This window comes from Stenotrophomonas sp. ZAC14D2_NAIMI4_6 (genome assembly GCF_003086875.1).
Taxonomy (GTDB): Bacteria; Pseudomonadota; Gammaproteobacteria; order Xanthomonadales; family Xanthomonadaceae; genus Stenotrophomonas.
Window position 1 is genome coordinate 2,620,851 of record NZ_CP025996.1, and the last position, 57,279, is coordinate 2,678,129.

The 57,279-nt window shown below is 67.3% G+C and carries 51 protein-coding genes and 1 pseudogene (1 of these 52 cut by a window edge); 19 read left to right on the forward strand and 33 right to left on the reverse strand.

What is annotated here, in order from left to right; genetic code table 11:
* Positions 1–112, forward strand: a pseudogene (locus tag C1933_RS12175) (IS110 family transposase); the annotation flags it as partial.
* Positions 113–216: 104 nt separating this feature from the next.
* Here the strand turns inward: C1933_RS12175 and serS are convergent.
* On the reverse strand, positions 217–1,497 hold the full coding sequence (gene serS, locus C1933_RS12180) for a serine--tRNA ligase (protein ID WP_108753484.1): 1,281 nt from the start codon (positions 1,495–1,497) through the stop codon (positions 217–219).
* A gap of 113 nt (positions 1,498–1,610) precedes the next feature.
* Here serS and C1933_RS12185 point away from each other — a divergent pair, with 113 nt between their 5' ends.
* On the forward strand, positions 1,611–2,249 hold the full coding sequence (locus C1933_RS12185; RefSeq protein ID WP_108753485.1) for an energy transducer TonB: 639 nt from the start codon (positions 1,611–1,613) through the stop codon (positions 2,247–2,249).
* 118 nt (positions 2,250–2,367) lie between these two features.
* Positions 2,368–2,928 (forward strand): energy transducer TonB, encoded by a 561-nt coding sequence (locus C1933_RS12190; protein ID WP_108753486.1) that lies wholly within the window; start codon positions 2,368–2,370, stop codon positions 2,926–2,928.
* A 130-nt stretch (positions 2,929–3,058) separates the two neighbouring features.
* On the opposite strand, the gene aroA is transcribed toward C1933_RS12190, so the two are convergent.
* The 4 genes from aroA to C1933_RS12210 form a co-directional block, all read right to left on the reverse strand.
* Positions 3,059–4,366, reverse strand: a complete 1,308-nt coding sequence (aroA, locus tag C1933_RS12195; RefSeq protein WP_108753487.1) for a 3-phosphoshikimate 1-carboxyvinyltransferase — start codon at positions 4,364–4,366, stop codon at positions 3,059–3,061.
* Positions 4,367–4,441: 75 nt separating this feature from the next.
* On the reverse strand, positions 4,442–5,626 hold the full coding sequence (gene pheA, locus C1933_RS12200; protein ID WP_108753488.1) for a prephenate dehydratase: 1,185 nt from the start codon (positions 5,624–5,626) through the stop codon (positions 4,442–4,444).
* A 51-nt stretch (positions 5,627–5,677) separates the two neighbouring features.
* Positions 5,678–6,763 carry a 3-phosphoserine/phosphohydroxythreonine transaminase gene (gene serC / locus C1933_RS12205; RefSeq protein ID WP_108753489.1) on the reverse strand — a complete coding sequence of 362 codons (1,086 nt, stop codon included), beginning with the start codon at positions 6,761–6,763 and terminating at the stop codon, positions 5,678–5,680.
* A gap of 245 nt (positions 6,764–7,008) precedes the next feature.
* Positions 7,009–7,818 carry an FHA domain-containing protein gene (locus tag C1933_RS12210; protein WP_108753490.1) on the reverse strand — a complete coding sequence of 270 codons (810 nt, stop codon included), beginning with the start codon at positions 7,816–7,818 and terminating at the stop codon, positions 7,009–7,011.
* A gap of 125 nt (positions 7,819–7,943) precedes the next feature.
* Between C1933_RS12210 and C1933_RS12215 the strand changes: the two genes are divergently transcribed.
* From C1933_RS12215 to C1933_RS12225, 3 genes are all read left to right on the forward strand, one after another.
* Positions 7,944–8,219, forward strand: coding sequence for a polyhydroxyalkanoic acid system family protein (locus tag C1933_RS12215; RefSeq protein WP_108749971.1), 276 nt, complete (start codon positions 7,944–7,946; stop codon positions 8,217–8,219).
* Between the two features lie 80 nt (positions 8,220–8,299).
* Positions 8,300–8,788 (forward strand): phasin family protein, encoded by a 489-nt coding sequence (locus tag C1933_RS12220; protein ID WP_108749972.1) that lies wholly within the window; start codon positions 8,300–8,302, stop codon positions 8,786–8,788.
* A 236-nt stretch (positions 8,789–9,024) separates the two neighbouring features.
* On the forward strand, positions 9,025–10,050 hold the full coding sequence (locus C1933_RS12225) for a restriction endonuclease (protein ID WP_108753491.1): 1,026 nt from the start codon (positions 9,025–9,027) through the stop codon (positions 10,048–10,050).
* A gap of 154 nt (positions 10,051–10,204) precedes the next feature.
* On the opposite strand, the gene C1933_RS12230 is transcribed toward C1933_RS12225, so the two are convergent.
* From C1933_RS12230 to C1933_RS12245, 4 genes are all read right to left on the reverse strand, one after another.
* Positions 10,205–10,582 carry a type II toxin-antitoxin system HicB family antitoxin gene (locus tag C1933_RS12230; RefSeq protein ID WP_234414521.1) on the reverse strand — a complete coding sequence of 126 codons (378 nt, stop codon included), beginning with the start codon at positions 10,580–10,582 and terminating at the stop codon, positions 10,205–10,207.
* 23 nt (positions 10,583–10,605) lie between these two features.
* The gene (locus C1933_RS12235) at positions 10,606–10,677 is read right to left on the reverse strand and encodes a hypothetical protein (RefSeq protein ID WP_234414730.1); all 72 of its coding nucleotides are present in this window, start codon (positions 10,675–10,677) and stop codon (positions 10,606–10,608) included.
* Between the two features lie 230 nt (positions 10,678–10,907).
* On the reverse strand, positions 10,908–11,636 hold the full coding sequence (gene hutC / locus C1933_RS12240; protein ID WP_108753493.1) for a histidine utilization repressor: 729 nt from the start codon (positions 11,634–11,636) through the stop codon (positions 10,908–10,910).
* Between the two features lie 44 nt (positions 11,637–11,680).
* Positions 11,681–13,051, reverse strand: coding sequence for a formimidoylglutamate deiminase (locus tag C1933_RS12245; protein WP_108753494.1), 1,371 nt, complete (start codon positions 13,049–13,051; stop codon positions 11,681–11,683).
* A 67-nt stretch (positions 13,052–13,118) separates the two neighbouring features.
* Between C1933_RS12245 and hutI the strand changes: the two genes are divergently transcribed.
* From hutI to hutU, 4 genes are read left to right on the forward strand one after another with little or no spacing between them, the layout of a single operon-like run.
* Positions 13,119–14,342, forward strand: coding sequence for an imidazolonepropionase (hutI, locus tag C1933_RS12250; protein ID WP_108754831.1), 1,224 nt, complete (start codon positions 13,119–13,121; stop codon positions 14,340–14,342).
* On the forward strand, positions 14,339–15,880 hold the full coding sequence (gene hutH / locus C1933_RS12255; RefSeq protein WP_108753495.1) for a histidine ammonia-lyase: 1,542 nt from the start codon (positions 14,339–14,341) through the stop codon (positions 15,878–15,880). The genes hutI and hutH overlap by 4 nt, the downstream gene beginning before the upstream one ends.
* Positions 15,877–16,731: an N-formylglutamate deformylase gene (gene hutG / locus C1933_RS12260; RefSeq protein ID WP_108753496.1), complete on the forward strand. Its 855-nt coding sequence runs from the start codon at positions 15,877–15,879 to the stop codon at positions 16,729–16,731. The genes hutH and hutG overlap by 4 nt, the downstream gene beginning before the upstream one ends.
* Complete coding sequence (gene hutU / locus C1933_RS12265; protein ID WP_108753497.1) at positions 16,728–18,395, forward strand: urocanate hydratase; 1,668 nt, start codon at positions 16,728–16,730, stop codon at positions 18,393–18,395. The genes hutG and hutU overlap by 4 nt, the downstream gene beginning before the upstream one ends.
* 133 nt (positions 18,396–18,528) lie before the next feature.
* Here the strand turns inward: hutU and C1933_RS12270 are convergent, their stop codons facing one another.
* On the reverse strand, positions 18,529–19,197 hold the full coding sequence (locus C1933_RS12270; protein WP_108753498.1) for a GAD-like domain-containing protein: 669 nt from the start codon (positions 19,195–19,197) through the stop codon (positions 18,529–18,531).
* 219 nt (positions 19,198–19,416) lie between these two features.
* Between C1933_RS12270 and C1933_RS12275 the strand changes: the two genes are divergently transcribed.
* Positions 19,417–21,525 carry a TonB-dependent receptor gene (locus tag C1933_RS12275; protein ID WP_108753499.1) on the forward strand — a complete coding sequence of 703 codons (2,109 nt, stop codon included), beginning with the start codon at positions 19,417–19,419 and terminating at the stop codon, positions 21,523–21,525.
* Between the two features lie 72 nt (positions 21,526–21,597).
* Here C1933_RS12275 and C1933_RS12280 read toward each other — a convergent pair whose 3' ends face one another.
* From C1933_RS12280 to C1933_RS12295, 4 genes are read right to left on the reverse strand one after another with little or no spacing between them, the layout of a single operon-like run.
* On the reverse strand, positions 21,598–22,131 hold the full coding sequence (locus C1933_RS12280) for a hypothetical protein (protein WP_108753500.1): 534 nt from the start codon (positions 22,129–22,131) through the stop codon (positions 21,598–21,600).
* Positions 22,132–22,161: 30 nt separating this feature from the next.
* Entirely contained in the window at positions 22,162–23,049 is an 888-nt protein-coding gene (locus tag C1933_RS12285) for a hypothetical protein (RefSeq protein ID WP_159093997.1), read from the reverse strand.
* Between the two features lie 37 nt (positions 23,050–23,086).
* Positions 23,087–23,884, reverse strand: coding sequence for a hypothetical protein (locus C1933_RS12290; RefSeq protein WP_234414522.1), 798 nt, complete (start codon positions 23,882–23,884; stop codon positions 23,087–23,089).
* The gene (locus C1933_RS12295) at positions 23,881–24,261 is read right to left on the reverse strand and encodes a VOC family protein (RefSeq protein ID WP_108753502.1); all 381 of its coding nucleotides are present in this window, start codon (positions 24,259–24,261) and stop codon (positions 23,881–23,883) included. The genes C1933_RS12290 and C1933_RS12295 overlap by 4 nt, the downstream gene beginning before the upstream one ends.
* Positions 24,262–24,390: 129 nt before the next feature.
* Between C1933_RS12295 and C1933_RS12300 the strand changes: the two genes are divergently transcribed.
* Positions 24,391–24,699: a hypothetical protein gene (locus C1933_RS12300; protein WP_108753503.1), complete on the forward strand. Its 309-nt coding sequence runs from the start codon at positions 24,391–24,393 to the stop codon at positions 24,697–24,699.
* Between the two features lie 24 nt (positions 24,700–24,723).
* On the opposite strand, the gene C1933_RS12305 is transcribed toward C1933_RS12300, so the two are convergent.
* On the reverse strand, positions 24,724–25,299 hold the full coding sequence (locus C1933_RS12305; protein ID WP_108753504.1) for a TetR/AcrR family transcriptional regulator: 576 nt from the start codon (positions 25,297–25,299) through the stop codon (positions 24,724–24,726).
* Positions 25,300–25,368: 69 nt separating this feature from the next.
* Here C1933_RS12305 and C1933_RS12310 point away from each other — a divergent pair, with 69 nt between their 5' ends.
* The gene (locus tag C1933_RS12310) at positions 25,369–25,914 is read left to right on the forward strand and encodes a thioesterase family protein (RefSeq protein WP_108753505.1); all 546 of its coding nucleotides are present in this window, start codon (positions 25,369–25,371) and stop codon (positions 25,912–25,914) included.
* An 8-nt stretch (positions 25,915–25,922) separates the two neighbouring features.
* Here C1933_RS12310 and C1933_RS12315 read toward each other — a convergent pair whose 3' ends face one another.
* From C1933_RS12315 to C1933_RS12340, 6 genes are all read right to left on the reverse strand, one after another.
* Positions 25,923–26,390, reverse strand: coding sequence for a hypothetical protein (locus C1933_RS12315; RefSeq protein WP_108753506.1), 468 nt, complete (start codon positions 26,388–26,390; stop codon positions 25,923–25,925).
* Between the two features lie 6 nt (positions 26,391–26,396).
* A complete protein-coding gene (locus C1933_RS12320; RefSeq protein WP_234414523.1) occupies positions 26,397–27,158 on the reverse strand; it encodes an SGNH/GDSL hydrolase family protein in 762 nt (253 codons plus the stop codon).
* 73 nt (positions 27,159–27,231) lie between these two features.
* On the reverse strand, positions 27,232–29,619 hold the full coding sequence (locus C1933_RS12325) for a GH92 family glycosyl hydrolase (RefSeq protein ID WP_108753508.1): 2,388 nt from the start codon (positions 29,617–29,619) through the stop codon (positions 27,232–27,234).
* A gap of 134 nt (positions 29,620–29,753) precedes the next feature.
* The gene (locus C1933_RS12330; RefSeq protein WP_159093998.1) at positions 29,754–30,095 is read right to left on the reverse strand and encodes a hypothetical protein; all 342 of its coding nucleotides are present in this window, start codon (positions 30,093–30,095) and stop codon (positions 29,754–29,756) included.
* A 98-nt stretch (positions 30,096–30,193) separates the two neighbouring features.
* Positions 30,194–32,656, reverse strand: coding sequence for a prolyl oligopeptidase family serine peptidase (locus tag C1933_RS12335; protein WP_108753510.1), 2,463 nt, complete (start codon positions 32,654–32,656; stop codon positions 30,194–30,196).
* Positions 32,657–32,832: 176 nt separating this feature from the next.
* Positions 32,833–33,162: a hypothetical protein gene (locus C1933_RS12340; RefSeq protein ID WP_108753511.1), complete on the reverse strand. Its 330-nt coding sequence runs from the start codon at positions 33,160–33,162 to the stop codon at positions 32,833–32,835.
* A gap of 264 nt (positions 33,163–33,426) precedes the next feature.
* On the opposite strand from C1933_RS12340, the gene C1933_RS12345 reads away from it, so the two are divergent.
* The 4 genes from C1933_RS12345 (at position 33,427) to C1933_RS12360 (ending at position 36,521) form a co-directional block, all read left to right on the forward strand.
* Positions 33,427–34,026, forward strand: a complete 600-nt coding sequence (locus C1933_RS12345) for a hypothetical protein (protein WP_234414524.1) — start codon at positions 33,427–33,429, stop codon at positions 34,024–34,026.
* A gap of 91 nt (positions 34,027–34,117) precedes the next feature.
* Positions 34,118–34,894 carry a HipA family kinase gene (locus C1933_RS12350; protein WP_108753513.1) on the forward strand — a complete coding sequence of 259 codons (777 nt, stop codon included), beginning with the start codon at positions 34,118–34,120 and terminating at the stop codon, positions 34,892–34,894.
* The gene (locus C1933_RS12355) at positions 34,872–35,267 is read left to right on the forward strand and encodes a DUF3037 domain-containing protein (protein ID WP_108753514.1); all 396 of its coding nucleotides are present in this window, start codon (positions 34,872–34,874) and stop codon (positions 35,265–35,267) included. Before C1933_RS12350 ends, C1933_RS12355 begins: the two co-directional genes overlap by 23 nt.
* Before the next feature lie 102 nt (positions 35,268–35,369).
* A complete protein-coding gene (locus C1933_RS12360) occupies positions 35,370–36,521 on the forward strand; it encodes an aldo/keto reductase (RefSeq protein WP_108753515.1) in 1,152 nt (383 codons plus the stop codon).
* Here C1933_RS12360 and C1933_RS12365 read toward each other — a convergent pair whose 3' ends face one another.
* The 10 genes from C1933_RS12365 to ligA all read right to left on the reverse strand — a co-directional run bounded on the left by C1933_RS12365 (position 36,522) and on the right by ligA (position 52,465).
* The gene (locus tag C1933_RS12365) at positions 36,522–37,937 is read right to left on the reverse strand and encodes a serine hydrolase domain-containing protein (RefSeq protein ID WP_108753516.1); all 1,416 of its coding nucleotides are present in this window, start codon (positions 37,935–37,937) and stop codon (positions 36,522–36,524) included.
* A 58-nt stretch (positions 37,938–37,995) separates the two neighbouring features.
* Positions 37,996–39,633, reverse strand: coding sequence for a peptidoglycan-binding protein (locus tag C1933_RS12370; RefSeq protein WP_108753517.1), 1,638 nt, complete (start codon positions 39,631–39,633; stop codon positions 37,996–37,998).
* Positions 39,634–39,677: 44 nt separating this feature from the next.
* Positions 39,678–40,583 (reverse strand): lysozyme inhibitor LprI family protein, encoded by a 906-nt coding sequence (locus tag C1933_RS12375; protein ID WP_234414525.1) that lies wholly within the window; start codon positions 40,581–40,583, stop codon positions 39,678–39,680.
* 332 nt (positions 40,584–40,915) lie between these two features.
* A complete protein-coding gene (locus C1933_RS12380; protein ID WP_108753519.1) occupies positions 40,916–43,444 on the reverse strand; it encodes a membrane-bound PQQ-dependent dehydrogenase, glucose/quinate/shikimate family in 2,529 nt (842 codons plus the stop codon).
* Positions 43,445–43,570: 126 nt separating this feature from the next.
* Positions 43,571–46,270 carry a DNA gyrase subunit A gene (gyrA, locus tag C1933_RS12385; protein ID WP_108753520.1) on the reverse strand — a complete coding sequence of 900 codons (2,700 nt, stop codon included), beginning with the start codon at positions 46,268–46,270 and terminating at the stop codon, positions 43,571–43,573.
* Positions 46,271–46,506: 236 nt separating this feature from the next.
* Positions 46,507–47,571 carry an S-methyl-5-thioribose-1-phosphate isomerase gene (mtnA, locus tag C1933_RS12390; protein WP_108753521.1) on the reverse strand — a complete coding sequence of 355 codons (1,065 nt, stop codon included), beginning with the start codon at positions 47,569–47,571 and terminating at the stop codon, positions 46,507–46,509.
* 46 nt (positions 47,572–47,617) lie between these two features.
* Positions 47,618–48,352, reverse strand: a complete 735-nt coding sequence (locus C1933_RS12395) for a DUF3011 domain-containing protein (protein WP_108753522.1) — start codon at positions 48,350–48,352, stop codon at positions 47,618–47,620.
* A gap of 150 nt (positions 48,353–48,502) precedes the next feature.
* Entirely contained in the window at positions 48,503–49,459 is a 957-nt protein-coding gene (gene epmA, locus C1933_RS12400; protein ID WP_108753523.1) for an EF-P lysine aminoacylase EpmA, read from the reverse strand.
* Positions 49,456–49,941 carry a GNAT family N-acetyltransferase gene (locus C1933_RS12405; RefSeq protein ID WP_108753524.1) on the reverse strand — a complete coding sequence of 162 codons (486 nt, stop codon included), beginning with the start codon at positions 49,939–49,941 and terminating at the stop codon, positions 49,456–49,458. The genes epmA and C1933_RS12405 overlap by 4 nt, the downstream gene beginning before the upstream one ends.
* 52 nt (positions 49,942–49,993) lie before the next feature.
* Entirely contained in the window at positions 49,994–52,465 is a 2,472-nt protein-coding gene (gene ligA, locus C1933_RS12410; RefSeq protein WP_199911450.1) for an NAD-dependent DNA ligase LigA, read from the reverse strand.
* Between the two features lie 225 nt (positions 52,466–52,690).
* On the opposite strand from ligA, the gene C1933_RS12415 reads away from it, so the two are divergent.
* Together C1933_RS12415 and C1933_RS12420 are read left to right on the forward strand one after the other, a co-directional pair.
* Entirely contained in the window at positions 52,691–53,800 is a 1,110-nt protein-coding gene (locus C1933_RS12415) for a pyridoxal phosphate-dependent aminotransferase (protein WP_108753526.1), read from the forward strand.
* Between the two features lie 112 nt (positions 53,801–53,912).
* Positions 53,913–54,359 (forward strand): transposase, encoded by a 447-nt coding sequence (locus C1933_RS12420; RefSeq protein WP_108753527.1) that lies wholly within the window; start codon positions 53,913–53,915, stop codon positions 54,357–54,359.
* 76 nt (positions 54,360–54,435) lie between these two features.
* Here the strand turns inward: C1933_RS12420 and zipA are convergent, their stop codons facing one another.
* Positions 54,436–55,173, reverse strand: a complete 738-nt coding sequence (gene zipA, locus C1933_RS12425) for a cell division protein ZipA (protein WP_108753528.1) — start codon at positions 55,171–55,173, stop codon at positions 54,436–54,438.
* Between the two features lie 46 nt (positions 55,174–55,219).
* Positions 55,220–57,279 carry the 3' portion of a chromosome segregation protein SMC gene (smc, locus tag C1933_RS12430; protein ID WP_108753529.1) on the reverse strand. 1,444 nt of this gene lie beyond the right edge of the window, so the window shows 2,060 of its 3,504 coding nt (coding positions 1,445–3,504); its start codon lies off the right edge, out of view; its stop codon occupies positions 55,220–55,222.

A 57,279-nucleotide genomic window follows, 5' to 3' on the forward strand; every position in this document is an offset into this window, starting at 1 on the left:
GAAAGCCAAGGGTAAGGCGAGCAAGGTGGCCCTCGTTGCGGTCATGCGCAAAATGCTGGTGATCCTCAATGCCCGCAAGCGGGACGCCGAGGTGGCCCTCGGCAGCCCCTGACAAGACAGTTGCTACTACATACGCGCGCCGCACCCCCGTAGGTCCACGCCATGCGTGGATGCCCCACCCCCAAAAACGCCGGGCATGGCCCGGCGCTACCGGGTTCAGCCGATGGTTTCGATACCACCCATGTACGGGCGCAGCACGTCAGGCACGGTGATGGTGCCGTCGGCGTTCTGGTAGTTCTCCATCACCGCGATCATGGCGCGACCCACGGCCACGCCCGAGCCGTTCAGGGTGTGCACCAGCTCCGGCTTGCCGGTGGCCGGGTTGCGCCAGCGGGCCTGCATGCGGCGGGCCTGGAAATCACCGGTGTTGGAGCAAGAGCTGATTTCGCGGTAGGTGTTCTGCGACGGCAGCCAGACTTCCAGATCGTAGGTCTTGATGGCCGAGAAGCCCATGTCGCCGGTGCACAGCAGCACCTTGCGGTACGGCAGGCCCAGCTTTTCCAGCACCACTTCGGCGCAACGGGTCATGCGCTGGTGCTCGGCGTCGCTGTCTTCCGGGCGGCAGATCGAGACCAGTTCCACCTTCTCGAACTGGTGCTGGCGGATCATGCCGCGCACGTCGCGGCCACCGCTGCCGGCTTCGGCGCGGAAGCACATGGAATGGGCGGTCACGCGCAGCGGCAGGCGCTCGGCGTCGACGATCTCGTCGCGCACCAGGTTGGTCAGCGGCACTTCCGAGGTCGGGATCAGATAGCGCGTGGAATCGCCCACGGCGGTCTTGAACAGGTCGTCCTCGAACTTCGGCAGCTGGCCGGTGCCACGCAGCGAATCGGCGTTGACCAGCAGCGGCACGTTGGTTTCTTCGTAGCCGTGCTCACCGGCGTGCAGGTCCAGCATGAACTGGGCCAGGGCACGGTGCAGGCGGGCCACCTGGCCGCGCAGTACGGTGAAGCGCGAGCCGGACAGCTTGGCCGCGGTTTCCGCGTCCAGGCCGGCGTTGCGTGCGCCCAGTTCAACATGGTCCAGCACCGGGAAATCGAAACTGCGCGGGGTGCCCCAGCGCGCCTGCTCGACGTTGTCGTTTTCGTCGGCACCGGCCGGCACGTCATCGGCCGGCAGGTTCGGGATGCCGGCGGCGATGGTGTCGATCTTCTCGCGCAGCTCGTCCAGGGCCACTTCCGAGGCTTTCAGTTCGTCGGCGAACGCGGCCACTTCAGCCATGATGGCCGAGACGTCCTCGCCCTTGGCCTTGGCCTGGCCGATGGCCTTGGAACGGCTGTTGCGCAGGCTCTGCAGCTCCTGGGTACGCACCTGGATACGCTTGCGATCGGCCTCCAGGGACTCCAGGGCAGACACGTCGAGCTCGAAGCCGCGGCTGGTGCGCAGGCGTTCGGCGAGGTCGGCGGGCTGGTGGCGGAGCAGGGCTGGATCAAGCATGGCAGGAGTCGTGGTGGGTAACAGGGACGGGATTATCGCCTGTTATACGGATTTCTGCCGCCCGGTTCATTCCGGGCGTGGCAGAATCGGGGTACTTCACGCTGGTCTGGTCCATGTCTGCACCTCGCTCGTCCTCTGCCAAGTCGTTCACTGTGCACATTCCGCGCAACGCCCTGAAGATCGCCGGCATCGCTTTCGGCGTGGGCATTGCGCTGTTCGTGGTGGTCTGGCTGACCGGCCGCGACAAGGAATTCTTCCGCGCCGACCCGGCCACGGCCACCCCGCAGGAAACGGCGCAGATCGAGCCGCTGCCCGAGCCGTTGCCGGCCGCGGCGGGCTCCAGCGACATGCCCGATGCCAAGCCGGCGCCGCTGCCCGAGGACGAGGCGCCGAAGCTGGTGGAAACCGCCCCGCCACCGCCGGCCACGGTGGACCCGGCCGCCCCGGCCCCGGGTACGGCCGCGCCGGCTGCGGCAACGTCGCAGCCGATGCCGATTGCCGAGCAGTCGCCCGCGCCCAGCTACCCGCCCGCCGCCCTGCGCCGTGGCGAGGCCGGCAGCGTGGTGGTACGCGTGGACGTGGATGCCACCGGCTACCCGAACAACGTAACGGTGATCCAGCGCAGCGGTTCGCGTGACCTGGACCGCGCCGCCACCGACGCCGTGCGCCGCTGGCGTTTCACCCCGGCGCAGAGCAACGGCCAAGCCGTACCGGGCAGCATTGAAGTGCCGTTCGACTTCAAGCCGCAGTAACTGAACGGTGCCCGGCAGGCAACCTGAACCCTGCCGGTTGCGTTGACGCAACGCTGACACATTGCCACTGCTGCCCGGTCCAGACTCGGGGCGTCGTTACAGACGCGAGGAGCAAGCAATGACGGTTACTACCCACGAAAACCTTCATTCGCCCCAGCTGCAGCAGGACGTGCCGCACCGGCCGACGTCGCCGTGGCTGTGGATGGCGCTGATCGTGGCAATGTTCGCGGCCGCTTTCGTCTGGCTGCGCTTTGCCAACCAGGAAGACGTGGCGCCGGCCCCGGTGGGCGAGCGCATGCTTCCGGCCACCGAGACCCCGGTTGCCACCACCGCGCCGGCGGCGCGCAACGCGGCACCGGCCAACAGCACCCGACGCAGCGCCCCGGCCGTGAGTAACCGTGAGGCGCGCCAGCTGGCCAGCAACGCCAAGCCGACCTACCCCGCTGCTGCGCTGCGCAGTGGCGTGCAGGGCAGCGTGGTGGCCAGTCTGAACGTGGATACGCGCGGCAATGTGACCCAGGCCAGCATCGTGTCGCGCAGCGGCGAACGCAGCCGCGACCTGGACCGCGCCGTGATCAATACCGTGCAGGGCTGGAAGTTCCAGCCGGCCATGCATGAGGGGCGCGCCGTGGCCAGTGTGGTGCGCGTGCCGGTGGATTTCCGTACCGAACAGCGTTGATCGCGGACGAGGGGTTCGTGATGTGGCGGAGGCTTCGGCCTCCGCCTTTTTTTTGCTGCACACCGCCCTGTAGAGTCGAGCCATGCTCGACTGACGGTGCGCAGCAGTCGAGCATGGCTCGACTCTATCGTCAGGCCAGATTAAAGCCTGCGCTGCGGGCCAGGCCGTCGAAATCCGGGAACGAAGTGGCGACGTTGGCGATGTCGTTGATGCGCACCTCGCCGCTGCTGATCTGCCCGGCAATGGCAAACGCCATGGCAATGCGGTGGTCACCGTGGCTTTCGATGGTGCCGCTGCCCAGGGTCACGCCGCCGTGCAGGGTGGCGCCGTCTTCGGTTTCGTCCACCTGCATGCCCAGCGCGCGCAGGCCGGTGGCCATGGCCGCCAGACGGTCCGATTCCTTCACCCGCAGCTCGGCCGCGCCGGTCACCACGGTCTGGCCTTCGGCCGCCGCGGCGGCAACGAACAGCGCCGGGAACTCATCAATCATGTCCGGCACCAGTTCCTCGGGAATGCGCGCGCCCTTCAGCGGGGCATGGCGCACCACCAGGTCGGCCACCGCTTCCCCGCCCTGCTCGGCCGGGTTTTCCTCGGTGATGTCTGCGCCCATCAGGCGCAGCGCGTGCAGCAGCCCGGTGCGGCGCGGGTTCAAGCCCACCTGCTTCAAACGGATGTGCGAACCGGGAATGATGCTGGCGGCGACCAGGAAGAACGCGGCCGAGGAGAAATCGGCCGGCACCACGATGTCGGTGGCGCGCAGACGCTGGCCGCCACGCAGGCGGGCCTTGCCCGGCGAGAATTCAATGTCCACGCCAAATGCCGACAGCATGCGCTCGGTGTAGTCACGGGTCGGGTGCGGTTCGGTCACGCTGGTCTCGCCATGCGCGTACAGGCCGGCCAACAGCACGGCGGATTTGATCTGCGCGCTGGCCACCGGCGAGGCAAAGTCGATGCCGTGCAGCGACTGCCCGCCATGCACGTGCAGCGGCGGCGTGCCGTCTTCCTCGGTGTCGATCTTCGCGCCCATCTGCGACAGTGGGCCGGTGACACGGCGCATCGGGCGGCCGGACAGTGATTCGTCGCCGATCAGCGTGCAGTCGAACGCCTGGCCCGCCAGCAGGCCGGCCAGCAGGCGCATGCCGGTACCGGCGTTGCCGCAGTCCAGCGGTGCGCTGGGTGCCTGCAGGCCGTCGATGCCGACGCCATGCACGATGCGCTGCGACGGGCTGGGCGTTTCGATGCGCACGCCGAGCTGGCTGAAGATGCGCGCCGTGGCGCGGGTGTCTTCACCTTCCAGGAAGCCTTCGATATGCGAGGTGCCATCGGCCAGCGCGGCGAACATCACCGAGCGGTGCGACACCGACTTGTCGCCGGGAATGGTCAGGCTGCCCTGCAGCGGCTGGCCCTTGCGGGCGATCCAGTGTTGCGCGTTGCTCATCGTTCGATCATTCCGTAAACACCGGCAGCGCCGGCGATGCATCAGGGGTGGCGGCCGCAGCCGCCGCAGCAGGGATCAGGGCACGGCCACCGGATAGGAGCCCAGCACCTTGATCTGCGCCGAGTGCGCTTCCAGTTCGGCCAATGCGGCCTGCATCGGCGCGTCATCGATGTGGCCGGCCAGGTCGATGAAGAAGCCGTATTCCCACTTGCCATGGTGCGAGGGGCGCGACTCGATGCGGTTCATGCTGATGCCATGGCGCGCGAACGGGCTGAGCACATCGAACAGCGCGCCGGGCTTGTCATGGATGAACACCAGCACCGAGGTACGGTCATGACCGGAGGTCGGGAAGATGTTGCGGCCAACCACCAGGAAACGAGTGGTGTTGTCGGCATCGTTCTGGATCGGCTTGGTGACGACCTTCTTCAGGCCGTACACGTGGCCGGCGCTCTCGCCGCCAATGGCCGCCGCGTCGTCGGCATTGCGCGCACGGCGCGCGCCTTCGGCATTGCTGGCCACCGGGATCTTCTCGGCCTTGGGCAGGTTGGCGCGCATCCATGCCGAGGTCTGCATGAAGGACTGCGGGTGGCCGTAGACGCGCTCGACATCTTCGATACGCCCGCTGCGTGACATCAGGTACTGATGCACGCGCAGTTCCACTTCGCCGCAGATCTTCAGGTTGGAGGTCAGGAACATGTCCAGGGTGATCTGGATGGTGCCCTGCCCCGAATTTTCCACCGGCACCACGCCGAAATCGGCGTTGCCCGCTTCCACTTCCTGGAACACCTCTTCGATGCTGGCCATCGGCAGGCCCAGTGCCGAGCGGCCGAAGTGCTTGAGCACGGCCTGCTGGCTGAAGGTGCCTTCCGGGCCGAGGTAGCCGATCTTCAGCGGCTCCTGCTGGGCCAGGCAGGCCGACATGATTTCGCGGAACACGTGCACCAGCAGTTCGTCGCTGAGCGGGCCTTCGTTGCGGTCCACCACCATGCGCAGCACCTGGGCTTCGCGCTCGGGGCGGTAGTAATCCACGGCGGCGGCCAGCTTGCCCTTGGCCTTGCCCACCTGGTGCGCGAACTGCGCGCGCTCGGCGATCAGGCCCTGGATGTCACGGTCGATCTGGTCGATCTTGGCGCGCACGTCGGCCAGCGCCAGCGGTGCCAGCGTGGGGGCCGCGGTGGCGGTCTTCTTGCCCTTGGGGGCCGCGCTGCCCTTGGCCGTTTCAGCCTTGGCGGGCGCCTTCTTGGCGGGTTTGCTTGCCATTGGAATTCCTTGTTGCAGGGCACGCGCCGGACGGTGCGCGCCGTTCAGTGCTCAACCGTGACGCTGCTGGAAATCGGCCATGAAGGCGACCAGCGCCTCGGCCCCGGCCAGCGGCATGGCGTTGTACAGCGAGGCGCGGATGCCGCCCACCACCTTGTGGCCCTTCAGCGCCAGCAGGCCAGCGGCCTTGGCCTCGGCCACGAAGCGCGCGTCCAGGTCGGTGCTGGGCAGGAAGAACGGGATGTTCATCCGCGAGCGCGCCGAGGGTGCCACTTCATTGCGATAGAAGCCGCCGGAGGCATCGATGGCGCCGTACACCAGTGCGGCCTTGGCGGCATTGCGCTTGGCGAATTCGACCACGCCACCTTCGGCCAGCATCCACTTGAACACCAGGCCGGCCAGATACCAGTTCCAGGTGGGCGGGGTGTTGAGCATGGAATCGCGCGCGACGTGCGAGCGGTAGTCGAAGATGTCCGCGCGTGGCTGGCCTGCGCGCTCCAGCAGGTCGCGGCGGATGATCATCACCGCAATGCCGACCGGGCCCAGGTTCTTCTGCGCACCGGCATAGATGATGCCGTAGCGGCGCACATCCAGCGGTTCGCTGGCGATGGACGAGCTGAAATCGGCCACCAGCGGCACAGTGCCGGTGTCCGGCACATCACGGAATTCGACGCCGTGGATGGTCTCGTTGGCGGTGATGTGCACGTAGGCGGCATCGGCCGAGAGCTGCCAGCCCTCGCGCGGGGGCAGTTCGCGATAGCCGTTGGCTTCGCTGCTGGCGGCGATGTTCACATCCACATAGGGGCCGGCCTGTTTGACCGCCGTCTTTCCCCAATGGCCACTTACGACATAGTCGGCGCGCTGGCCGGGCTGGGCGAAGTTGAGCGGGATGAGCGCCTGCTGGGTGGTGGCACCCCCGGGCAGGAACAGCACCGCGTAGTCGTCGGGGATATCGAGCAGGCGGCGCAGGTCGGCCTCGGCCTCGGCAGCCACGGACATGAATTCCGGGCCGCGATGGCTCATTTCCACGATCGAGGCGCCGGCACCGTGCCAGTCCAGCATTTCCGCCTGCGCCTGGCGCAGGACCGATTCCGGCAAGGTTGCAGGGCCGGCACTGAAGTTGAACGCGCGCGTCATGTCACACCTGTGGGGCAAGACCCCTAGTATGCCGCAGCGCACCAGCCTTGCGGCCTTGTCGCGCAAGGGAAATTTGGTTGCATTCGTATCCAATTGCCGGCGGGGGCAATGTGCCAACCAAGGTTGGCACCTACCAAAGCGGTCAGGGCGTCATGCGGCCGGGGGCATCGTGCCAACCAAGGTTGGCACCTACCGAAGCGGGTTCGGGCGGGCGGTAGCGCCGGGCCATGCCCGGCGGAGCGGGTTCAGCGCGCGCCAAACCAGAGCAGCAGGCTGAGCACGCCAGCCAGCAGCAGGGCGCTGACCAGCAGCCACGGCCAGCGGCGCACGTGACGCGGCGCCGCCGGGGCCACCGGCGCCTGCTCGCTGTCTGCCGCCTCGTCGTCCGCGCTGGGCGCCGGGCGCCGGCGCGGGTCGTGCGGCACTTCCAACACGAAGCGATGCTGGCCGTCGAACACCAGCTGGTCACCGGCCTGCAGCCAGCAGTGGCGCACGGCCACGCCGTTCACCCGGCTGCCTTCGGCACTGCCCAGGTCACGCAGCAGCACCCGCTCGCCATGCAGCTCGACCCGGGCGTGCTGATCGGCGAAGGCCGGCTCATCAATGGCGATGTCGGCATCGTCACCGCGACCGATCACCCGCGGCCGTGCCAGGGTGAAACCGCGGCCATGGTGCAGGCCACCCACGCCGCGCAGCACGCGCTGTTCGTCGATGCCCGGATCGGCCTGCGCCGTCGGCGCCGGTGCCTGCAGCAGGGTTTCCACCTCGCCCTGCAGGACCATTTCCACACCGTCCACGTACACCGCATCGCCGGCACGCAGCATGGCCATGCGCCGCACCGGGCGACCATTCACGTGGATGCCACGGATACCGTTGCCGACCTGCAGCCACAGACCGCGATCATCCAGGCAGAACTGCGCCAACAACAGGGCGCCGTTGCCGGCATCGCCCAGCCGCACGCTGCCATTGGCCTGGCGCACGATGCGCTGCACCCCGGGCCGCAGCGGCTGGTCGGGCTGTTGGTGTTGACTGAAGTGAACAAGCAGGTTCTGCACGCGGCGCAGACTAGCAGGTTGGCCGCCAACGCAGAAGAACCCAGCGTGAGTGCTTGGCGCCGCGCCCGCCGATGCGCACAATGGCCGCCCTCTTACTACAACCCGGCCCTGCGCCAGGAGCCTGCATGTCCAGCATCGACGTCCGCCACGCCCATTCCCTGCCCGACGCGCAGGCACGCGAGGCCATCGAACAGGTGGCCGCCAAGCTGTCCGAGCGCTTCGGCCTGAAGTCGAGCTGGGCGGCCGACGTGCTGAACTTCAGCGGCAGCGGCGTGGACGGTGCCATCGAACTGCAGCCGGGCGCGGTGCGGGTGACGGCCAAGCTCGGTTTCCTGCTGTCGGCCATGAAGGGCATGGTGGAAAGCGAGATCCAGCGCGTGCTGAAGGAAAAGCTGGGCTGAACCCTGGCGCCGGGCCATCACGGCCCAGCAACGCAACGCCGCGCTACTCTCGGGGCAGGCCCAACCTCCCCGGGAGTGCGATGAACACTTACGACAACGACGACCGCCGCGACGATGACGCCAGCTTCGGCGAGCAGGCGGGGCGCTTTTCGCGCAAGTTGAGCGATTCGGCACAACAGGTCTGGCTGGCCGGGCTGGGCGCACTGGGCCGGGCACAGGCCGAAGGAAACCGCTTCTTCGATGGCCTGGTGAAGGAAGGCGAAGCCTGGGAAGCCCGACGTCGCGAACGCAGCGGCGAACAGGGCCCGGGCTGGCGTGACAATGTGGAACAGTCGCTGGATGAGGCCCGCGAAAAGGCGTCGGGCACCTGGACGAAGGTGGAAAAGGCCTTCGACGAACAGGTGCAGGGCGTGCTCAAACGCATGCATGTGCCCACCGCACAGGATGTGGCTGCACTGGAGGCTCGCCTGGATGCGCTGCATGCGCGCCTGGCCAAGCTGGAAAACCGTGCCGCATCGGGCACTGATGCCCCCGCCCCCGGCAGCCACCAGGGGCCGGGCGCCGCCTGACCGGCCAATTGTTGCAATGCAATAAAATTTGTCTGACAATCGCGAGAACCCGCCAATCGCTTCGCCTGCCGTTTGTTCCCTCCCCTCACGGCTTCAGGATTGGCGGGTTTTTTCGTGTCTGCACAGCGCTGATCTGCGCGCTGCATCACGCTTCTTGTCAGGAACACCCTGACGCAATCGCCCAGTGTGGCCTTTACACTGTCGGCTTCTGAATTTTTCCTTCCGTTCGCACCTGCATGCTCCCTTGGATTCTGGCCCTGCTGTCGGCCCTGCTCATCTGCACCCTGGCTGTTGTCTACCTGTGGTGGGTGAAGCGGCGGCAAACGGAAATGCGACTGGGCCTGCAGGCCCTGGCCGGTATGCATTGGCGTGAGTTTTCCACGCTGATCAAGCGCATGCTGAGCGAGCAGCGCGGGCTGCGCGAGGCGCATGACGCGGACGAGGATGCGCGCGAGCCGCGCAGCGATTTCGTGCTGACCGACGGCCCCAACACCTGGATGGTCTGGTGCAAGCACGGCCTGGCCTACCGCATTGGTACGGCAGCGGTGAACGAGCTGGGCGCGGCCACGCGCCTGGGCGGCGCCAAGGGTGGCCTGTTGATCACCGAGGGGCGGGTGGAGCGTGATGGCCTGGCTGCCGCCGAGAAGCAGGCGGTGGAAGTGCTGGACGGCCCGCGCCTGTGGCCGCTGCTGCAGCCTTACCTGCCCGGCGATATCGAAAGCCGCGTGCGTGCCAGCGCCCGCCACGAGGCCGTGCGCCGCATCGCCATTTCCGCACTGGGCGCGGTGACCGTGGGCCTGCTGGTCGGGGTCAGCCTGCAGGGGCTGCACGCCGATGCACCGGTTGCCGCCCCCGAGCCCACGCCCGTGGCCACTGCCAGCACAGTGGTGGCACCGACCGCCCCCGTTGCAGCGCCGGCGCCGGCGCCTGCAGCGGATGCGACCCCGGCCAGCGCGCCCGTGGTGCCGGCCGCCAAGGCCGGCGACGACAGCCGCAGCAACCCCAACCCCGATGCGGCCACGCTGGAGCGCTACCAGGCCGAACTGGCCCGCGCGCTGGCCGGCCAGAGCGGCATTGCCAGCGGCGTCTGGCTGACCCGGCAGACTCTGGCCATCAACCGCACCGGCGAACTGGAGCAGGTCTGGCCGCGCGTCTGCCAGGAAGTGCTGCGCTACCCTGCCCTGCGCACCGTGCGCGTGCAGCTCAACGCCCGCCCGGGCGTGGACGAGCCGGTGCGCTGGCGGCAGTGCGCCACGTATTGAGTGGTGCGCCATCCACGCATGGCGTGGATCTACCGGCATGGTGTCACCCATGGGGTCGATCCCGTGCGGGCTCCCGGCATTACGTTTACCAACCCTGCGTGGTCTCACCCAGTAGATCCACGCCATGCGTGGATGGTTGCGCCACCCGCCGCCGTCAAGCCAACGCGGCAAGATGGGCGATGTAGCTGGAACGTGTTTCCCCGGCCGCCTTGGCCTGCGCATCCAACCTGGACAGGATCCGTCGCGGCAGGCTGATGTTCACCCGCTCGATGGTGTCATCCAGCAGTGCGGGATCGATGCTGACATAGGCAAGAATCCATTGCGTTCCACCTGCCGCGTCGGCGACCAGTTTCTGTGGTGCCGACGGTGTTGGGATCGAGTGCCCGGCATCCAGTGCGGCGTCAATCCAGGCAAGCGCAGCCTCTTCGGCCGAACGCAGTGCGTCATCGAGCGTGTCCGCTGCAGAGAAGCAGCCCGGGAGATCCGGCACCACCACGCCCCATGCAGTGTGTTCATCACCGGCTTCGATCAAGACTGGATATCGCATGGGAGCCTCTACTTCAGTCCAGCAAGCTTCCGGATTGCCTTGACCAGGCCAGTTCCCAGATCCTTCCTGGGATGGGGCACGGTAACGATGTGCGATTAGGTCCCCGCTCTTCATGTCGGGGACGATACACACCGTCCACACGCCTCGACAGAGTTCAAGGCGACAGATCTGCCGGTTGAAGGAACGCCATCCACGCATGGCGTGGATCTACCGGCATGGGGTCGATCACCCGTGCGGGGTCCCGGCATTACGTGTACCAACCCTGCGTGGTCTCACCCAGTAGATCCACGCCATGCGTGGATTGGCCGCCTCAGCGTCCGCCCGGCGCGAAGCGCGCCACCAGGTCCCAGGCATCGCCCAGGAATACCTGGCGCACCCGGGTGATCGGCTGATCGCCGCGCCAGGTCAGGCGCTCGATCACCAGACAGGCCGTGCCCGGCGCCACCTGCAGCAGCTTGGCCGCGGCGGCGTCGGCGCCCCAGGCACTGATGCGGTGCTGGGCGCGGGTCCAGGACACGTTCTGCAGCAGCCAGCTGCCGGGCGCGGTGGTGCTGAAATCCACCCCCAGCACTTCGGGCACGCCCACCGGGCTGATCAGGCGATGTTCCAGCGCCAGCGGCCGGTCATCGGCCAGATGCAGGCAGCGCATCGCCAACAGCGAGCCCGCACCGGCCAGCTCTTCTTCGCCGGCATTACCCGCGCTGGCCCCGCGCAGTTCACGCTGCAGCAGGCGGTAGCTGTATTGATGGCCGCGCGAGCCGACTTCCATCGCGATATCGGGAATTTCCAGCGCCACCTGTTCCAGGTGCGGCGGCTGCCGGGCCACGAACGAACCGGCGCGGCGCCGGCGCTCGATCATGCCGCTCTCGGCCAGCGCGGTCAGCACCTTGTTCACCGTCATCCGCGAGCAGCCGTACTGCTCCATCAGCTCGTGTTCGTACGGAATGCGGAAACCCGGCGCCCACTCTCCACTGAGGATGCGGCTTTCCAGATCGCTGCGGATACGCTGGTTGAGCGTGGCGGACTTGCGGGCCTTCACGGGGGTGGGGATCTCGATGAGGATCTCGAAAAGCAGGGAGGCGGTCAGCCCAGCACGCCACGCAACGCTGCAGCAAAGGCGGTGGTGATGGCCTCGCGCTGCAGGTGGCGGCCGTCGGCCACGACCTGGCGGCCATGGCGCCAGACCGAACGCAGCGCGCCATTACGTGCAGCGAAGACCCAGCTGTCAAGCCATGCGTCATTCTGTCGCGCCTGCAGCGCCGGGTGCGCGGCGTCCAGTTCCAGCAGATCGGCACTGGCGCCAACCTGCAGGCCGGCGGCCACGCCCAGCGCCTGCGCACCGCCGTGCAGGGCGCCTTCGAACAGGAAGCGGCCACTGCTGCGGCGGGCGTCCGGGGCCAGCACGTTGCGGCCGCGCAGGCTCAGACGCTGGCCATATTCCAGCAGGCGCAGCTCTTCGGCCGCATCGATCAGCACGTTCGAATCGGAGCCGACGCCGAAGCGCCCGCCTTCGCGCGCGAACGCCTGCATCGGGAACAGGCCATCACCCAGGTTGGCCTCGGTGATCGGGCACAGCCCGGCCACCGCCTGGCTGGCCACGATCGCGGCGCGCTCGTCGTCGGTGATGTGGGTGGCATGCACCAGGCACCAGCGCGCGTCCACCGGCGCATGGTTGTACAGCCACTGCACCGGGCGCTGGCCGCTCCAGGCCAGGCAGGCGTCGACTTCGCGCACCTGCTCGGCGATATGGATGTGCACGGGGCCGTCGGTCAACGGCAGCAGCGCGCTCAGTTCTTCACCGGTCACTGCCCGCAGGCTGTGCGGCGCGATGCCCAGCACCGCATCGGGCAGGGCGGCCAGTGCCGGCTTGGCCGCATCCAGCAGCTGCGCGAAACCTTCCACGTCGTGGATCAAGCGGCGCTGCGCGGGATTGGGCGGCGCGCCGCCGAAATCGGCGTGCGCATAGAACACCGGCAGCAGGGTCAGGCCGATGCCGGTCTGTGCCGCAGCGGCGGCAATGCGCGCGCTCATCTCGGCACGGTTCGCGTACGGCTGGCCATCGGCATCGTGGTGCAGGTAGTGGAATTCGCCCACCCGGGTGAAGCCGCTTTCCAGCATTTCCATGTACGCCTGGGCGGCAATGGCCTGCACGGCATCGGGACGCAGGTGGGCCAGGAAGCGGTACATCAGCTCGCGCCAGCTCCAGAAGCTGTCGCCGTCGCCGCCGCCGATCTCGGTCAGGCCCGCCATGCCGCGCTGGAAGGCGTGGCTGTGCAGGTTCGGCAGGCCCGGTACCGCGATGTCGACGCGGGTATCGCCTGCTTCGGCAGCCTGCCCCGTGCTGATCGCGGTGATGCGACCGTGCTGCACCTGCAGGCGCACATCACGGGCCCAGCCGTCGGCCAGCAAGGCATGGGCAGCGTGGAAAGCGGCAGGGGAACGCGAATCAGACATGGCTGGACAACCCAAAAGGGACGCTTATATTGTATAGACATATAAGCACAGCCGCGTAGTGGATGCCATGCACGTCGACACCCTCTGGTCCAATGTCCACCTGATGACCCTTGATGGCGAGGGCCTGGGAATCATCCGCGACGGCGTGCTGGCCTGCGCCGACGGCCGCATCGTGCATGTCGGCCCGGCCGGCAGCGATGCCCACCTGCGCCCGACTACGCGTTTCGATGGCGAGGGCCGCTGGATCTCGCCCGGGCTGGTCGACTGCCACACGCACCTGGTCTACGCCGGCAACCGCGCCAACGAATTCGAGCAGCGCCTGCAGGGCGTCAGCTATGCCGATATCGCGCGCGCCGGCGGCGGCATCGTCGCCACCGTACGCGCCACCCGTGCGGCCAGCGCGGAGCAGTTGGCCGCAGAAAGCCGCCCGCGCCTGCTGGCGATGCGCGCCGAAGGCGTGACCACGGTCGAGATCAAGTCCGGCTATGGCCTGACCCTGGCCGACGAACGCAAACAGTTGCAGGTCGCGCGTGCGCTGGGCGAGCAATGCCGGGTGAACGTGGCCACCACCTTCCTGGGCGCGCACGCGGTGCCGCCGGGCCGGCAGGCGCAGGAGTACACCGACGAGGTGTGCAACGTGATGATTCCGGCCATCGCCGCCGAAGGCTTGGCCGAAGCGGTGGACGTGTTCTGCGAGAACATCGCGTTCTCGCCCGCACAGGCGCGGCAGGTGTTCGAGGCGGCACGTGCCAGCGGACTGGCAGTGAAGATCCACGCCGAACAGATGAGCAACCAGCATGGCGCCGAACTGGCCGCCGGCTTCGGCGCGCTGTCAGCCGACCATATCGAACATCTGGATGCGGCCGGCATCGCCGCCATGGCCGCCGCCGGCACCGTGGCCGTGCTGCTGCCCGGCGCCTTCTATTTCACCCGCGATACCACCCTGCCCCCGATTGCCGCGCTGCGTGCGGCCGGTGTGCCGCTGGCCCTGGCCACCGACAGCAACCCCGGCACCTCGCCGCTGACCAGCCCGCTGCTGGCGATGAACATGGGCGCCACCCTGTTCCGCCTGACCGTGGACGAATGCATTGCCGGCTTCACCCGTGAAGCGGCGCGCGCGCTGGGCCGCAGTGAACGCATCGGCCGCCTGGCCGTGGGCATGGACTGCGACCTGGCGATCTGGGACATCGACGCGCCGGCCGACCTGGTCTATCGCATGGGATTCAACCCGCTGCACGCGCGCGTGGTGCGCGGGCAGCCCGACCTGCCTGCTTCCTGGAGCAACACATGAGCAACACCCTGGTTCTTCGCCCCGGCCATGTCACCCTTGCCCAGTGGCGGCAGGTCTACCGCGGCGCGCCGCTTGCACTGGATCCGGCCGCGCTGCCGGTGGTGCGCGCCAGCGCCGCCGCCGTGGCCGCCATCGTCGCCAAAGGCGCGCCGGTGTATGGCATCAATACCGGCTTCGGCAAGCTGGCCAGCGTGCGCATCGAGCGCGAAGACCTGGCCACCCTGCAGCGGAACATCGTGCTGTCGCATGCCGCTGGCGTGGGCGAACCGATGCCGGCCAGCGTGGTGCGGCTGATGATGGCGCTGAAGCTGGTCAGCCTGGCCCAGGGTGCTTCAGGCGTGCGCGAAGAGACCCTGCTGCTGCTGGAAGCGATGCTGGTGAAGGGCGTGCTGCCGGTAGTGCCGGCACAGGGCTCGGTCGGTGCGTCCGGCGATCTGGCACCGCTCTCGCACCTGGCCAGCGTGATGCTGGGCGTGGGCGAGGCCTTCGTTGGCCAGGAGCGCCTGCCGGCCGTGGAAGCCTTGGCACGCGCGGGCCTGCAGCCGGTGGAACTGGGCGCGAAGGAAGGCCTGGCCCTGCTCAACGGCACCCAGTTCTCCACCGCGTACGCGCTGGCCGGGCTGTTCGAGATCGAGACCGTGTTCCAGGCCTCGCTGGTGACCGGCGCACTTTCCGTGGAAGCGGCCAAGGGTTCGGACACGCCGTTCGATCCGCGCATCCATGCCATCCGTGGCCAACGCGGGCAGATCGCCACCGCCGCCACTCTGCGCACGCTGATGCAGGGTTCGGACATCCGCGAATCGCACCGCGACAACGATGTACGCGTGCAGGACCCGTACTGCCTGCGCTGCCAGCCGCAGGTGATGGGCGCGGCACTGGACATCCTGCGCCAGGCGGCAACCACGCTGGAAATCGAAGCCAACGGCGTGTCCGACAATCCGCTGGTGTTCACCGATACGGGCGAAGCGTTGTCCGGTGGCAACTTCCACGCCGAGCCGGTGGCCTTCGCCGCCGACATGCTGGCCATGGCGGTGTGCGAGATCGGTTCGATCAGCGAGCGCCGCCTGGCCATGCTGGTGGACCCGGCGCTGTCCGGCCTGCCTGCCTTCCTGACCCCGCGCCCCGGCCTGAATTCCGGTTTCATGATTCCGCAGGTGACCGCCGCGGCGCTGGTTTCTGAAAACAAGCAGCGCGCCTACCCGGCCAGTGTCGATTCGATCCCGACCTCGGCCAACCAGGAAGACCATGTATCGATGGCCGCACACGGCGCGCGCCGCTTGATGCAGATGGCCGAGAACGCGGCCAACGTGATCGGCATCGAGCTGCTGGCCGCGGCCCAGGGCTGCGATTTCCACGCGCCCCTGCGCTCCAGCGCCGCACTGGAAAGCGTGCGCGCCACCCTGCGCGCGCAGGTGCCAACGCTGGAAGAAGACCGCTACTTCCACCCGGACATGGTGGCCGCCACCGATCTGGTGCGCAGCGGTGCGCTGGCACAGGGCCTGGGTGACCTGCTGCCCACCGTGGAGCCGCAGGCATGAACACTCGCCCCGACTGGCTGACCGTGCACGAGGGCGATGCGCCGCTGATCGTCAGCTTCCCGCACACCGGCAGCGAACTGCCGCACGAGCTGATGGGCGACTACCACTCGCCGTGGCTGGCGCGGCGCGATGCCGACTGGTGGGTGCACGAGCTGTACGACTTCGCGCGCGGCATGGGCGCGACCACGGTACGTTCGGCGATCTCGCGTTCGGTGATCGACCTCAACCGCGACCCGAGTGGTGTTTCGCTGTATCCGGGCCAGAACACCACCGGCCTGTGCCCGCTGACCACCTTCGACAACCAGCCGCTGTACCACGCAGGTCGCGAACCGGACGAAACGGAAATCGCGCGCCGCCGCGACACGTATTTCGCGCCCTACCACGATGAACTCGCCGCACAGATCGCGCGCCTGCGTGCGCAGCACGGCACGGTGGTGGTGTACGACGCGCATTCGATCCGTTCGCACATTCCGCATCTGTTCGATGGCGAACTGCCGCAGTTCAACCTGGGTACGGCCGGTCCGTCTGGCGCACCGGATACGTCCTGCGACAACGCGCTGAGCGATGTGGTGGAAAACCTGCTGAAGATCAGCGGCATGAGCCAGGTGCGCAACGGCCGCTTCAAGGGCGGCTGGATCACCCGGCACTACAGCGACATCCCCGGCGGCGTGCATTCGCTGCAGATGGAACTGGCCTGCCGCGGCTACATGCACGAGCCGCTGCCCGACCAGGTGGACGAGCACAGCTGGCCCACCCCGCTGGACCCCGATCACGCCGCACCGCTGCGCCACACCCTGGCACAGGTGCTCAATGCCTGCCTTGAATTCGCTACCAACCGGAGCGCCGCATGACCCGCAACGACCCCAGCCGCACCATCACCGCGCCGACCGGTACCACGCTGAATGCCAAGAGCTGGCTGACCGAAGCGCCGCTGCGCATGCTGATGAACAACCTGCACCCGGACGTGGCCGAGCGCCCGCAGGAACTGGTGGTGTACGGCGGCATCGGCCGCGCCGCGCGCGACTGGGAAAGCTTCGATGCCATCGTGGAAACGCTGAAGCGGCTGGACGATGACCAGACCCTGCTGGTGCAGTCGGGCAAGCCGGTGGGCGTGTTCCGCACCCATGCCGATGCGCCGCGCGTGCTGATCGCCAATTCCAACCTGGTGCCGCGCTGGGCCAACTGGGACCACTTCAACGAGCTGGATAAGAAGGGCCTGGCCATGTACGGCCAGATGACCGCCGGCAGCTGGATCTACATCGGCGCGCAGGGCATCGTGCAGGGCACCTACGAAACCTTCGTGGAAATGGGCCGCCAACACTACAACGGCAACCTGGCCGGCAAGTGGCTGTTCACTGGCGGCCTGGGCGGCATGGGCGGCGCACAGCCGCTGGCCGCGGTGATGGCCGGTGCCTCGTGCCTGGCCGTGGAATGCCGCAAGAGCAGCATCGACATGCGCCTGCGCACCGGTTACCTGGACACCTGGACCGACAACCTGGACGAGGCGCTGCGCCTGATCGAGGAATCGTGCACGGCCAAGAAGCCGCTGTCGGTGGGCCTGCTGGGCAATGTGGCCGACGTGCTGGACGAACTGCTGATCCGCGGCGTGAAGCCGGACCTGCTGACCGACCAGACCTCGGCGCACGACCCGGTGAACGGCTACCTGCCGCAGGGCTGGACGGTGGAGGAATGGGACCAGAAGCGCGTTTCTGCGCCGAAGGTCGTGGAGAAGGCCGCGCGCGAATCGATGGCCAACCACATCCGCGCCATGCTCGGTTTCCATGCGCTGGGCGTACCCACCGTGGATTACGGCAACAACCTGCGGCAGATGGCGCTGGAAGAAGGCGTGGACGATGCCTTCGATTTCCCCGGTTTCGTGCCGGCCTACATCCGCCCGCTGTTCTGCCGTGGCATCGGCCCGTTCCGCTGGGCCGCACTGAGCGGCGATCCGGAAGACATCGCCAAGACCGATGCCAAGGTGAAGGAGCTGATTCCGGACAACCCGCACCTGCACCGCTGGCTGGACATGGCCGCCGAGAAGATCAAGTTCCAGGGCCTGCCGGCACGCATCTGCTGGGTCGGCCTGGGCGACCGTGATCGCCTGGGCCTGGCCTTCAACGAGATGGTGGCCAACGGTGAACTGAAGGCGCCGGTAGTGATCGGCCGCGACCATCTGGACAGCGGCAGCGTGGCCTCGCCGAACCGCGAAACCGAAGCGATGGCCGACGGCTCCGATGCGGTGTCCGACTGGCCGCTGCTCAATGCCCTGTTGAACACCGCCAGCGGCGCCACCTGGGTGTCGCTGCACCATGGCGGCGGCGTGGGCATGGGCTTCTCGCAGCATGCCGGCATGGTGATCGTCTGCGACGGCACCGAGGCGGCGGCCAAGCGGATTGGCCGCGTGCTGTGGAACGACCCGGCCACCGGCGTGATGCGCCATGCCGATGCCGGATATGAGATCGCGGTGGAATGCGCGAAGGAGAAGGGACTGGATCTGCCGGGGATTCTGGGCTGATCGAGCGTCGCCGGGCACGGCCCGGCGCTACCGTGCGGCTCTTGTAGAGTCGAGCTTGCTCGACTGCTCTTCTCGCCGTCCCGGGAAAGGCCAGTCGAGCATGGCTCGACTCTACAAAGCTGGTCCCGCCCAATCACTTGCGCGCCAGTGGCTTCGGATCAACCGCATAGCGTGGAAACGCAGGCGCGGCGAACTGCCTCAGCATGTGCAGGTGGGGATGAAGCTTGAGCCTGCGCAGGTTGACAAGGGCAACCTCGCCACCGCAGACCTGCGCGGGTTCGAAGCCATACATCTCGTCTGCCTGCAAGGGGCCGCATGTGCTCATGGCCCTGGCAAAGAGCAGTGCCTCGTCCGCATCCAGCAGATCGAAATCGTCGGGCTCGGCACAGGCGAAGAAGGCCTTGATGCCACCTTCCTGCTGCGCGAGAGACTTCAATCTCAGGCGGTTCTGGAGAGCGAACACTTCACCGCGGATCGGATCGATGCTCACACCGACGCCTGATGCTTCGCCGCACAGGTAGAGCCTTCCGAATCCGCTCCGGGCAAACACGTGGTAAGAATCGATCTGAGAAAAGGGTGTTTCCTCCAACCACGCGTGCATCAGGTCTTCGTAGTCTTCGGGGTTCACCGTCCACAACCGTCCGTTGCCATAGTTCGCCCATCCATCACGCCGCCAATAGCGCAACAGCGAATCGGGCAGGATGCCCGCCCACCTGCGGAGACTGGCCTCCGGCACCGGATCGCGTGCAGTTGCCTCACCGAAGTTTTCGATGAAGAGTGCGAAATCCTGATCGTCTTCCATTGTTCTTCCCTTGCGCGGCTGTTTCGGCAGCCCGGACTGAGACGGTCTTGTAGCTCACGAGGCGGCAGAGGTTAAGGGGCATTCGCGACAGACCGGGAAAAGCAGTCGAGCAAGCTCGACTCTACAAGGGCGCGGGCACGCCATACGCTGCCGGTGGGTGACGTGGCGCGCGCGAGCTGTTAACTTGCGCGCCACTTTCGTGGTTTACAGCCTGTCCGCATGTCGCTTCCGTCTTGCCGCCCCACCCCGTCGCTGCTGTTCCTGGCCGTGTCCTTCAGCCTTGCTGCCACGGCCAACGCCGCCCCGCAGGCCACCACGCTTGATGCCGTGCAGGTCACTGCCGCCGATGCCAGTGCACAGGCACGTGAGGCGCTGAAGCGCGTGCCCGGCGCCAGCAACGTCATCGACGTCTCCAAGGCCGACAGCCGGTTGTCCAGCAGCGCCGATGTACTGGCCTACCAGCCGGGCATCAGTGCGCAGTCGCCGGGCAACGAGGGCACCAAGGTGTCGATCCGCGGCTCGGGCATCAACCGCGGGCCCGGCGCGCATGCCTCGGGCATCGCCGTTTCGCTCGATGGCCTGCCGTTGACCGGCGCGGGCGGCACGCCCTACGAACTGCTGGAACCGCTGTGGCTGTCGCGGGTGGAGGTGCTGCGCGGCGCCAACGGCTTCGAGCGCGGTGCGCTGGCACTGGGCGGCGCGATCGACTACGTCAGCCGTAGCGGCCGTGATTCGGCCGGTGTGCAGCTGCATTACGAAGCCGGCAGCCGTGGCTACCAGAAGCGCGGCATCAGCTGGGGCGGCGTCAGCGGCGATGTCGACTACTTCCTCGCCTATACCGATACCGAGTTTGACGGCTACCAGCACCACGCGCGTGGCGACGGCAAAGGCGCGATGGCCAACATCGGCTGGCAGATCACCCCGGACCTGCAGACCCGCTTCTTCGTGCGCTACCGCGAGACCAATCACGAAACGCCCGGGCGCCTGACCCGCGCGCAGATCCGCAACGACCCACGCGCGGCCAACGCCGCCAATCTGGCCATCGACGCGCGCCGCCCGCAGCCGGGCAGCACCTGGATCGGCAACATGACCACGCTGCAGATCGACGAGGATTCCTCGCTGCAGGCCGGGCTGGTCTATCACAAATACCCGATGGACTTGAACGAGAGCCTGTACCGCCAGCAGCTGGACTACGCCAATCTGAATGCCACGCTGGACTACCGACGTCGCCATCTACTGTTCGGGCGGGACAGCGAAACCACCGTCGGCCTGCGCGTGACCCACGACCTGCAGGCGAACGTGCGCGAGTCGCTGCGCTTTGCCAGCAACGGCTATGCCGCCGGTACCCACACGCGCGATTTCCGCCACCACGGCACCGACAGCACCCTGCACATCGGCAACAGCCTGGCCTTGAACGAGCGCCTGCGCGTGCAGACCGGCCTGGCCCTGATCAACACCCAGCGTGACGTGCAGGTGACCTGGCCCAGCAGTGGCGGCCGCCTGCGCGAGAACGACTGGGACTACGCGCCGCGCCTGGGCTTCACCTGGCAGCACAGCGCGCAGACGCAGTGGTTCGGCAACCTGAGCCGTTCGGTGGAAGCGCCGCATCCGTGGTCGATGATCTGGGGTTCGAACCAGTACTTCGCTGCGGGCAACGGGCCGTCCACCGGCCGCCAGCGCAGCCCGGTTCCGATGCAGAACCAGACCGCCACCACGCTGGAACTGGGTGCGCGCGGTGACGCCGCGCTCGGCCGCTGGGAGCTGACCGGCTACTACGCGCACGTGAACCACGAACTGCTGACGGTGGAACTGCAACCGGTGCCGAACCTGTTCATCGCCGAAAACAACGCCAGCCCTACCGTGCACCGTGGCATCGAAGCCGGGCTGGACAGCACGTTGTGGCAGGGCGTGCCGGGCCGCCTGTCGCTGCGCCAGGCCTACACTTTCAGCGATTTCCGCTATCGCCACGATACGCGCTTCGGCAGCAACCGCCTGCCCGGCCTGCCGCAGCACAGCTACCAGGCCGAACTGCGGTTCGATCACGCCTCGGGCCTGTACGCGGCGCTGAACACCGAATATGCCTCGCGCATTGCCGTGGATTACGCCAACAGCTACTGGGCCGACAGCCACGTGATCTTCGGCAGCCGCATCGGCTACGACGCACCGGGTGGCCGCTGGCAGGCCTGGGCCGAAGTGCGCAACATCGGCGACCGCCATTACGCGGCAACGGTCACGCCCGGCTATGACGACGCTGGCAAGGACGTGGCCCGTTCGACACCGGGCGAAGGCCGCGGTGTCTATGCAGGGATGCGCTGGCGTTTCGACTGAGCACGGCGATTGGCGCCGGGAACATCCCGGCGCCAATCCTTGCGGAAGCGATTCAAGACTCGTCGTCGTGGCTCAGGAAATACGCCAGCGCGGCAGTCGCTCGCTGCGCTTCCACAGCGTCGGTGCGGCCCCGATCAGCAGCACGGCCATCAGCCACTTCGGCGATGTGCTGAGCAGTGCAGTGGCCCAACCGGCATCAACAGCTGCAGCGTCTTCCTGCCACGGGTTGTAGCCCAGATACAACACACTGCCCGTACGCCACAGCAGCACCGCCCCCACGGCCAGCATGAACAACGCCAGGCTGCGGCAGGTCCAGCGCTGCGAGGTCGTACCCCATTCGCGCGACAGCGCGACCAGCACGCTGACCAGCGACACGGCGATCAACACCACCAGGGCGATATCGATCTTGCGCCCTACCCGTTCATAGCCGCACGCGCGGCATTCGCCTTCATTCGCAGCGGCCGAGACCTGGCTGGCTGCTTCGCCTGTTGCCGGCACCTGCGCTGGAGGCGACGACTGTGCCATTCCTGTGAACGGCAGCAGCGCCAGGACGGCCCCCAACGTCCATCGAAGCCAGATGCTGTTCCTGCGCATTGCGATATCCATTTCGCGTCTCCTTCCTGTCAGTTGATCAGTTCACCACGTGTAGGGCCATATACCAGGGCTGCTGCGCACGCCGCCGCCCCTGTCTGCCCGCTCAAACACCCAGCGGCCGTCCTCACGGTGCAGCAGGAACTTCTCCCGTATACCAAATCCATCAAAGCAGCTGCCACTGACCACCGAAATCATCGCCCACTGCCCGTCGATACTGAACACCGGGCGTGAGAGCGATACGATCTGCAACTGCTGTTGAGTCGCGTCCCGGTTGCAGCCCGGCCCGCGCGCCACCTTCATCCTCTGTAATTGTTGCTGGGTCATCCGCTGCACACCCGCCAGTGCCTGCTCGGGTACACGCGAACGCCGCGCATTGGCGGCACGCTGCGCAGCCTCCAGCTCCTGCCGCAGCCGGAACAGCTCCGCACCTTCATCATCGGGGAAACGAGCCAGCGGAGCATCATCCTGGCAATCGGTCATCGCCAGGCGCTGCCTGCAGAAAGGCAGCGTCCACTCCATCACCCTGGCCCAGGAAGGCGCCGGGGTATCCAGCGTGGGCTGTCTCGGTGGCCGCCAGCGCCCGACATTCTTCACCGCAGGCGCGGTGTCGGCCAGCCTGACCACGTCCGCCGATGGCCCTGGGCCTGCTGCCTCCATGTGCGGCACGGGCCGGTGCGGCAAGGCTGCAGCCTCCTGCATCGACAATGCCCTCACTATCGGCGGCGGCGGGGGCATCGGCGGAAAGGGTGGCCGTACCTGGCGGATCGCCAGCGCCATCACCTCGGCCTGCATCTGCGCAGTACCCAGCACGATGGGCGTCGGACCGATTTGGACCGGCGGCGCCCGCCACCCGCGCTCGACCGATAGCGCCAGGACCAGCAAGGCCACGACCAGCCACAGGATGCGCCTCCAGATGATGCGTACGTGCATGATCCCCCCTGCTTCGTCCTGCAACCGTAGCGCCACGCTACAGCGCGCGCGCCACCTGCATCAGCGTGACCGCTTCGGGTACCAGCGTCTGCGCCAGCCAGCCGAGCGCGGCAAAGAACACCAGCAGCCCCACCAGCGGCCACACGGTATGGGTTACACACAGCCGCCACCAACCCTGCGCCTGCATGCCCTGCATGCCCTGCATGCCCTGCATGCCCTGCATGCGCCGGTACAGCCCACCCACAATCGCGGCATCCACCAGCAGCTCGGCCATCAGCAGCGGTGCCGACCACACCACCCAGGCGCTGGCCAGCACCGCACTGCCGACCACGGCAACGATGCCCAGCACCGCCAGCAGTGGCAGACCCGCTTCGCCATCGGCGGCATCCAACAGAGAGGCACCATCACTGTCGATCACGGAGCGAGCCGAGCCCTCCGCCCACGATGCCGATGCACCGCCACCACCCGACTGGCCACCCTGCCCGTCCCACACCGGCCCCTGCACATCCCGACCTGAACCACCGCCGCCACCGACATCCGGCGCGCCATCGACGGCGTCCCAGCGCCAGCGGATCCACAACCACATCAGCAGCAGGAACACGCCGTACGCCAGCAGCACCGCCAGCGGGTAGCGCAGCACCATCATGTCCACACCCGCCACGCGCAACGCATGCGCGGCCAGGAATCCTGCCGCGCCGGTCATCAGCACGATCACCGCCATCTGCAGGCGCGGCCAACCGTTGCGCTGCAGCTGCCGGCGCGCGCTCAGCACTTCACCGCGGCGGGTGATGGGCAGCTTCAACGCGCGTGCGTTGAACCGGCCGCGCTTGGTCAAGGCGCTGCGCCTTTGTAGACGGCCTCGATGCGATGACCGTCCGGGTCGACAACAAAGGTGGCGTAGTAGCGGTCGCCGTAATCGGTACGCACTCCCGGGGCACCGTTGTCACGCCCGCCCGTGGCCAGCGCCGCGGCATGGAATGCATCCACGGCCTCCCGCGACGGTGCGGCAAACGCAAGATGGAAGCCCGGCCCGGGCGCCAGCGCATCGTCACGCTGTTTCAGGCACAGGATGTCTTCATCGTCGATCAGGCCGTAGCCGATCGCCTCGTCGTCCTCGAACACGCGGCGGAAGCCGAGCGCTGCCAGGGCGGCATCGTAGAAGCGCGCGGCGGCATCCAGATTACGGACACCCAGGGAGAGGTGGTGCAGCATGCGGACGTCCTTGCCGGGCACGCGGTGGTGGCGATGGCCGATTCTAACCGCGAATCCATGTGGCTGCGGCATGGCGCTGCTGCCACTGGGCCGCTATCGTGGCCGGCCGGACACAGGACGTTGCACGGCATGCAGGCCCGCCAGTTCACCCGCCCCCTCGCCCTCCTTCTCTTCGTGCCGATGATCGGCCTGGCCGGCTGGGGATCGTGGGCCGCTACTTACTGCTTCAGCGACGGCTGCCTGGGGGTCATCCTGCTATGGATGGCTGCATTGGCCGCCCTGGTCGTACAGGCCCTGCTGGTGCTGCCGCTGCATGCCTGGGCGTTGAAGCGGCAGGGCTTGCCGGCGCAGGTCGGCTACCTGCGCTGGCTGGCGGCATCGATCGTGTCGGTAGTGGTTCCGGTGCTGCTCGGCTGGCTGTACATGCTGTTCAAATAGCACGCTGCTCAACCCGCCGACCGCTCAACCCGCGCGCGCGGCCTTCAGCAGTTGCGCGGCCACCTGGTCGAACGGCGCGATGTCCTGCAGCGCGCGGCTCATCGCCACCGCGCCTTCCACGCTGGCAATGACCAGGCTGGCCAGACCCGCCGCCTGCTCCGGCGCATGACCATCGCTGATGAAGGCGTGGGCCAAGTGCCCCTGCCAGCGCGCGAACACCTCGGCCGCCGCTGCGCGCGGTTGGCTGGCAACCGCCTCCACGGGCTCTTCCACCGCCGCCGCAAGCACCGGGCAGCCGGCGCGGAACTGCGAGCGCAGCAGGCGCTCGCGCCACATCGCCAGGAATCGCTCCAGGCCGGGCACGGCGCCCTCGCGCAGCAGGTCCAGCAATAGGGCTTCCACCTTGTCGCCGGCCAGCGTCGTGGCCTTGGCCAGCAGTTCCTGCTTGCCACCGGGAAAGTGGTGGTAGGTCGACCCCAGCGGGGCGTCGGCCAGCTTGGTGACTTCGCGGATGCTGGTGGCATTGAGGCCTACCCGCGCCAGCATCTGGGCCGCCGCATCGATCACACGCTGGGGGGCATCGCTCGCGCGTGGGCTCATGCTGGGCTCCTTGCTAGGACAGTCGTCATAGATTAGCGTAACGCCCGTTCTATAACAGTCGTCATAGCCATGAATCTCTGGTTCCGCCTGCTCCACCTGCTGCTGTGCAGCCTGTTCCGCCCGCGCCTGGATGCCCCGTTCGGGGTTTCCCGCCTGCAGTTCCGCGTGCTGCCCAACGATCTGGACAGCAACCTGCACATGACCAACGGCCGCTACTGGAACATCTTCGATCTGGGCCGGCTGGACCTGATCCTGCGCATGGGCCTGGGCAAGGTGGCGCTGCGCGAGAAATGGGCGCCCATCGTTGGCGCCGGCACCATCCAGTTCCGCCGCGAACTGCGCCCGTTCCAGCACTACACGCTGGAAACGCGACTGGCCGGCTGGGTCGGCACGCGGGTGATCATGGAACAGCGCGTACTGATCGGCCCGGAACAGAAGATCGCCACGCGGGCGCTGCTGGTCACTGGCATCTACGACCGCCGCGCGCGCGCGTTCGTGGGCATGGATCGGATGATGGCGGCCATTGGCAGCACCACGCCGCCCTCGCCGCCGCTGAGTGCAGCGGCCGAAGCGCTGTTGGCGGCCGATGCGGCGTTGAAGCGCGACGACGGCTGAGCAGCGCGTTACAGGGCTCGCCTGAGCACATCCTGCAAGCGGCGCTTGTGCGATTCCACCGCCTTCCAGTTCCAGTCGCACACCGGAGGAACATCCAGTGCACCGCGCTCGCGGGCCAGTGCGGCGCGCTCGGTCAGGGCCTGCACTTTGGCCGCGACGTTCGCATCGATCGCGATCGGGAGCAGGATTGAGATCAGGCCCCAACCTGAAACGGTGACGCGCCCGAAGTCGCCGCGCCCGGTGTCAAACGGGCGCACGCGTACGGCGCCGCCCATGTCCGCGAACTGCACACCCACCAGCAGCATGCCGCCAGACACGCACTGCAACGCCCGGCCGTGTTCGCACAGTGCCTCGGCAGAGTCGTAGCGCCGCGGTTGCCCACCGGCACGCGAGTACAGCTCCGTTACCAGCACAGGGCTGCGCTTGAACACGGCGCGCGCCATCGCTTCGACCACCTTGCTGGACACTGCCGCCATGCGCAGTCAGTGCGATCCGGGCGCGCCGCGCGGCGCGGCTTGCAGCGCCCGCGCAATAGCGGCCTCAGCCAACGGCGCCATCAGCGCATAGCCCTTCGCGGTGGGGTGCACGCCATCGGCGGCCAAGGCAGGATCCAGGCCACCGGCGGCATTGGCCATGACCGCGTAATAGTCCAGGTACACCAGCCCCTGCGCGTGGGCGTACTGCTTGAGCGCGGCATTCAGGGCGCGCACCTTTGCCGCAGGTTCGATGCCCGGCATCCACGGGTACTCGCTCACCGGCAGTACCGACGCCATCACCACGCGTATGCCGTGCACACGCGCCAGCTCGACCATCGCGTGCAGGTTGTCTTCGATCATCGCCTGCGTACTGGCACCGGTGTTGCCGGCGATATCGTTGGTACCGGCGAGGATGACCACCACGTCCGGCTGCAGCGCGACCACATCCTGGCCGAAGCGCAGCAGCATCTGCGGGGTGGTCTGCCCGCTGATACCGCGGTTGAGATAGCCCTTGCCGGGGAAGAACGCCGCAGGATCCTTTTCGCCCCACCCCTGGGTAATGGAATCGCCGAAGAACAGCACGCGCGGCACGCCGGCCTGCTTGGCGGGCACGCGCGCATTGGCTTCACGGTAGCGGCCCAGATCGGGCCAGTCGGAAAGGCGCTGCTGCATGTAGCGCACCTCATCCGGGCGGAGCTGGTCCACGGGCTTCACCAGCAAAGGATTGATCGCCACGGGCGGCTGCGCCTGAGCGCAGGTGGCGCTCATTGCGAGTGCCACCGCGGTGGCGCAGCATCGGGTGCGTAGAAAATGGATCATTGTTGTTCCTGGAGACTCTGGATCAGCGGGGGCCGTGCGAGGGCGGAACGTCCTGCGCGCCCCACTGCTCGTTCTTGGTGGTAGCCAGCTCGAAGTCCAGGGTGCCGCCGCGCTGTACGAAACTGGCCGGCAGCCAGCTTGCGTTGCTGGCCCTGCCGTCCACCCGCAGCGACTGCACGTACGGCGCATCCATCGCTGCGCCGCGTGCACGCACCACGATCTTCGCGCCCGGGCGGGTGATCACCGCTTCGGTGAACAATGGGCTGCCGATCACCAGGTCCGCGCGGCCCGGGTACACCGGGTACAGGCCCAGCGCCGACCACACGTACCACGACGACATCTGGCCAAGGTCATCGTTGCCGGGCATGCCCTCGGGCGTGTTGGTCCAGATCTGGCGCATCGCTTGCCGCACGGTTTCCTGGGTCTTCCACGGCTGGCCGAGGAAGTTGTACAGCCACGGCGCGGCGATGGACGGTTCGTTGTCCAGTTCGGCGTGCAGCGGGCCGGACTTGGTCACCGCCCATGTACCGTCGGGCTTGCGGAAGAACGCATCGAGCCGCGCGATGCTGGCCTCGCGGCCCCCCAATGCTGCGAACAGGCCGGCGGGATCGAACGGCACCATCCACAGGTACTGCGCACCACTGCCTTCGACAAAACCTTCGTCGGCGGCCGGGTCGAACGCCGGCCAGCTGCCATCTGCATTGCGCGGCTGGATATAGCCCTGCTGCGCGGTGGCCTTCGGGTTGTACAGATTGCGCCACCAACCGGAGCGCTCACGGAACTGGCGCGCCCCCTGCGCATCGCCGGCCGCCAGCGCCAGTTCGGACAGGCCGAAATCGGCGCTGACCATTTCCAGCGTATCGGCCGCACTCCCCCACCCCGGTGCTCCTTCGGGCATGTAGTTCAGCGCCAGCCACTGGTCCAGGCCCGGGCGCTGGCCCACGCACAACACCGGGCAACCACGCGTGTCGAGATCGCGCGCGGTCGGAACGGTCGCGGCCTTCTTAAGCGACGCGTAGGCGCGCTGCAGATCGAAGCTGCGGCCGCCAAACGCATGGATGGCCGCCACAGACGGCGGCGATGGATCACCGTTCATCACGCCGGTGGCGCCGGTGATGTGGGTCCAGCGATCCCACACCCCGCCGTTCTGGTCGGCCTGGTTGAGCAGCGACTGCGCCACGTCCGAGCCCACCTGCGGCTGCAGCAGGGTCAGCAGCTGCAGCTGCGAGCGATAGACATCCCAGCCCGAGTAATTGGCGTACTGCGCCTGCTGCCGCTTGGCCAGCGCATGCACCCTGCCGTCCATGCCGCGGTAACGCCCGTCGGCGTCGCTGTGCAGGTTGGGCGCAAGCATGGCGTGGTACAGCGCGGTGTAGAACACGGTCCGCTCATCGGGCGTGCCACCCCGCACCCGCACCTGGCCCAGCAGGTCATTCCACTTCGCCCGCGTAGCGGCCTGGGTGGCGGCCACCGTGGTGCCCTGCGGACTCTCGCGGCGCAGGTTGGCCCGCGCGCCGGCTTCATCCACGTAGGAAATGCCGATGCGTGCGGTCACCACCGGCGTGCGCCTGGCATCGAAACTGATCCAGCCACCCGCGCCCTTGCCGGCCGGTGGGTGGCCCTTGCTGCCATAGGTGGTGCCGCCGCCACCCTCGCGCGCGCCGGCCTGCACCGTGTCATCGCGCCAGGTGCCCCCCACCTCGAAGGGCTGGTCGAACTCCGCCACGAAATGCAGGGTGTAGTAGCTCTCGCGGCGGTCTTCGGCCAGATAGCCGCAGAAGTTGCCGCTGGTGACCGAACCGCGCACGGTGCGCGTGGCCGGGTCGATGATGATGGTCGAATCGCTGCTGCCTACTTCGCTGTCGGAGGTGCGGAACAGCAGGTTGGCCGGCTTGTCGGCCGGGAACTGGAACTGGCCGACCGCAGTACGCGCCGTGGCCGCCAGGCTGACCGCCACCCCGTTGTCCAGGGTGAGTGTGTAGGCACCGGGGCTGGCCGATTCCTTGCGGTGGTCCAGCAGGCTGGTGTAACGCATGCCGGCATCGGCAGAAGATGGCGACAGCTCTACCGGCAGCGTGACCGGCATGAGCGGAACATCGCCGCTGGCACCGGTACAGCCGGTTCCGTTGACGTGGGTCAGGCTGAAACCGCGCACGCCGTTGCTGCGCCACTCGTAGCCACCGGGGGCGGCGATGGGAAACCGCTTGCCCGGCAGCGCGGTCATTTCCGGGCTGAAGGCCACCATGCCGAAGGGCACCGTGGGCCCTGGGTAGACGTTGCCGGCGTTGGTGGTGCCGATGAAAGGATTGACCTCGGCGGCCAGGTCCTGTGCGGGCGCCCTGGCGGCCATCAGCGGCAGCGGCGACAGCGTCAACACCGCGGAAACGACGACCAGCAACGAACGGGACATCGACAACTCCAGTGGAAGGTGGCACGCACGCGCCTTGAATCACTGAGAGTAGTACGTGCTGAGTGCCCTGCGACGGGCCGGAGGTCATGGTTGGCGGTACCCGGTCACGATCGCGGCCATCGGCCGCGCGCCGATCAGTACAACGTGCCCAGCTTGAACAACGGCAGGTAGGCGGCAAACATGGCGAGCGGAGTTGCCAGCATCACCGCCACGCTGCCGATCAACGCCGACAGCCGCGCACGTCCTGCCAGCCAGGCGGCAACCACCAGCGGCGGAGCCAGCCAGGCCAGCCCGTAACTGCTGGCAAACAGTTGGGTGATCAGCGGCAGCGGCTGGCCCGCTTCGGCAAAACGCTCAACGAACTGCGGGATCGCAAACCGACCCAGCGCGGTGCAGCCCACGGCGGCGGTGCCGCTGGACAACAGGCCGATCAGCAGCCATCCCCATCCTGAGAGTTCCCGTAAGGCCTTTCTCATGAGTATCCGTGGTGAGCAGGGCAGTCGAGCATGGCTCGACTCTACAAGAAGGGCCGCCCGAAGGCGGCCCTGTTTACGGCAGTCGAGCGAGCTCGACGTTACCGGGCGTTTTTCACGTAGGTGTCGAACCAGTTCAGCATTTCCGAGACCAGCTGTTCGTTCGATTCCAGCGCGGTGTACCAGTGCGGCTCGTTGGGCAGCATCACCAGGCGGGTGGTACCGCCATTGCCACGGATCGCTTGGTACAGCTTGCGCGACTGGAACGGTTCGGTGCCCGGGTTGGCATCGTCCTCGCCGTGTACCAGCAGCAGCGGCAGCTTGATCTTGTCGGCATAGAAGAACGGCGACGCCTTCAGGTACACGTCCTGCGCCTGCCACACCGAGCGCCGCTCGTTCTGGAAGCCGAACGGGGTGAAGGTCTTGTTGTACGAGCCGCTGGTCGCCACGCCGGCCTTGAACAGGTTGGTGTGGGCGATCAGGTTGGCCGTCATCAGACCACCGTGGCTGTGGCCGGTCACACCGATACGGTTGCGGTCGACCACGCCCATGTCCACGGCCTTGTCCACCGCCGCCTTGGCGTCGGCTTCCAGCTGCTCCAGGTAGGTGTCATAGGCGGTCTTGGGATCGCCGACAATCGGGAACGAGGCGTTGTCGATGATCGCGTAACCGGCCAGCAGCATCAGCCGGTATGGCTGCAGGCGGGTGAAGGTCTGCTGCGAACCGGACACCTGGCCCGCCTGCGCGGCATTGGCGAAGTCGGCCGGATAGGCATACAGGATGGCCGGCACGCGCTGGCCTTCCTTGTAGCCCGGTGGGGTGTACAGGGTGAAGGACAGATCCACGCCATCGGCGCGCTTGTAGGTCACCAGCTGCTTCTTGATCTGCCGCACTTCCGGGGTCGGGTCGGTCAGCGTGGTCAGTGCGGTAGCAGTGGAGGCGAACTGCGCCTCGCCTTCCTTCGCAGCGGCCACCGCTTCGCCCTGCTGGCGCACGAAGGCATTCGGCGGGTCCATCACCGACTGGTGCCAGGTCAGGTAGCGGCCGGGCGTGCTGCTGAAACCGAGGAACTGCTCGTAGGCATCGGCATCGCTGCGGAACAGGCGCTCGCTCTTCAGCGAACCCAGGTCCAGGCGGTCCAGGAACGGGCGGTCACCCTGCGGCGAAGCCCCCTGCCCGCGCAGGAACACGAAATTGCCTTCCTGGCGCACCACGGCCGCACCGTTGGGCAGGCGCTTGAACACCAGGTTGCCCGGATCGCCGTACAGCTCATCGCTGGACATGTCCCACAGCAGGCGACCTTCCTTCTTCGGCTGGTCGACATCGACGATGCGGGTCTGCACCCAGTGGCGGTTCTCATCATTCTCGAACAGGAACGACACGGCCGGGTCGGCCGACCAGGCCAGGCCTTCGAACCGCTGCGCGGTGCGCGCGATCTCCACCGGCTTGCCGTTGAACGGCGCCTTCAGCATCAGCACGCGGTCGCGGTGCGGCACGGTCACCTTCCAGTCGCCCTTGTCCAGCGCTTCGGCATAGACCAGGGTGGCCGGATCGGTGGAGCGCCAGTCGAAACCGCGCGGGCCTTCGGGCACGCCGTGCACCGGCACGCGGTCGGCCAGCGGCAGGCTGGCGATGGCGGTGCTCTTGCCACTGGTGATGTCCAGCACCGCCACATCGTTGGCGAAGCGCTGGTAGGTGACCGCATGCGAGAACGGCGGCTTGATCGATTCGGTCAGCACGTGCACGCCATCGGGCGCGGCGCTCACGTCGTTGAAGATCGCGGCGCTGCCCACCGGGCGCACCTGGCCGCTGGCGGTGTCGACCACGGCCAGCTGCGAAGCCCCGTAGTACGCGAACAGCTTTTCATCGTGCACGCTGGTGAGCGTATCGCGGGCTTCGTAGGTGCTGCTCTCGCCACTGCTGCCCAGCGATTCCTGTGCATCCGGGCCGGTCGGCACGCCGCCGTTGGACGGCGCGGCGCCCTGGTTGGCCGGCACCAGCTTCACCAGCAGGTTGTTGCTGCCGCCCAGCCACTGCACGGTGCTGCCGAAGATCGGGTTCAGCTGCACGCCCGGCACCTGCTTGACCTGGCCGGTGGCGGCGTCGCCCACCCACAGCTGCACGCTGTCGGCCACCGCATTCTGGAACGCGAAATGGCGGCCGTCGGCCGACCATTGCGCGCCGCCGGCGCAGCCCTGCGGCAGCGTCACCGGGGTGGTCTTGCCGCTGGCAATCTCGACCACGCTGAAGTCGGCCACGCAGGCCGGAATGCCGTAACCACCGGGAGTGTCATGGCGGCTGCGGTTCTTCGGCTCCAGACGCACGCCGGCCAGCTTCAAGTACGGCTGGGCCACGCGGGCGATGGACGGATAGGTCTGTGCGGTGGTCAGCAACAGGCGCTGGCCGCTGGGGTCCACGCTGGGAACCGGCGGCGGCGGTGCCTTCAGCACCTTGAGCAGTTGTTCTGGCGGCTTTGCGTAATCGGCAAGTGCCGGGCCAGCGGCCAGCAGGCCGAAGGAAGCAACGGCGATGGCCGCTGCCAGTGACGTACGACGAATGAGCATCCTCAACCCCTGGGTTCGATCCGGTGCCCGTGCTATGGGCATGCACCGAATCTAGCACCCCGGCCCCGCCCGTCCATGGGCCGGAAGCAATGCACGCTGGGCATGGCCCGGCGCTACCACGGGCGTTGGCAACCTCCGGTAGCGCCGGGCCATGCCCGGCGAACGAAGGACAGGGCTCACTGCTGGGCGTGCAGATCCCACGTGGTCAGGTAATCGGGGTCCACCACGATGGCGCCCCCGGTACGCAGCTGATACTCACCAGGCTCGGCCGGCCGGTACTGGTCCAGCATCGGCGGCAGATAATGCTCGTGGCCATCGTCCTCGTCGGCAAGCACCACGCCCTCTTCGGCGCTGATGCGCAGCACGGTGCCTGAATACTGCTGCTGATCGCGCATCTGGCCGTCACCGCCATAACGGGTGATGCCAACCAGAACCACCTTGCCGATCATCTGCCGCGCCTTGGCGTTGTCCAGTGGCGGCAGCATGGGAATGGATTCGTCGCTCATCGGTGCACCTCCAAAGCCTGCAAGTACATCGTGGAAACGCTTGAAGGATGGCAGCTTGCGTACACCACGGCCATCCTGGCCGGTTCAGTCTCCCCACGTCTGGATGCTGCCATCGGCTGCGGCAGGGGGAAGTGAAGATCGGGTCTCAGTGCTGAACGGCCGCAGTGTTCCGCACCGGTTGTTGCGCTTAATCTGTGCTTCACCCGGCTGCCCCTACGGTCAGCCTTCATCACGCAAGGGACGCGCATGCCCAGGCACGCATTCATGCGATCGTGGACCCTCCTGCTTTCGGCAGCCACGCTCGGTGCCAGCGGTTACACCACAGATCGCACGCCGACTGACCAGCATCCCGGCAGCAGCCTGGAGACCGGTTCGGACAGCCTGCCTGACGCACCACTGGACGCCGAACAGTTGCTGTTGCGCCTGATGGATCTCATCCAGACCGCAACCACCGCAAGCGACCTGACCCTCGAGCGCGTATCCGCCGCATTGCATGAGCCCGCCCGCACCTTCGCACCCGGTCACTTCGGCTACGGTGGCGCGCTCACCCCCGAGTGGAGCTATGGCCTGGAAGTGAAACAGGCTGGCACGCCAGACGCACGACTGGATCTGAACTTCATCGACACCCGTCCGCAGCGAAGCTCGCCGGCCACGGCCATCTGCCAGGTGGACTTCAACCGATTTGCCTCTGCGCTTCATGCTGCCGGCTTTAACCAAGAGACGGTGCGCGGCGAGCACGGCCGGACCATCTACCACCGCTTTGAGCGCGCGCAGCTGAGCATCAAGGTGGACACGATCCCGGAGCACTCCACAGCCAACGGCCAGGCAGTGCGCGACTGCGTTCGCCTGGTGAGCGTGCAATAGAATGCGATCGGCAGCCCCTCCGAGGCTGCCGCGCACCGGCACAGCGGACGATCCTCCGGCGCTCCCCCACACGCCACGCTAGAATGCGCGCATGCGCACCGTCCATGCCCTCCGTTACATCACCCCACTCCGCGAAGGAGGTTCCCTGCCCGCCGTGGTCGAGACCGACGACGACGGCATGGCCGTGCTCAAGTTCCGCGGCGCCGGCCAGGGGCCCAAGGCCCTGATTGCTGAGCTGATCGCCGGCGAGATGGCCCGCAGCGTGGGCCTGCCGATTCCGGAAGTCCTGTTCGTGGAGCTGGACAGCGAATTCGCCCGCACCGAACCGGACCCGGAGATCCAGGACCTGATCCGCGCCAGCGAAGGCCTGAACCTGGGCCTGGACTACCTGCCCGGCGCGATCAACTACGATCCGGCGGCCATGCCGGTCGATGCCGACCTGGCCTCGCGCATCGTCTGGTTCGATGCCTTCACCAGCAACGTGGACCGCACCTCGCGCAACCCCAACCTGATGGTCTGGCATCGCAAGCTGTACCTGATCGACCACGGTGCGGCGATGTACTTCCATCACGACTGGGACAACGCCGCCGATGCCTGCGAGAAGCCCTTCACGCTGATCCGCGACCACGTGCTGCTGTCCTTCGCCAGCCGCATCGCCGAGGTGGATGCCGAACTGGCCGCGCGCCTTCCCGATGCGGAAATCGAGCGCATCGTCGGCCTGGTACCGGACAGCTGGCTGGTCAACGAGCCCGCCTTCGACAGCCCGCAGGCCTACCGCCAGGGCTATATCAACTATCTCAAGCACCGCCTGAAGGTACGTGCCGTGTTCGTGCAGGAGGCCATCCGTGCCCACGCTGCACACGTATGACTATGCGGTCATCCGCGTTGTACCGCGGGTGGAACGCGAAGAGTTCATCAACGTCGGGGTGATCGTCTCCTGCCCTGGCGCTCGCCATCTGGAAGCGGCCATCGAGATCGACCCGGCGCGCATGCACGCGTTCGCGCCCGCACTCGACCAGGACGCGCTGCAGCCGTGGCTGGATGCAATCGTGGCGATCTGCCGCGGCGACGCCAACGCGGGCCCGATCGCGCAGTTGCCCGCGCGCGCGCGTTTCCATTTCCTCACCGCCAAGCGCAGCTCCATCGTGCAGATGTCCAGCACGCACGTGGGCCGCAGCGCTGATCCGGCCGGCGTGGTGGAGCACCTGATGAACAGGATGGTGCGGGTGCCGCAGCGCTGAGCGTGCGAACGGGCGCCGCGCGTGAACGCGCCCGACACACCTGCGCGGTACAGTGAACCGGCTCTGCGAGACACCCGCCCGCCTTCCGCACAGGAGACTGACGTGACCTCACGACGCCGCTTCCTTTCCCTGGCCGCCGCTGCGGCCGCACTCTCGGCCACCGCACCGCTGTTCGCGCAATCGCCTGCGCCGGGCAGCGTGCTGCCGACCCGCGGCACGCCGCGCCCTGGAGCCACATTGGCCCGCAACCCGCCGCAGCCAGGTGGTCGCTATCGCCCGCAGACCCGTCTGGGGCTCGGCGGGGCACCGCTGGGCGGCAGTCTGGCGCCCACCACCGATGCGGCCGCACAGGCCACGATGGCCGCCGCTTGGGCCGCTGGCATCCGCACGTTTGATACATCGCCATGGTACGGGTTGGGCCTGAGCGAACGACGCATGGGCCGCGAGCTGCACACCCATGTGCCGGACCAGTACACCCTGTCCAGCAAGACCGGCCGCCTGCTGACCGGCACCGCCGGGCCGCTGCAGAAAACCAATTGGCACGACCCGGCACCGTTCCGCTACGCCTACGACTATTCCGCGGCCGGCACGCGGCGTTCGGTGGAAGACAGCCTGAACCGGCTGGGCGTGGCGCAGCTGGATATCGTGCTGATCCATGATCTTTCGCCCGAGAACACCGACCTGGGCATGCCCTGGGAACAACGCTTCGCCGAGGCCCTGAAGGGCGCCATGCCCGAGCTGACGCGCATGCGCGAGGAAGGGCTGATCAAGGCCTGGGGCTTCGGGGTGAATCGGCCGCAGCCCGCCCTGCGCGCGGTGGCCGAAGCCGATCCGGACATCATGCTGCTGGCCTGCCAGTACTCGCTGTTGGACCACGAAGCCACCCTGCACGACACCTTCCCGAAGCTGGCCGAGAAAGGCGTGTCGGTGATGGTCGGCTCTCCCCTGCTGGCCGGCTACCTGACCGGCCGCGAGCGCTATCTGTACGGCAGCCCGATTCCCGAGTGGGCACCGGCCAAGCGTGCACGCATGGCCGCCATCTGCGAACGCCACGGCATCGACCTGCGCACCGCGGCCCTGCAGTTCGCCGATGCGCCCGAGGTGGTTTCCTCGATCATTCCCGGTGCGCGCAGCGCAGAGCAGGTACAGGCGAACGTGGCCTCGATGGCCATCGCCATTCCCGCCGATTTCTGGGCCGAGCTGAAGCAGGAAAAACTGATTGCCGCGGATGCGCCGGTGCCCGGCAAGCGTTGATCAAAGCGGCAGGCGCCGGGCGATGTAGTTGACCACATTGCCCACCGCGTCCGGATCGACGTTGGCCAGTCCGATCACCACGTAACCCTGCTCGGGCAGCACCACAATGGCACTGTTCGACCCCGGTGCGCCGCCTTCATGCCCGTACTGGCGCTGGCGGCCCTGTCCCTGCACCACGAAGCCGTAGCCATACCAGCCCTTGTGGTTCTGCGCGCGCGTGGCCTGCTGCAGCAGCTCTGGCGCGACCAGTGCGCCGCTGCGCAGCGCTTCGCAGAACTTCAGCATGTCGCCGGGGGTGCTGTAGCCGCCGCCGGCGGACATGCCACGCCAGGGCAGTGTCTTCGTTTCGCGCGCCCATTGCCCATCCACCCGGGTGTAAGCGACGGCACGCTGCGGAACGTCCACCGCTTCCGGCTCAAAGCCGGTGCCGGTCATGCCTGCTGGACGCAGGATGTGCGCATCCACATAGCCGTAGTACGACTGGCCGGACACCGCCTCGATGAGGCGCCCAAGCACGATGAAGCCGTAGTTCGAGTAGCTGTCCTGGCTGCCGGGCGTGAACTGCGGCGCATCCTTGGCGAAGCGCTGCACGTAGTCGTCCAGCGTCTTCAGTGAGGCCGAGTACTGCTCGAAATCATCCGCGAAGAAGTCGCCGAGGCCGCTGGTGTGGTTCAGCAGCTGCCGCACGGTCACCGATTCTGCGACGGTCGTGTTCGGGTAGTCCGGCAGGTGTTTGCCGATCGTATCGTCCAGACCAAGCTTGCCGGCCTGCACCAGTTGCAGCACGGCCACCGCGGTGAACATCTTGTTGGACGAGGCCAGCCGGAAGCGGGTCTGCGCAGCCACCGGTGTCTTCGCGGCACGGTCGGCCAGCCCGCCCGTCCATTCCAGCAGCACGCGCCCGTTCTGCGCGACCAGCACGCTGCCGGACAACGCATCCTGGGCCGCCAGCGCATCCAGCTTCGTGCGCGCATCGGCCATCAACTGCGGCAGCGGAACACGCGCCGGCTGGTACTGCTCCGGCGTGGGCGTGCCTTCCAGCTGGAACTGTTTCAGCTGCGCCGGATGGACCGGATCCATCTGCGCGTGCACCAGCAGCGCGCGCTCGCTGCGCTCGCCCAGCACCAGCAGGGTGGTCTGCATTGGCGTGCTCTGCCGTACCTCCAGCAGCTTCAGCGGCCCGGTGGAGTCGCGGAATTCCAGATAGTCCTGCGGGGTGCTGCCTTCGGTCTTGGCATAGCGCTCGGCAAAGGCCTGCAGGTGCTGCAGGCTGCCGGCATTGAACGCGGCCAGCCAGTCATCGGCGGCTGTGCGGGCATCGGGCGCAGGTGGCGCCGCGTTGGCGGTCTGCGTACAAAGTGAGGGCAACGTAAGCGCCAAGATCAACAGGCTTGTCAGACGAAAGCGCATGAACATGGATACTTCCTCGCGTACCAAGTCTGTGGCCATCCTACGCTGCCACTCTCCCCCAGCATCAGACCAGCGAGGGCCCTCGATTCTCGTGTTGGCGGGTGTCGATGGCCCATTGTTGCTCGCGCTGCAGGTTTTCGCTCGACAGCTCACGAGCTGACTCATCCATCGAGCGTGCGGGCTGCGCGGTATCAACACTGGCGCATTCGCCGGGTATCAGACCGGCCACCCATAGTCGATCACCCGCCACCATCACCCGATCCACGCGCTCGGCACTCTGGATGCCGTTGCGCTTGGACTCCAGAACCGCTTGTAGAACATGGTCATCACCAACGGCATCCGGGGCGCCATCGCGAATGCGCTGGAACAACGCGGCATCGTTCGGCGACAGCGACGGGGCTGCGCTGCCGTGCTGCACCCACGCCAGTTCCGCTTGTTCAGATGCCGGCACTACTGGGTCGGCAACGGCCTGTTGCCGTGCCTGCACTTGGTCCGGCTGAAACTCGGTGCGGGTATAGGGTGGGCGCTGAGGCGGCCAGTTCTCGGCGCGATCGAACTCTGTGGTGGGAGCGTGCTCAATTGCTACGGCAGCATCGTTGAGCTGGTGTCGCGCATCTCCATCGATGACACCGCCCGGTCGCAGCGGCAGGCCCTGATCCTGCTGGAAACTGCGCATTGCGGCCTGCATGTCTGCGTCATAGGTGCGCGCAGCACGCTCCTGGCGTTGGTTGGGCTCGGTCAGATAACCCAGCGCTTCAAGTTGGCGACGCATCTCGAACACCGGCTCCCCCCGCTCGCCGGGCTGCAGGTTGCCATCGGCGAGTGGGCCGGTCAGATCGGTCACCGATCTACGCTTGAAGTCCGGGTCCAGTGTGAGCGTGTCCGCCCGCAAGCGTTGCATCAACGCCTCGTCGAAGTGGCCGTTGGCCGGAATGATTCCGCGCTCGGTCTGAAAACGGAGTACGGCCTGCTCAGCGGATACGCCGAAGTCTCCATCAGGCTTGATCTCGACATTGGCATTGTCGCGCATTCCCAGACGCTGGAGGTATTGCTGTGCCTCGAACACCTGCTGGCTGGCGTCCCCACGGTGAAGGTCCATTGCGGCAACCGGCCCTTGGCTGGTCGGCACCGGCATTTGGAAGCCCGGCTGCTGTACACGCTGGACCAAGCCTGCCACCTCAGTCTCCCAACCGGTGGCCAGTACGGCGATGCTGTCGGGGTACGGGCTGCCATTGTTCAGCTCGCCACCATTGACCGAGGCCCGCGCCTGCCGATAGTCAACATGATTACTATTGATATTGTCAGACAGGCGCGCACCAAACATGCCATCGCGCATGCCAACAACCAGCACTTTCGTAGCGATTTCCGCTTCCGCCGCCCGTTCCGGATGTTCGGCCAACTCGCGGCCCATGCCGAGTGCCTCACCCAGCCGTTCGTAGTTGTTCACATGGGTAAGATGTGCAAAGCCACGACCGTAGTACTCTTCGCCACCAAAGTAACGAAGATCCACTGCCTGCTTCCTTCCCCAATCTTCCTCAGGTGCCGCGAAATCGCGCGATTCGTGCTGAGCTGTCGCCAGCACATACGCGATCTGCCTGTGATCGGTAATGCCATTATCGATGCAGGTCCGGACGATCATCTCCACCGACTGATCACGGGTCAGGCCGAATCCGACGCTGCTTTTTCCATAGCCGTCACTCATATCTCAATACTCCTTGTACAGATCGATTCCGTTCGCCGCGGACGCTAGTTCAGAAGCTCTGATTCGGTCGGGCGTTCACCGTTGCAGGTGTTGTAGCGGCGTTCCAGCAACGTGCGCGTTTCGCTTCCGCTTAGCTGGATAACCTTGTCCTCACGCTCGCACGGACTGACTTGGGCGCGCAGAACAAGCCTGCCGTTCTCGATACGATCGATGTCCCGCCCACCAATGGCCGTTTCCAGCGCGCTTGCACGCACATAGCGATTGGCGTTGGCGTCGAGCAGGTAAAACGCATACACGGGGACGTTATAGACACCGTTGTTGTCCAGCCAGACCTGCAGATCCGGCGCACCGTCTCCGTTCAGATCGGCGACTGTCAGCAGCTCGGCTACCTTTGCACCGGCACCTGCACCCACGCGGGTCAGCTGCGGCTGCACGCCGGTGACAGCGACGTTGCGAGCGCCGCGCGTCACCTTCATCGCCTCCACCTGACAGGTGGTCACGTTGTCCGTGTCACTACAATCGGCCACGTTGAACGTCACCTGTAATGGAGGCGAGATCACACCCTGACCAGGCTGCAGGATGATCCTGCCGTCGTAATCAGGCGCGGCGTCGGCTGTATAGGTGGCGACCTGCGCTGGTGTGATGGGGGCTGCCTTGGCTTCGGCGACCAGGGCTGCAGCCCCACTGCCCTGCAGCTGACGGGCGCGTAGCAACGTCATATGGGTGCGGCACTGCTGCGCATCCAGCTGGACCGCGGCATCCCCTGCCTGCGGGCATCTGCTGTCACGCTGGCCAAGCCATTGCCGCTGCAGATTGCGAAGCACGACTTGGTCAGCGACGGCCATCTTCGATCGTGCTGCAACGTAAGCTTCCTTAAGAGCGGTGTCATGGATCCTGAACTCAGCGTCGACACAGCGTTGGCGGGCGTCAAGCGCATTGGCGCTGGCCATGCATTGCCCGTACGCCGGCGTAAGGTGTCGTGCATCACCAGCCAGGAGCTGAGCTCCGCTTGGCCGCTTCCGTGCCTCCGCCTGAGGTGCAGCGTGTACCGCAATGCACAAGCACGCGGCCAGAGTCAGCAGTGCCGCCGGAACTGCGATGCGCCGCCCGCGCACACGTGGAAACGTCAACATACGATGCCTTCCATGGGGGCACTGGGCTGGCCCCGTCTTCTTCCGATGATGGATGCTGCCCGTTGCCGCGTCCACGTTCTGCGACCCGAGTCACAGCATTCCATCGGCGGTACCCAGGAGGCATCCAGAACACGACCCCAAGGGCATCGTCATTCCGGCAACGCATACGCCATCACGTAATCGCCCTTCGGGGTTTCCATGAAGTGGTGCCCGGCCGCGACGATCACGACATACTGCCGCCCGCCCTGCGCGTACACCATCGGGTTGGCCTGGCCGCCGGCCGGCAGCTTGGCGTGCCACAGTTCCTTGCCGGTCTTCAGGTCGATGGCGCGCAGCAGATCATCGGTGGCGGCGGCGATGAAGATCAGTCCGCTGGCGGTCACCACCGCGCCACCATTGTTGGGCGTGCCGATCTCGATCGGCAGGCCGGAACGGATACCGAACGGGCCATTGCCGCGCGCACTGCCGAACGGGCGGTCCCACAGCAGCTTGCCGCTGCGCAGGTCGATGGCGCGGATGCCGCCATAAGGGGGCTGCTTGCACAGCAGGCCCGTGAACGGCAGCCGCCAACCGGCATTGACGTCGATCGCATACGGCGTGCCCACCTGCGGGTCGCCCGCCCCTTCGGCACCACCCTTGTTGTCGGCGCGAATCTGTTCGCGCGGCAGCCAGCCCTTGCGGTCGGCCTCGGCACGCGGCACCAGCCGGTTGTAGTTGGGCATGTCGTTGTAGTTGGCCACGATGATGCCGCGCCGCGTATCGATGGCCACGCTTCCCCAGTCCGAGCCGCCGTTGTAGCCGGGGTATTCGATGGAGTGGCGGTCGCTGGTGGGCGGCGTGTAGAACCCTTCGTAGTGCGCCTTGCGGAACTGGATGCGGCAGACCAGCTGGTCGATGGGGGTCAGCCCCCACATGTCACGCTCGGTCAGGTCATGGTCGCGGCGCAGCGTGTGGTACAGCGAGAACAGCTGAGTGGGCGAGCGCTGTTCGGGCTCCACCCCGCCCTGCGGCACCGCGCGCTCCTCGGCGGGCGTCAGCAGTTGGCCGTTGCGCCGGTCCAGGATGTACAGGTCGCCCTGCTTGGTGGGCAGCAGGATGGCCGGCACCTTGCCGGCCGCGGTCGGGTACTCGATCAGGCTGGCCTGCGATCCCAGGTCGTAATCCCAAACATCCTTGCGCACGGCCTGGAAATGCCAGGCGGGCTTGCCGGTGGTCACGTCCAGGGCCACCAGCGAGGTGGCGTAACGGTTCTGGTTTTCGGTGCGCGAGCCGCTCCAGTAGTCAGCGGCCGAATTGCCCATCGGCAGGTAGACCAGGCCCAGCTGCTCATCGCCGGTGGCCGTGGTCCACATGTTGGGGGTGCCACGGGTGTAGGTCTGGTCGCGCGGCGGCAGACCGCTGCGCTCGGGCTGGTCCATGTCCCAGGCCCAGCGCAGCTTGCCGGTCATCGCGTCGTAGGCCTGGATGACCCCGGACGGCGCATCGCGGCGCTGGCCATCCAGCACCTGGTGGCCGGTGATGATCAGCCCCCGCACGATGGCCGGCGGCGAGGTGATGGACACATAGCCCGGCGGCACCTCGCCCATGCCCAGGGTGATGTCCACCTGGCCGTTGTTGCCGAAGGCGGCGCAGGGTCGCCCGCTGTCTGCATCCACGGCGATCAGGCGGCCATCCAGTGTGCCTTCGATGATGCGGGCACTGCAGAACGGCCGGCTGCCGTCTGCGGCTGCGCGGTGCATCGGGGTGGGCGGCGGCGCCGGCAGGGCCAGGTCGGCGGCCACATCGGCCAGCACGGCATCGGCCACCGTGGGCGCGCTGGGCTGCTCGTAGTAGGCCACGCCACGGCAGGCGGCGGTATAGGGAATGGAGGCGTCGCGCACCTTGGGGTCGAAGCGCCAGACTTCATTGCCACTGGCCGCGTCCAGCGCAATCAACTGGTTGCGCGCACTGCACAGGTACAGCCGGCTGCCGATCTTCAGCGGCGTGGTCTCGGCACCCCAGCGCTTTCGGGGCACATCACCGGTGCGGAACTGCCAGGCCAGCTGCAGGGTGCCCACGTTCTTCGGGGTGATCTGCTGCAGCGGCGAAAAACGCGTGGCCGCGTTGCTGCGGCCCCATGCCGCCCAGTCCTCTTCGGCAGGTTGGTCGGACGGCTGCAGCCCGGTGGTGTCGCGCGTGGGGTCCAGGCCAGCACTGACTGCGGCCTCGGGGTACGGCTGGCGGCCATCCACTTGACCATGCGGGGCAAAGGCCAGCGCGAAGGCGGTCACGAACACCAGGATCAGCACACATCCAACGCTGCGCGACAGCCGCTTCGGCACCGGCGTGCGCAGGGTGGGTGCCACGAACGCCAGCACGATGCCCAGCGCGGTCACCATGCCCAGCCGCGGCACCCAGCGCCAGTAATCGCTGCCCGATTCCCACCAGGTCCACAGCAGGGTGCCGACGAACAGCGCCGCGTAGACCAGTGCGCCGCTGCGGCGATTGCCCCATAGCAGGATGCCGCTGGCCAGCAGGCCGGCACCGGCGATGGCGTAGTACCAGGAGCCGCCCAGGCTACCCAGCCACGCGCCCAGGCCACCGATGACCAGCCCCAGCACGACCAGCAGCAGGGCCAGCACGGTTACCAATGGGTGGCGGGACACAACGGGTGCGGCGGACTGCGGCGTGGCGGACATCGTCGATCTCCGGGGGCAGCATGGCCTGTTATCCCACCGTCGCTGTGAAGTGCGCGTGCGGTGAGCGCCGGATACAACAACGCCGGCACGAGGCCGGCGTTGTTGAGGTGACGTCGCGACGCGGGCTTACGCCTGCGGCGCGTCCTCGCTCGGTGCAGGGGCTTCGGCCGGAGCGGCAGCAGCCACCTCGTCCTCGTCCTCGTCGATCGAGGCGTCCATGCGTTCCACGGCCTGCAGCTTCTCGTCCTTGGACAGGCGGATGAGCGTCACGCCCTGGGTGTTGCGGCCCACGCGGCTGATTTCCGAGCCGCGGGTACGCACCAGGGTGCCGCCGTCGGAGATCAGCAGGACTTCGTCGCCCGACCCCATCAGCACTGCGGCGACCAGCTTGCCGTTGCGCTCGGTGGTCTGGATGCCGATCACGCCCTGCGTGCCACGGCCCTTGCGCGGGTAGTCCGGCAGCGGGGTGCGCTTGCCGTAGCCGTTTTCGGTGGCGGTCAGGATGTACTGCACGCTGGCGTCGTCGGCGCCGTCGATCACCGCATCGCCATTGGCGGCGGTTTCCTCGACACCGTTGTCGTCCTCGTTCTCGTCCTCGATGCCACCGGCACTTTCGGCCACGATCAGGCTGACCACTTCCTCGCCCGCCGGCATCTTGATGCCGCGCACGCCGGTAGCGGTACGGCCCATCGAACGGACCTTGTCTTCGCCGAAGCGCACGGTCTTGCCGTTGGAGGCGAACAGCAGGATGTCACGCTCGCCATCGGTCAGGCCGACGCCGACCAGGGCATCGCCTTCGTCCAGGTTGATGGCGATCTTGCCGCGGGCCAGACGGAAGGCAAACTCGCTCAGCGGGGTCTTCTTCACCGTACCGTTTCTGGTGGCGAAGAACACGAACTGGCCATCGGCGTACTCACGCACCGGCAGCACGGCCTGCACGCGTTCACCCGGTTCCAGCGGAATCCAGTTGATGATCGGACGGCCGCGGGCGTTGGAACCGGCTTCGGGCAGCTGGTAGACCGGCAGCCAGAACACCTTGCCCGAGCTGGTGAAGGTCAGCAGCGTGTCGTGCGTATTGACCAGCCACAGCTGTTCGATGAAATCCTCTTCCTTGGTCGCCGCCGCACTGCGGCCACGGCCACCGCGGCGCTGCGCGCGGTAGACGCTGACCGGCTGGCGCTTCACGTAACCGGCGTGGGACACGGTCACCACCACGTCTTCCGGCGCGATCAGGTCCAGGATGTCCAGGTCTTCTTCGCTGTGGCGGATTTCGGTACGACGCTCGTCACCGAACTCGGCCTTCACGTTGATCAGCTCTTCGCGGATCACCTGCAGCAGGCGGTCGGGATCTTCCAGGATGTGGATCAGCCCGGCGATCACTTCCAGCAGCTGCTTGTATTCCTCGGTCAGGCGGTCCTGCTCCAGCCCGGTCAGGCGGTGCAGGCGCATTTCCAGAATCTGCGTGGCCTGGATTTCGGTCAGCTGGTAGCCGCCCTCGATCAGGCCCACGCCCTTGGGCAGATCTTCCGGACGCGAGGCTTCAGCACCGGCGGCGCCCAGCATCGAACCGACCAGGCCCGGCTCCCACAGGCGGGCGAGCATGCGTTCGCGCGCTTCGTTGGGGTTCGGCGAGGTCTTGATCAGTTCGATCATCTCGTCGATGTTGGCCAGCGCAACGGTCAGGCCTTCCAGCACGTGGGCACGGGCGCGCGCCTTGCGCAGCTCGAACACGGTGCGGCGGGTGACCACTTCGCGACGGTGGCGGACGAACGCCTCCAGCATCTGCTTGAGGTTCATCAACTGTGGGCGGCCATCGACCAGCGCCACCATGTTGATGCCGAACACCGATTCCATCTGCGTCTGCTGGTACAGGTTGTTCAGCACAACCTCGGCAGATTCACCGCGCTTGATCTCGATGTAGATGCGCATGCCGTCCTTGTCGGACTCATCGCGCAGCTCGCTGATGCCTTCGATCTTCTTTTCCTTGACAAGTTCGGCGATCTTTTCGATCAGACGCGCCTTGTTCACCTGGTAAGGAATTTCAGTGACGATGATCGATTCGCGGCCGTTGTCGGCCACTTCGATATCGGCCTTGGCACGGATGCGCACGCGGCCACGGCCGGTGCGGTAGCCGGCGACGATGCCGGCGGTGCCGTTGATGATCCCTGCGGTCGGGAAATCCGGGCCCGGGATGTACTCCATCAGGCCGTCGACGTCGATTTCCGGGTTGTCGATCAGCGCGATGCAGGCGTTGATCGATTCGCTCAGGTTGTGCGGCGGGATGTTGGTGGCCATGCCCACCGCGATACCGGCCGAACCATTGACCAGCAGGTTCGGGAACCGGGTCGGCATGACCGTCGGCTCCAGTTCCTTTTCGTCGTAGTTGGGCTGGAAATCGACGGTTTCCTTGTCGATGTCCGCCATCAGCTCGTGGGCGAGGCGGGACATGCGGGCTTCGGTGTAACGCATCGCCGCGGCGGAATCGCCGTCGATCGAACCGAAGTTACCCTGGCCATCGACCAGCATGTAGCGCAGCGAGAACGGCTGTGCCAGGCGCACCAGCGTGTCGTAGACCGACTGATCGCCGTGCGGGTGGTACTTACCGATCACGTCACCGACGATACGCGCCGACTTGAAGTAAGGCTTGTTGCTGTGCGCGTTCAGTTCGTTCATCGCGAACAGCACACGGCGATGCACGGGCTTGAGGCCATCGCGCGCATCGGGCAGCGCACGCCCCACGATCACGCTCATGGCGTAATCGAGGTAGCTCTTGCGCATCTCGTCTTCCAGGTTGACCTGGATGATTTCCTTGGCGGTTTCTGCCATTCGGGTTCCGTTGTCTGGTAGCGGTCCAGTCCGGCGCAGCCCACTGCAGGAGGGGTCGTGCCGGAACCTCGATTCAACCTGCCGATACTACCACAACGGGCCGTTTTCCGCCCGTGTTTACGGGGGTTTTACCGGCACAAATCAGGAACTTAGGGGATTGCCGGGCAGCCGCCGGCGCGACCGGGGCCGGGGTCAGATCCCTTTCCGCAGGAAAGGGCTCTGACCCCGCCTGTCCGTCAACCGCCGAACGCGGCCCGCATGTTTTCCAAGGTCGGGTTCAGGATGACCCCGCGCTCGGTCACGATGGCGTCGATCAGCTCGCCCGGGGTCACGTCGAACACCGGGTTCCAGGCGGCGATGCCCTCGGCCACGGTGCGGGTACCGCCCACGCCGTACAGCTCGCCCGGGTCGCGCTGCTCGATCTCGATCTGGCTGCCGTCCACGGTATCCATGTCCACCGTGGACGAGGGTGCCACCACCATGAACTTCACCCCGTGGTGGCGGGCGGCGATGGCCAGCTGGTAGGTGCCGATCTTGTTGGCGGTATCGCCATTGGCGCAGATGCGGTCGGCGCCGACGATCACCCACTGCACCGCACCGGTCTTCATCAGGTGCGAGGCGGCCGAATCGGCGATCAGGGTGGCGTCGATGCCATCCTGCTGCAGTTCCCACACGGTCAGGCGGGCGCCCTGCAGCCACGGCCGGGTTTCGCCGGCAAACACCCGGGCGATGCGCTGCTGGGCCATGCCCGCGCGGATCACGCCCAGGGCGGTGCCGAAACCGGCCGTAGCCAGCGAACCGGTGTTGCAGTGGGTCAGCACGCCACTGCCGGCCTCGATCAGACCCGCGCCCAGTGCGCCCATGTGGCGGTTGGCGGCCAGGTCTTCTTCGGCAATGGCCTGCGCCTCGGCTTCCAGCACGGCCTTCCAGTCGGCGCCGGCGGCGGACAGCGCGCGGCGCATGCGCGCCAGCGCCCAGGCCAGATTCACTGCGGTCGGGCGCGAGGCATTCAGGCGCTGCAGCGCCGGTTCCAGCTGCTGCAGCGCATGCGCGCCGTCGGCGGCCTGCACGTCGCGCGCGGCCAGCACCACGCCCCAGGCCGCAGCGATGCCGATGGCCGGCGCGCCACGTACGGTCAGCGCATGGATGGCGGCGGCAACTTCGTCGCTGTCATGGCAGGCAACGTGTTCCACCACGAACGGCAGCTTGCGCTGGTCCAGCAGCTGCAGCGCGTCGCCGGTCCACAGGATCGGGCGGATGTGGTCGTAACGGGCGTAATCGAGATCGGTGGCAGTGTTCATGGGCCCATTGTAGGGCCAGCCCCTGCCCCGTGGCCCTGCCGGGCGGTCAATTCACCGAGAATTCGGCCCGGCAGCCGCCGTCCACCCAGATCCCGTTGCGGTTCCAGCCCCAGGTCTGCCCTTCCACGCAGGCGGTGCCGGAAATCTGCCGCGACACCACGGCGCCGGCGCTGATGCTGGCCCCGCAGAAGCGACGCCGCTTGGATTTGGATTCGCAGGTCAGCCGGCGCGGCATATCGACGAAGCGCCCCTGTTCGTCGGCCACCTCGAAATCGCCCTGGCAGCCACGGCTGGTCCAGATTTCATTGCGCTTGTAGCCCCAGCCCTGCCCTTCCCGGCACGGCAGCACCGACAACTGGCGCAGCAGCCGTACCGGCGCGCCGTCCAGCCGCACGGGGCAGCTCTGCGGCCGACCACTGGATTCGCAGCGCACCACCCGGCGCACCAGGCGCTTGCCGGCATCAGGGCTGGCCGTCGTGGCCGCAGTACCGGCGGCCGGGCGTGCGCGGAACTCGGCGCGGCAGCCCAGGGTGACCCACACGCCGCTGCGGTCGGTGCCCCATTCGCTGCCGCGGATGCAGCTGTTGCTGGACAACTGCCGCACCAGATCGACGCCATTGGTGACGTCCAGGTCGCAGTGCACCCAGCCCATGTCGCGCGATTCGCAGGTGATGACCTGGCCGTCATAACCGGTCTGCGCCGACGCCGGCAACGGCATGACCGCGCCCCATATCGCCATGGCGTACACCGGTGCCGCTACGACCGCCAACCACTTGACCAAAGCTTTCCCCAACCGAGTCGATAACCACGCTGCCAGTGTCTGGCATCAGGCGTGATAAGAGCATCATCGCCGTTGCTGAATCAAGCGTGGAATGTGCTCGATCCGTTCAGGCCGTGCAGCGGCGGCGCGAAGAACGCGCGCACGCCACACTCATGCATGGGCGAAGTCGAAGGCCAGCACATCGGCAATGCGCGGCGTGCCGTTCATCGCCATCAGCAGGCGGTCCACGCCTACCGCCACGCCTGCGCAGTCGGGCAGGCCCGGCAGTGCGTCCAGCAGCGCCTCATCCAGCGCCGGCTGCACCTGCCCACGCGCGTGGCGGCGCTGCAGATCGCTGTTGAAGCGCGCGCGCTGTTCATGGGCATCGTTCAGTTCGTGGTAGCCGTTGGCCAGCTCCACCGTGCCCAGGTACAGCTCGAAGCGTTCGGCCAGCGGCGGGCTGCCGGCGCGGATGCGGGCCAGCGCCGCCTGGCTGGCGGGCCAGTCATGCACCGCCGTCATCACCGCGTCATCGAAGTGCGGTTGGATGCGATGGGTCATCAGCAGGTCCAGCCAGTCATCGCGGGTCAGCCCGACCGGGTCGATGTGCACCTCCCCCAGCGCCGCGCGCAGTGCTGCCTCGTCGGCAGCGAAGGGATCCACCCCGGCATGCTGCTGGAACAGCTCGCGGTAGCTGAGCACGCGCAGGCTGGCGGTGCGTCCCACCAGGGCCAGCGCCTGGCGTACCAGCTCGGCGGTTTCGTGCATCAAGCGGTGGTGGTCCCAGCCGACCCGATACCATTCCAGCATGGTGAATTCGGGGTTGTGGCGGCCGCCCGCTTCGCCGTTGCGGAACACCCGGCCCAGCTCGTAGCAGTCGCCCACGCCAGCCGCCAGCAGACGCTTGAGCGGATATTCGGGCGAGGTGCGCAGCCAGCGGCGGCGGCCACCGGCATCGACGTGACCACTGAAATCGGTATGGAAGCTGTCGATGTTCGGCTCGGTATTGCCGGCCACCGACAGGATCGGCGTTTCCACTTCCATCACATCGCGTTCGGCGAAGAAGCGGCGCAGCAGCGCATTCAACGCCGCGCGCTGCTGCAGCGTGCGCATCAGCTGCGGATTCACAGGATGCCCTCGGCGCGCGGATGGTCCAGCGGCAGGGTCAGCAGGCTGCGGGTGTCATCGATATAGCCGCTGGCCAGGTACAGGCGGCGTGCCAGCTCGTTGTGGTGGTTCACTTCCAGCCGCAGGCGGGTGACGCCGCGGCCGCGTGCACGCTGTTCGCAGATGGCCAGCGCCTGCTTGCCACGACCACGGCCACGTGCGCGATGGCTCAGGTAGAGCTCGTCCAGCAGCACGAAATGGCCGCCCTGCTCCAGGCTGAAACCCATCGCCAGCACGGCATGGCCGACCACCTCGCCGGCTTCGTCCAGCCACAGCAGCACCTCGCCATTGCGCGGGTCGGCCAGCAGCGCATCGACCCCACGGCGAACGCGGGCATCATCGAATTCGATCTTGTCTTCGGCGTAGAAATCGCGCATCAAGGCGATCAATGCCTCTTCATCAGCACGGGTGGCCAGGCGGAAATCCAGCGGGGCGATCTGCATCGGTAGTCCTCTCTTGCTTCAGGCCGGGCGCACGCGGCGCCCGGCGGGTTCATCACTCGTGTTCGGCCAGATAGGCCAGCAGGCGATCTTCGTCCCACACCGGCACGCCCAGCGACTGCGCCTTGTCCAGCTTGGAACCGGCTTCGGTGCCTGCCACCAGGAAGCTGGTCTTCTTCGAGACGCTGCCCGACACCTTGGCGCCCAGCGCTTCCAGGCGTTCCTTGGCCGCATCGCGGGTGAGCTGGGCCAGGGTGCCGGTCAGCACCACGGTCTGCCCGTCCAGCGGCCCGGCCACCACCTCGGCCAGGGCCGGCGCGTGGGCCAGGATGTGCTGCATGGCGCGCTCGGCGGCCAGCAGCATTGCCCCCTGGCCGTCGCTGTCCAGCCACTGCGCCAGCCCGCGCGCGGTGTCATCGGGCAGGCCGGCGTTGACGAACTGGCCGTGCTCGGCATCCAGCACCGCCTGCGCGGACGGCAACGCTGCCACCAGCTTTTCAGCGCGCAGGCGGGTGATGCCGGGAATCTCGGCCTCCACCAGCAGCTGGGCCAGATCCAGCCCTTCGCGCAGCTTGGCGCTGGGCGGATGGGCATCGGCAATGCGCACCTGCCCCACCTGCAGCAGATCGTCGATGGCCTGCTGGTTGCCGGGCTGCTCGAAGAAATGCCCCAGCGAGCGTGCGACTTCACCGCCGATATCCGGCACGCGCTTGAACAGCGGCCACGGCAGGTGGCGGATCAATTCCAGGTCACCGAACCACTGCGCCAGTGCCTTGGCCGTGCTTTCGCCCACGTGCTCGATGCCCAGCGCGAACAACAGCCGTTCCAGCGTGGCATCACGGCTGGCATCGATGGCCGCGATCAGGTTGTCGGCCCACTTGGTGGCGATCTTCTTCGTGTTCCATTCGAAGCTGGCCGGCTGCACCAGCGCCTGCGCGCGCCAGCCCGCATCGGCGGCGTCCAGCTTCAGCACGGCGGTGAGCACCGCGCCACTGCCCTCGGCGGGCAGGTGCAGCTTCAATGCTGCGGCCAGGGCCGAGGGATCTTCGGCATCGAGCACCAGCTTCAGGTGCAGCAGCGTGTCGCGGCTGAGGCGGTACAGATCCGCCACGCTTTTCACGATGCCGGCATCCACCAGCGTTTCAATGTACTTGTCGCCCAAGCCGTCGATATCCATGGCGCGGCGCGATGCGAAGTGCGCAATGGCTTCCTTGCGCTGCGCCGGGCAGGACAGTTCGCCCGAACAGCGCCATGCCGCTGCACCTTCTTCGCGCACGATCTCCGCACCGCACACCGGGCAGTGGGTGGGCATCTGCCAGGGCGTGGTGCCCGGCGGGCGACGGTCCACGATGACGCTGACCACTTCGGGAATGACATCCCCGGCACGGCGCACGATCACGCTGTCACCCACGCGCACGTCCAGCCGCGCGATCTGGTCGGCGTTGTGCAGGGTGGCGTTGGACACGATCACCCCGGCCACCGCCACCGGCGCCAGACGCGCGACCGGCGTGGCCGCACCGGTACGGCCGATCTGGATCTCGATCGCCTCCACCGTGGTGCTCTGTTCCTGCGCCGGGAACTTGTGTGCGATGGCCCAGCGCGGCGCGCGCGAAACGAAGCCCATCGTCTGCTGGCCGGCGCGATCGTCCAGCTTGTAGACCACGCCGTCGATATCGAACGGCAGGCCGTCACGGCGCTCGCCGATCATGCGGTAGTAGCCCAGCAGCCCGTCGCTGCCTTCCACCACCTGGCACAACTCGCTGACCGGGAAACCCCAGGCCCCGAGCTGCGCCAGCGTGCCCGAATGGGTGTCCGGCAGCTCGCCGCCCTGCACTTCGCCGGTGCCGTAGGCAAAGAAGCTGAGCCGACGCTGGGCGCTGATTTTCGCGTCGAGCTGGCGCAATGATCCCGCCGCTGCGTTGCGCGGGTTGGCCAGCACCTTGCCGCCGTGCAGGCGCGCACGTTCGTTGTAGGCCTCGAAATCGGCGCGGGCCATGTACACCTCGCCGCGCACTTCCAGCACATCGGGCCAACCACTGCCCTGCAGGCGCTTGGGAATATCGGCGATCTGCCGCAGGTTGGCGGTCACGTCCTCGCCGGTGCTGCCATCGCCGCGGGTCGCGCCCAGCACGAACTGGCCGTCTTCATAGCGCAGGCTGATCGCCAGGCCGTCCATTTTCGGCTCGGCGGAAAAGCGCAGCGCGCCACGGCGCAGGCGCTCGTCGATACGGCGCACGAAGTCCGCCACTTCCTCATCGCTGAACGCATTGGACAGCGACAGCATCGGGACCGCGTGGGCGACTTCGGCGAAGCGGCCGGACGGGCGCGCGCCCACCTGCTGGGTCGGACTGTCGGCGCGGGCCAGCTCGGGATGCTCGCGCTCCAGTGCCTCCAGCGCGCGGACCAGGCGGTCGTAGTCGGCATCGGGAATTTCCGGCGCATCCAGCTCGTGATAGGCACGGTTGGCCTGGGCGATCTGCCGGCGGAGATCCTCGGCGCGTTCGGCGGGGCTGGGGCTCATCGGAATCCGGTGGTTCTGGGATGGCCGGGAATTCTACCGCGCCCGACCGTCAGGCCCCGTATTGCCGTATTTGTAGAGTCGAGCTTGCTCGACTGCTTTTCCAGCCCAGTCGAGCAAGCTCGACTCTACCGAAGCAAGGCAGTCGAGCAAGCTCGACTCTACCGGGCGGTGGGCTTGCCGCCCTGCCCCACCAGCGCTAGCGTGCGGCAACCGCCCCTTGGAATCCTGCCCGTGACCCTGCCCACATCGCGCCGCCATTTCCTGCACCTGGCCGGCGTCGGCCTGGCTGTTGCCGGCACGGGTCTGCCCCGCGCTGCTGCAGCGCAACCGGCGCCCGTGGCAGCTGTCCCAGTGCTGTTGAACTTCAATGAGTGCCCCTACGGCCCTGCGCCCGCCGCCCAACAGGCCGCTCGCGACAGCATCGCCGGCAGCGGCCGCTATCAGTTTGCGCTGGCCGGGCAGGTGCGCGATGTCTTCGCCACCCAGAACGCCGTGCCGGCCGACCATGTGCGCCTGTACCCGGGTTCCAGCGAACCCCTGAACCGCGCCGCCACGCTTTGGACCGGGCCGCAGTCTGCGCTGGTGGTGGCCGACCCCACCTTCGAGGCGCTGGGTGACCTGGCTGCTGCGCGCGGCGCGCAGGTAACAAAGGTGCCACTGCGCGAGGACGGCGCGCACGACCTGCGCGCGATGGTGGCAGCGGCGCACGCACGGCCCAGCGGCCTGATCTACGTCTGCAACCCGAACAACCCGACCGGATCGATCAGCGCGCCGGCCGAACTGGCCTGGCTGCTGGCCAACAAGCCGGCGTCCACCCGTGTGCTGGTGGACGAGGCCTACCTGCAGTACAGCGACCAGCCCAGCCTGATCGGCCAGGTCGCCCAGCGCGATGACCTGATCGTGCTGCGCACGTTTTCCAAGCTGTATGGCATGGCCGGCCTGCGCCTGGGCGTGGCCGCCGCCCATCCCGAGCGCCTGCGCGAACTGTCCAGCCTGGGCGAGAACCCCCTGCCCGTACCTGCCCTGGCCGCAGCGCTGGCCAGCCTGGGCGACGCGCAGCTGGTGCCGCAGCGGCGCCAGCAGAACGCGCAGGTACGCCAGGCCACCATCGCCTGGCTGGGCAAGCGCGGTTTCAGCTGCGTGCCGTCGGAAGCGAACTGCTTCGTGGTGGATGTGCAGCGCGACGGCAGTGCCTTTGCCAAGGACATGGCCGACAACGGCGTGGTGATCGGCCGCAGCTGGCCGATCTGGCCGCAGCGCGTGCGCATCACCGTGGGGACCGAAGCGGAGATGGCAGCATTCCGCCGCGCGTTTGCAAAGGTGGCCGGCGTACCGGCATGACGCCGAGGGCGACCCATCTGTAGAGTCGAGCCATGCTCGACTGGGGCCTTCCCTACAAACCTGACCGCATTCAAGCGATACCCAAGCTACCTTGCCCAGCCAATGCTGAGGCATGCCCAGTCCACTTCTCCTGAAAGGCCGTTGGTCGCAGGTGCGGAATGTCTATGCGATCACGACGGTCACCCATCAACGCCGTCGCTACTTTGACGATCCAGAACGCGCCGCCGTCATCGTTGCGGGACTGCAATGGATCCAGCAGGAGGGCCGATGCCTCAATCTTGCCTGGGCGGTCATGCCCGACCACGTGCACTGGCTGATGCAACTGCGCACAGGAACCCTTGCTGCGTCGGTGCAGATGATGAAGTCGCGCTGCAGCCGTCTGGCTGGGACCGACGGCCCTCTCTGGCAGCGTGGCTACTATGACCACGCAGTACGGTGCGACGAATCCTTGAAAAGCCAGGCGCTGTACATCGCCGCCAATCCCGTACGCGCGGGCCTTTCGGCGCAGCTTGGCGATCATCCGTTTGCGTGGTGCCGTTGGTTTGATCGGTCGCCGTAGTAATTTGAGTCGAGCATGGCTCGACTCTACAAAGTTGCGCCGATATGTAGAGTCGAGCCATGCTCGACTGGCGCTGTTACCAGCGCGGGGTCTTGGTCAGCGGCGGGGCCTGGTGCTGGCGGTCGTAGGCGCGCAGTTCGTCACGGATATGGGCGATGCGCTGGCGGCCCAGGGCGTTGCGGCTGTCATCCAGCACCACGCCATCGAGCAGTTCGGCCATGCGCTGCACGGTGGGCAGCATCTTTTCCCAGGCATCGAGCGCGGTCAGCGGCGCCGGCAGGGTCAGGAAGAAGGCGATGGCCGGGGTTTCCATGGCGCGGATGTTGGCCATGTCGAAGCTGCCCGGCTTCATGATGCTGGCCATGGAGAAGATCGGGCCGCGCTCGGGGTGGCCTTCCACCAGCCGGTGGAACACGTTCATGTGGCCGAATACCAGGCCGGTCTTTTCCGCCGCCACCACGATGTCTTCGCCACGCAGCTGTTCGCCTGCGCGGGCGGCCACGAACAGCGAAACGATCTTGTCGAAATCCTGGGTGGCGCGCTTGCCAAGATCGTTGGCCGCGCCGTCTGCATCGGCCAGGCCCAGCTCGGCCTGCTGACCCTCTTCGCCCAGGCCGGGTTCGCTGCGGGTCTCGGCCAGCGGTACGCCGTCCTCGCCCAGTACCGGTTCGCGGCGCTCGCCCGCAGCCGGCTCGGGGCCGTCCACGCGGCGCCCCTGCGGCTTCTTCTTGGGGCGACCAAACAGGAAGATCGCAGCCACCAGCAGCAGGCCGGCGGCCAGGATGCCGATGCGCAACAGTGCCGTGTCGGACATTCGATGGGTTCTCCGGCTAGTTCATTCAGGTAACTAGAATGGCACGTCAGGCCGCGCCCGCCAATCGCGCGGCTTCTTCCAGGTCCACGCTGACCAGGCGGCTGACGCCCGGTTCGCGCATGGTCACGCCGGAAAGCTGGTGCGCCGCTTCCATCGTCGCCTTGTTATGGCTGACGAACAGGAACTGCACCTTCTCGCTCATTTCCTTGACCATGTTGGCCAGGCGACCGACGTTGGCCTCGTCCAGTGGCGCGTCCACTTCGTCCAGCAGGCAGAACGGCGCGGGGTTGAGCTGGAAGATGGCAAACACCAGGGCCACCGCGGTCATCGCCTTCTCGCCACCGGACAGCAGCGAGATGCTGGACACGCGCTTGCCGGGCGGGCGCGCCATGATGGTCACGCCGGTGTCGAGCAGGTCTTCGCCGGTCAGTTCCAGGTAGGCATGGCCGCCACCGAACAGGCGCGGATACAGCGCCTGCACGCCGGCGTTGACCCGGTCGAAGGTGTCCTTGAAGCGCCCGCGGGTTTCGCGGTCGATCTTGCGGATCGCATCTTCCAGGGTTTCCAGCGCGGTGGTCAGGTCCGTGTGCTGCGCATCCAGGTAGTCCGAGCGCTGCGAGGCCTCGCCGTACTCATGGATGGCGGCCAGGTTCACCGGCTCCAGCCGGCGCATGCGCGCGTCGATCTGGTGCACGGCCTGCTCCCACTCGCCCAGGCGCGCATCGTCCGGCAGCGCCTCCAGCACCTCGGCCATCACGAAACCGGCCTTTTCCACGGCGGCCTGCAGGGTCTCGGCGCTCAGCACCAGCGCCTGCTGGTCCAGCCGGCGCTGGGAAATACGCTCACGCTGGGCCAACGCCTGCTCGTCACGCTGGTGGCGGGTCTGTTCATAGGTGCGCAGGTCGGCATCGATGCCGTCCAGCAGGGTGCGCGCCTCGGTCAGCACGCGATCGGCGCGCACACGCTCTTCCAGCGCACGCTGGTGCTCGGCCTGCAGCGATTCCACCGGCGAATCGCCATCGTCCAGCTGCGAATGCAGTTCGCCCAGGCGCGAATCCAGCTGGCCACGCTGGGTGCTCATGCGCTCCAGCGCCTGCCCCAGCGACGCCAGCTGCGCACGCTGCGATTCCAGGGTCAGTGCCAGCGCATGCGAACGCTCGCGCACCGCACGTGCAGCATCACGGGCCAGATCGCGCGCTTCGGTCAGCTGGCGGCGCTCGCCTTCCAGGCCCTGCCGGGTCGATTCCAGGTCGCCCATGCTGCTGACCGCGTTTTCCAGCCGCGAACGCGCTTCGCGCGCCTGTTCGTTGTTGGCGTCCAGCGTCTCCAGCAACTGCTTCAGCTCACCTTCGATGCGGTCAATGCGGGCACGCGCGGCCTCCACCTTGCCCTGCTGGCCCTGCAGCTGGCCGGCCAGTTCGGATACGCCGCGATGGGCCTGGTACAACGTGCGCTGCGCGTCCTCGCGCTGCTGCTCGGCGGCCAGCAACTGCTCGCGCAGGCCGGCCAAGCGCTCTTCCAGCTCGGCCTCGCGATCCTGCAGCTGTTCGATCTGTTCGCGCAGCTCATTGATCTCACGTTCGCGCAGCAAGGCGCCCTGCTGCGCGGCGCCGGAGCGCGACACGCGCAGCCAGCCCTGGCCCAGGCGCTCGCCGTGCTGGGTGATGATGGAATCGCCTTCGGGCAGACCGGCCTGCAGCGTCTTGGCCTCGGCCAGGTCGCGGGCACCATGCAGGTGCGCCAGCAGGCGACGGATCGCCACCGGGCCACGCACGCGCGCGGCCAGCGAGGTCGGCGCCACATCCAGCGCGGCGTCATCGCTGGCGACCAGCGCAATGCGGCCTTCGCCCAGCTCGCCGAGCGCATCGACCAGACCGGACGGGTCATCGACCAGCACGCCTTCGATCAGTTCGCCCAGCGCACTTTCCACGGCATTTTCCCAGCCGGCATCGACGTCCAGACGCTCGCCGACACGCGCCGCCGAATCCAGGCCGTGCGACTGCAACCAGGCCACCGCAGCACCCTGCTCCTGGCCCAGTGCGGCCTGCTGCAGGGTTTCCAGCGAGGCCAGGCGCCCGCGCAGGCCATTGACCTGCTTGTGCAGCT

What these genes read in the sequence shown, in the direction of transcription:
- serC (WP_108753489.1), bottom strand. Translation starts at nt 6,763, where the DNA reads ATGACGCGCGCGTTCAACTTCAGTGCCGGCCCTGCAACCTTGCCGGAA.
- hutH (WP_108753495.1), top strand. Translation starts at nt 14,339, where the DNA reads ATGAGCAACACCCTGGTTCTTCGCCCCGGCCATGTCACCCTTGCCCAG.
- C1933_RS12350 (WP_108753513.1), top strand. Translation starts at nt 34,118, where the DNA reads ATGCGCACCGTCCATGCCCTCCGTTACATCACCCCACTCCGCGAAGGA.
- C1933_RS12340 (WP_108753511.1), bottom strand. Translation starts at nt 33,162, where the DNA reads ATGAGCGACGAATCCATTCCCATGCTGCCGCCACTGGACAACGCCAAG.
- C1933_RS12365 (WP_108753516.1), bottom strand. Translation starts at nt 37,937, where the DNA reads ATGTTCATGCGCTTTCGTCTGACAAGCCTGTTGATCTTGGCGCTTACG.
- C1933_RS12420 (WP_108753527.1), top strand. Translation starts at nt 53,913, where the DNA reads ATGCCCAGTCCACTTCTCCTGAAAGGCCGTTGGTCGCAGGTGCGGAAT.
- C1933_RS12295 (WP_108753502.1), bottom strand. Translation starts at nt 24,261, where the DNA reads ATGCTGCACCACCTCTCCCTGGGTGTCCGTAATCTGGATGCCGCCGCG.
- C1933_RS12405 (WP_108753524.1), bottom strand. Translation starts at nt 49,941, where the DNA reads ATGCAGATCGCCCCGCTGGATTTCCGCCTGGCCACCCGTGCTGATGAA.
- C1933_RS12285 (WP_159093997.1), bottom strand. Translation starts at nt 23,049, where the DNA reads ATGCACGTACGCATCATCTGGAGGCGCATCCTGTGGCTGGTCGTGGCC.
- C1933_RS12275 (WP_108753499.1), top strand. Translation starts at nt 19,417, where the DNA reads ATGTCGCTTCCGTCTTGCCGCCCCACCCCGTCGCTGCTGTTCCTGGCC.
- pheA (WP_108753488.1), bottom strand. Translation starts at nt 5,626, where the DNA reads ATGGCAAGCAAACCCGCCAAGAAGGCGCCCGCCAAGGCTGAAACGGCC.
- hutI (WP_108754831.1), top strand. Translation starts at nt 13,119, where the DNA reads ATGCACGTCGACACCCTCTGGTCCAATGTCCACCTGATGACCCTTGAT.
- hutU (WP_108753497.1), top strand. Translation starts at nt 16,728, where the DNA reads ATGACCCGCAACGACCCCAGCCGCACCATCACCGCGCCGACCGGTACC.
- C1933_RS12220 (WP_108749972.1), top strand. Translation starts at nt 8,300, where the DNA reads ATGAACACTTACGACAACGACGACCGCCGCGACGATGACGCCAGCTTC.
- C1933_RS12225 (WP_108753491.1), top strand. Translation starts at nt 9,025, where the DNA reads ATGCTCCCTTGGATTCTGGCCCTGCTGTCGGCCCTGCTCATCTGCACC.
- C1933_RS12280 (WP_108753500.1), bottom strand. Translation starts at nt 22,131, where the DNA reads ATGGATATCGCAATGCGCAGGAACAGCATCTGGCTTCGATGGACGTTG.
- C1933_RS12190 (WP_108753486.1), top strand. Translation starts at nt 2,368, where the DNA reads ATGACGGTTACTACCCACGAAAACCTTCATTCGCCCCAGCTGCAGCAG.
- C1933_RS12270 (WP_108753498.1), bottom strand. Translation starts at nt 19,197, where the DNA reads ATGGAAGACGATCAGGATTTCGCACTCTTCATCGAAAACTTCGGTGAG.
- C1933_RS12380 (WP_108753519.1), bottom strand. Translation starts at nt 43,444, where the DNA reads ATGTCCGCCACGCCGCAGTCCGCCGCACCCGTTGTGTCCCGCCACCCA.
- C1933_RS12300 (WP_108753503.1), top strand. Translation starts at nt 24,391, where the DNA reads ATGCAGGCCCGCCAGTTCACCCGCCCCCTCGCCCTCCTTCTCTTCGTG.
- aroA (WP_108753487.1), bottom strand. Translation starts at nt 4,366, where the DNA reads ATGAGCAACGCGCAACACTGGATCGCCCGCAAGGGCCAGCCGCTGCAG.
- C1933_RS12310 (WP_108753505.1), top strand. Translation starts at nt 25,369, where the DNA reads ATGAATCTCTGGTTCCGCCTGCTCCACCTGCTGCTGTGCAGCCTGTTC.
- gyrA (WP_108753520.1), bottom strand. Translation starts at nt 46,270, where the DNA reads ATGGCAGAAACCGCCAAGGAAATCATCCAGGTCAACCTGGAAGACGAG.
- C1933_RS12320 (WP_234414523.1), bottom strand. Translation starts at nt 27,158, where the DNA reads ATGAGCGCCACCTGCGCTCAGGCGCAGCCGCCCGTGGCGATCAATCCT.
- C1933_RS12375 (WP_234414525.1), bottom strand. Translation starts at nt 40,583, where the DNA reads ATGGCCAGCGCCAATGCGCTTGACGCCCGCCAACGCTGTGTCGACGCT.
- zipA (WP_108753528.1), bottom strand. Translation starts at nt 55,173, where the DNA reads ATGTCCGACACGGCACTGTTGCGCATCGGCATCCTGGCCGCCGGCCTG.
- C1933_RS12315 (WP_108753506.1), bottom strand. Translation starts at nt 26,390, where the DNA reads ATGGCGGCAGTGTCCAGCAAGGTGGTCGAAGCGATGGCGCGCGCCGTG.
- C1933_RS12305 (WP_108753504.1), bottom strand. Translation starts at nt 25,299, where the DNA reads ATGAGCCCACGCGCGAGCGATGCCCCCCAGCGTGTGATCGATGCGGCG.
- serS (WP_108753484.1), bottom strand. Translation starts at nt 1,497, where the DNA reads ATGCTTGATCCAGCCCTGCTCCGCCACCAGCCCGCCGACCTCGCCGAA.
- C1933_RS12335 (WP_108753510.1), bottom strand. Translation starts at nt 32,656, where the DNA reads ATGCTCATTCGTCGTACGTCACTGGCAGCGGCCATCGCCGTTGCTTCC.
- hutG (WP_108753496.1), top strand. Translation starts at nt 15,877, where the DNA reads ATGAACACTCGCCCCGACTGGCTGACCGTGCACGAGGGCGATGCGCCG.
- C1933_RS12215 (WP_108749971.1), top strand. Translation starts at nt 7,944, where the DNA reads ATGTCCAGCATCGACGTCCGCCACGCCCATTCCCTGCCCGACGCGCAG.
- C1933_RS12245 (WP_108753494.1), bottom strand. Translation starts at nt 13,051, where the DNA reads ATGTCTGATTCGCGTTCCCCTGCCGCTTTCCACGCTGCCCATGCCTTG.
- C1933_RS12370 (WP_108753517.1), bottom strand. Translation starts at nt 39,633, where the DNA reads ATGAGTGACGGCTATGGAAAAAGCAGCGTCGGATTCGGCCTGACCCGT.
- C1933_RS12345 (WP_234414524.1), top strand. Translation starts at nt 33,427, where the DNA reads ATGCGATCGTGGACCCTCCTGCTTTCGGCAGCCACGCTCGGTGCCAGC.
- mtnA (WP_108753521.1), bottom strand. Translation starts at nt 47,571, where the DNA reads ATGAACACTGCCACCGATCTCGATTACGCCCGTTACGACCACATCCGC.
- C1933_RS12325 (WP_108753508.1), bottom strand. Translation starts at nt 29,619, where the DNA reads ATGTCCCGTTCGTTGCTGGTCGTCGTTTCCGCGGTGTTGACGCTGTCG.
- C1933_RS12330 (WP_159093998.1), bottom strand. Translation starts at nt 30,095, where the DNA reads ATGAGAAAGGCCTTACGGGAACTCTCAGGATGGGGATGGCTGCTGATC.
- C1933_RS12185 (WP_108753485.1), top strand. Translation starts at nt 1,611, where the DNA reads ATGTCTGCACCTCGCTCGTCCTCTGCCAAGTCGTTCACTGTGCACATT.